Raw genomic sequence first — 41,657 nt, 5'->3', positions numbered from 1 at the left:
TTCCTAAATTTTAGTCTAAAAGGGAGATGCTTTGCTTTGGGTTTATCTCTTATTCTTTATAAGGTCTTTGTTAGATTGAAAACTACAACCAGTTAACAAAGTGCTTTTCTATTTTTTAGATTTATGACCACTTCTTTTATCTATTCTCACAAAAAAAAGAAATATGCTTTATTTGGGGATTTTTTATCGATAGTTTGTGCTTTTTTTATCCACAATAACAACAAGGATTTAACATGAAAATTTATTTAGGCTAATTTCATTATAAACTCGATATGTTATAAAATAACTTAATGTAATTATCGCGATAGATTACTAATTAGTAATAATTAATAATCTTATCTTTTGAATGTTATCACACATCAATATGTATTTAATTTTATAACGATTTTACGTTAGGATATTAGCTTATTCCAAAAGCGAATATACATATAACTATATGAAAAATGATAAGAAAAACAGGTTAATTTATGATTAAAAAATAAACAGGATCATAATGATTAAAAAATAATAACAAATGAAGATTGGATAAATTAGTAATTAAAATAGACTGAAATTAAATATATTAATGTAATGATTTCTTGTTTATGAAATGCAATTTTTAACATTATTTATGATGTAATATAAAGGTTGATAATATGAAAACAAGAGTCATAATTATAATTAAAAAATATATTAAAACTTATCTTTAATAATTTTTTTTAGAAAATTAAAAATATTAATTATTAATTTTGTATTATTTTAAATATATTGTCTTATAAATTGAGTATTTTTTAGCTTGTTTGTATCGCATTGATTTATAATGACTAATAAAATTTAATCTCCCTGCTTATTGAGATAATGAGAATTATTTCTATTTAAATTATCATTATTAAATAGCATTTTAATAATTTTAAAATGACGAAATATATAAAATATAGGCGTTAAACCTTATATTGCTGAAACGTTTTTACTCACATAAAAGAATAATTTATTTTTTAATGAATTATCGCTTGATAATGATCAAGTCATTATTGTGTCGGAGTGTTAAAAAGGCGGTGTTTTAAAATTATTCCAATTAAAAATCATCATATCAGGAGAGATATATGGCCTTGGGGAATAATGTTTTTTCCCATCATGGTATTAACCGACGCGATTTTATGAAATTGTGTGCTGCGTTGTCAGCTACCATGGGATTAAGCGGCAAAGCAGCCGCAGAAATGTCAGAAGCAATGGCGTCATCTGAACGCCCACCCGTTATCTGGATTGGTGCTCAGGAGTGTACAGGGTGTACGGAGTCTTTATTACGTGCAACTCACCCGACTCTGGAAAACCTAGTACTTGATGTTATCGCACTTGAATATCATGAAGTGCTTTCTTCAGCTTTTGGTGATCAAGCTGAAGAAAATAAACACAATGCGATGGAGAAATATAAAGGTAAGTACGTTCTCGTTGTCGATGGTTCAATTCCAGACAAAGATGGCGGTGTTTACTGTATGGTTGCAGGAAAACCTATTCTTGAGCATATCAAAGAAGCCGCTGAAGGGGCCGCTGCGATTATTGCGATTGGTTCATGTTCTGCATGGGGTGGTGTACCAGCAACTGGGGGTAACCCAACAGGCGCTAAATCATTGGAAGCAATTTTACCGGGTAAAACCGTTATTAATATTCCAGGATGTCCACCAAATCCACATAATTTCTTAGCAACTGTTGCACATATTATTACTTTCAACAAATTACCTAAGTTAGATAGCAAAAACAGACCGCTTTTTGCTTATGAGCGTTTAATTCACGAAAACTGTGAACGTCGCCCTCATTTTGATGCGGGTCGTTTTGCTAAAGAATTTGGTGATGAAGGTCATCGCCAAGGTTGGTGTTTATACCATTTAGGCTGTAAAGGCCCTGAAACCTATGGTAACTGCCCAACATTGGAATTCTGTGATGTCGGTGGTGGAATTTGGCCTGTGGGTATCGGTCACCCTTGTTACGGATGTAACGAAGAAGGGATTGGCTTTACTAAAGGTATTTTCCAATTAGCGAATGTTTATCAGCCAACACCAAAAGCGCAAGTGCCTGATGTTAATGCGAAAGAAGGTGGCGGCGTGTCTTATGGTGCTGCGGGCTTGCTCGGTGCTGTCGTAGGTGCTGTCGCCGGTGTCAGTGTGATGGCGGTGCGTCAATTAGGCCGTGACAAGAATGCCACAGGAGCCTCACAGGAGGATAAACGGTGAATAGGCGTCATTTCTTTAAGCTGGCATCAGGTGGGGTTCTCCTTGCGGGAATGGCTCCCACTGCGAGTCATGCTGCGGCGCAGAACCGTCCCCCAATTCCTGGGTCTCTCGGTATGCTCTATGACTCTACATTATGTGTAGGCTGTCAAGCATGTGTCACAAAATGTCAGGAAATCAATCACCCGGAGCCAATGGAGCGTGGTGATACTTACGCCAATGGTGATCCGATTTGGTCAAACAATGACAAATTAAGTCCTTACACAAATAACATTATTCAAATTTGGCGTGATGGTACTGGTGAAAATAAAGACCAACTGGAAAACGGTTATGCCTTTATTAAGAAACAATGTATGCATTGTGTCGATGCAAACTGTGTTTCTGTTTGTCCTGTTTCTGCGTTAACCAAAGATCCAAAAACCGGTATTGTCCATTATCACGCAGATATCTGTACAGGTTGTCGTTACTGTATGGTGGGATGCCCCTATAACATTCCAAAATACGACTATGACGATCCATTTGGTAAGCTCTATAAATGTGAGCTTTGTAACCAAAAAGGTGTTGAGCGTTTAGACAAAGGCTTATTACCAGGTTGTGTTGAAGTGTGCCCAACAGGTGCGGTTATTTTCGGTACACGAGAAGAATTGCTTGAAGAAGCAAAACGTCGTTTAGCGAAAAAAGCGGGTGAGGAATACCATTACCCACGTCAAACCATTAGTGGTGGCGATACTTATCTGCATAAAATTCCTGAATATCAAGATCATATCTATGGTGAGTTTGAAGGTGGCGGTACGCAAGTCATGGTACTTTCAGCGGTGCCTTTCGACAATTTAGGTATGCCAGAAGTAGCACCATTATCTACAGGTGCGCGTTCTGAACATATTCAACACACGCTTTATAAAGGCATGGTATTACCAATAGCAGCCCTTGCAGGGATCACCTATTTGGTTAACCGTAATAGTAAAAAACAAGAGCAAGAACACCACAAGGAGGATAACGATGTCGAGTCATGATCCTCGTCCACTTGGCGGTAAGTTATTTACTCTCGCTGTAAGAGTGTTTTTACCGCTTGCTGTGCTCGGTTTTATTCTTATTGGTAAGCGTTTGATATTAGGTCTGGGTGATGTCTCTGACCTGAATGGGGGATACCCTTGGGGTATTTGGATTGCTTTTGACTTATTGATAGGAACAGGCTTTGCATGTGGCGGTTGGGCACTTGCATGGGCTGTTTATGTCTTTAATAAAGGCGAGTTTCACCCATTAGTGCGTCCTGCATTATTAGCGAGCTTGTTCGGCTATTCATTAGGTGGTTTATCCATTGCTATTGATATTGGTCGTTATTGGAACATGCCTCACTTCTTTATGCCGCAATACTTTAACGTTAACTCAGTGTTGTTTGAAACAGCGACCTGTATGACCATCTATATTATGGTGATGGCATTAGAATTCTTACCTGCGTTATTAGAACGTTTAGGCTGGAAAGTGTCGTTGAAACGTCTTAACAAAGCGATGTTCTTTATTATTGGTCTTGGTGCTTTACTGCCAACCATGCACCAATCCTCAATGGGGTCATTAATGATTTCAGCGGGTTGGAAAGTACATCCACTGTGGCAATCTTATGAGATGTTACCTGTTTTCTCCCTGTTAACTGCTTTTCTTCTTGGTTTCACTATCGTTATTTTTGAAGGTTCTTTGCTAAAAGCAAGCCGCACCATGAATGATGATGAAACACCACTATTTACCAAGTTAACTAAAGTAATCGAAGTGCTACTGATTGCGTTCTTGGTCTGTCGTTGGGGTGAAATTATTTGGAACGGTAAACTGAGTTATATCGGAAATGGAGATATGTTCTCGTGGTTATTTATTGCTGAAAGTGCATTGTTATTACTTCCTCTTATTTTGATGCATTTAAATAATAACCGTCGTAGTCCAAAAATGCTGTTTGTCTGTGCTGTCTTTATTTTAATCGGCGCAGCAATGTGGCGTATGAACTACTCTTTAGTTGCTTACAACCCAGGCAATGGTTACCACTATTTCCCAACAGCAAGTGAATTGCTGATTTCTATTGGTTTCGTTGCATTTGAAGTAACAGCTTACATTCTTATTATCCGTTTACTGCCGGTTTTACCTGCACAAACAGACTCAAATATACAATTAAAAAAGGCTGAGGTTAAATCATGAGCCAACGCATTACTATTGATCCTATTACCCGTATTGAAGGGCATTTACGCGTCGATTGTGAAATTGATAACGGAAAAGTTGTTAAGGCTTGGTCTTCCGGTACCATGTGGCGTGGAATGGAGGAGATCCTAAAAGGAAGCGATCCTCGTGATGCATGGATTATCGTGCAACGTATTTGTGGTGTTTGTACGACAGTTCACGCAATTGCCTCAGTACGCGCTGTAGAAGATGCTTTAGGTATGGATATTCCTGTGAATGCGCAGTATATCCGTAACTTGATTTTAGGTTCACATATCATCCATGACCATATCGTCCACTTCTATCAGCTTTCTGCGATGGACTGGGTTGATATCACATCAGCATTACAAGCCGATCCTGAAAAAGCATCAGCGATGTTAAAAGGGGTTTCTGAATGGCATCTGAACTCTGCCGAAGAATTCAGAAAAGTACAGAAAAAAATCCAAGGTTTAGTGGACAGTGGCCAGTTAGGTATTTTTGCTAATGGCTACTGGGGTCACTCAGCCATGAAATTGCCACCAGAAGTTAACCTAATTGCGGTTGCTCACTACCTGCAAGCACTTGAGTGTCAGCGTGATGCAAACCGTATTGTGGCTATTTTGGGCGGTAAAACACCTCATATCCAAAACTTGGCTGTGGGCGGTGTGGCTAACCCGATTAATCTTGATGCGCCGAGTGTTCTCAACTTAGAACGTTTAATGTACGTGAAAAGCTTTATCGATAAACTAGGTGATTTTGTTAACCAAGTTTATAAAGTAGATACTGCTATTTTTGCGGCTTATTATCCTGAATGGTTAAAAATCGGTAAAGGTGCTAACTACTATCTGTCTGTACCTGAATTACCAATTAATGGTAATAACACAGAGTTCTTATTGTCTGGTGGTTATATGGAAGGGATTGATTTCTCTACTTATCGCCCAATTAAAGACTGGAAAGATCAAAACCTGAAAGATGGTATCGAAGAAAGTGGTAAACACGCATGGTATGAAGATGATGAACCATTAAAACCATGGGAAGGCTTAACTCGTCCTAAATACACTGGTTGGGATGAGAACAACAAGTACTCATGGGTTAAATCACCAACATTCTATGGCAAACCTGTAGAAGTTGGCACGTTAGCATGGTTAGTGTGTGGGTTAGCAGGTAAGCACGAAGGAACTGTTAGAAACTACAACGATATCAATAAGATCTATACTCAATTAACCGGTGAAACACTGGTGACAGAGCAACTAGAATCGACTTGGGGACGCATCATTGGACGTACTGTCCATGCATGTGTGTTACAAGAATCACTGGCCTCTTTATGGCAATCATTGGTTGATAATATCGGCCGTGGTGATACAGCTGCCTTTATTAAACCAGAGTTTGAACCAGGTAAAGAGTATCGTGGTGTCGGTTTCGAAGAAGCCTCTCGTGGTATGTTATCTCACTGGATCGTGTTTAAAGACGGTAAAATCACTAACTATCAGGCAGTTGTTCCATCAACATGGAATGCGGGTCCTCGTAATTTTAATGATGAACCGGGTCCTTATGAACTCTCTCTAGTGGGTACACCTGTTGCTGATCCGAAAAAACCGTTAGAAGTGGTAAGAACGATACACTCCTTTGACCCATGTATGGCATGTGCTGTGCATATGGTTGATTTAACAGGTAAAGAGCTAAGTAAGGTGAAGGTATTATAATGCGAACTCTCGTCTTAGGTATTGGTAATTTATTACTAAGCGATGAAGGCATTGGTGTTCGTATAGTAGAAGCGCTCGAAGAGCGCTTCTCTTTACCAGAGAACGTCGATGTTATTGATGGTGGCACATCAGGTATGGAAATTTTGCAAGATATTGCAGCAAGAGACCTCCTGATTGTTGCCGATGCGGTAAGAAGTAATCATGAACCAGGCAGTATTTTTATCTTACATGATGATGATGTTCCGGCACTTTTTACACAGAAAATTTCTCCTCATCAATTAGGTTTATCTGATGTATTAATGGCTTTACGTATGACGGATGAATTTCCTCGTAAGCTTATTTTAGTGGGTATTGAACCTGCATCATTAGAGCCAAGTATGTCACTGTCTGATATTGGTGAAAAATCAATGGAAATTGCGTTAGAGCACGTAGTCAATATTTTGCGTGAATACGGCATTCCAGTGACACCAAAAGAGGTAATCGCATGAGTGAATTAAGCTGGGATATCATCGGTTATGACAAACCACCAGTAGAGTTACTTGAAGCTCGTTTTAGTGAAATTGCTGAAAAAGAGATGAAAGGATTGCCTTTTTATCGTGAAGGTATTCCTGTTAAAGCAGGGGGCTTTACCTTATTTGAAAATCAGTGGATAGGCTCAGTTCTGACGCCTTGGATGTTAGAACTCGTGGTTTTTCCTGGACCTTCACAAGAGTGGCCACATCGAAAAGTGGGTGATCGTATCGGGTTAGAATTACCTTGTGGACAGATTAAATTTGTTGTGGGCGAGCTTGCGGGGGGTATGCAATATCTTGCTTGTTCATTAATGTCACCACTTGATAGGCACCTAACAGGTGAACATGCTGTTGAGTTGGTTGAAAATAGTGTAAAAATGGCACTTTCTCTTCCTGTTCAGACACAATCCGTAGCAGAAGTTGATTTAAGTCGTCGTTCTCTCTTCCGTGGTCAGTTAAGATCATAGTGTAGAAATTTTACGCGACACAGAGTCACATTCTTCTTATTGAATAGTACAGGAGTCAGAATATGTGTAGCACTTGCGGTTGTGGCGAAGGCAATGTCAGAATTGAAGGCGTAGAGCCTCATTCACATGAGCATCACCATCATCATTCTCACGACCATGATCATCACGACCACGGTCATCATCATGATCACGACCATCATGGGCATGATCACCATCATGAACACAAGGCTACTCCAGCGAATACTGTTCATAAATATATTGATAAGTCTGAACAAAAGCATAAGCATAACTACGAAACCAATGGTCAGCCTATCATTGTTCATCACCACTATTATCATAACAGCGGTGATGTTCATCTCCATTTTCATAACGATACACAGCTAAACGAAACCCCAGTTTTCCATGAGCATCATCATGGGCATGACGATCATCACCAGCATGATCATCATGAGCACGATCACTCACATAGTCACTCTCACGAACATGCTCACGATCATAGTCATGAGCATTCTCACAACCATCAGCACGATCATGAGCATGAAGAGCAATTTAGCCCAGTGATTGAAAATCAGAATATGCATTATGGCCAAGGTGAAGCAGGAACACATGCTCCTGGTATTAGCCAAAAGCGTATGCTGAAAATTGAAATGGATGTGTTGGATAAAAATAACCGCATTGCTGTTCATAACCGTGAACATTTTGAACAACAAAATGTGTTGGCATTGAATTTAGTTTCAAGCCCCGGCTCCGGTAAAACTACACTGTTAACACAAACGTTAAAACAGTTAGCACAACGAGTCCCTTGTGCCGTGATTGAAGGAGATCAGCAAACCACCAATGATGCTGATCGTATCCGTGAAACGGGTGTTCCTGCAATTCAAGTGAATACAGGTAAAGGTTGTCACCTTGATGCACAAATGGTGCATGATGCGACACACCAATTAGGCTTACAAGATAACAGCGTTCTCTTTATTGAAAACGTGGGTAACTTAGTGTGCCCAGCCAGTTTTGATCTGGGTGAAAAGCATAAAGTCGCTATTCTTTCTGTCACTGAAGGCGAAGATAAACCACTGAAATATCCGCATATGTTTGCTGCAGCTGATTTAATGATTATCAACAAGATTGATTTAGTGCCCCATCTTAATATTGATATTCAATCCTGTATCGAATCTGCTCGCCGTGTTAATCCTAATATCGAAATCATTGCATTATCGGCAACCACCGGTGAAGGTATGGAAGCGTGGTTAGCTTGGTTGGAGAGTCGTTTATGTGCTTAGGTGTTCCGGCTAAGATTGTTGAGGTGGGCGAAGACGTCCACCAACTCGCTTATGCTGAAGTGAGTGGCGTTAAACGTGCTGTTAATATTTCAATGGTATGTGAAGGCGAACCCCATGAATTATTAGGTAAATGGGTGCTAATTCATGTGGGATTTGCCATGAGTATTCTTGATGAGCAAGAAGCACAAGATACCCTTGATGCATTACAGCATGTTTATGGTGTAACCCTTGAAGAGGCTGATGATGCAGTACGTTGATGAATTTCGCGATCCCGAACTTGCTAAAGCTTTGTTAGCCCAAATTCGTGAAACTATTTCACAATGGCCTCACCCTATCACACGGCCATTACAAATCATGGAAGTGTGTGGTGGGCATACACATGCCATTTTTAAATTTGGTCTAGACCGCTTATTACCAGAAGAAATTGAGTTTGTTCATGGACCAGGTTGCCCTGTTTGTGTATTACCTATGGGGCGAATTGATGCCTGTTTAGAAATTGCAGCACGTCCTGATGTGATTTTTTGCACATTTGGTGATGCAATGCGTGTGCCGGGTCGTAATGGTTCAATGCTGGATGCGCGTCGTCGTGGTAGCGATATTCGTATTGTTTACTCACCGCTTGATTCACTAAAGATTGCACAAGATAACCCTGATAAACAAGTTGTTTTCTTCGGTTTAGGCTTTGAAACAACCATGCCAAGTACTGCAATGACGCTACAACAAGCAAAATTGCGTGGACTTAAAAACTTTTCTCTATTTTGTCAGCACATAACTATCGTACCTACTTTGCGTTGTTTGTTAGAGCAAGACGATGTTCGCATTGATGGCTTTATTGCACCGGGACATGTAAGTATGGTGATTGGATGTACACCATATCAACCGCTATGTGATGAATTTGAAAAGCCTTTTGTGGTGACAGGATTTGAACCATTAGACTTATTGCAAGCTATACTGATGGTCATTAAACAGCTTAAAGCAAAAGCAGAAAATGCAGATTATGTTTTAAGTATTGAAAACCAATATAGTCGCATTGTACCAAACGAAGGTAATAAGCTGGCGCAAAAAGCGCTTAAAGATGTCTTTATGTTAAAAGAAACCAGTGAATGGCGAGGATTGGGCGAGATCCCGATGTCAGGTATTCAATTAACACCCGCTTATTCTGAGTTTGATGCGGAGTTACGTTTTACACCTGCACCACAAAAAGTAGCAGATAACCCACAATCTCGCTGTGGTGATGTATTAACAGGACGATGCAAACCTTCCGATTGCCCGCTATTTGGCAAAAGCTGTACGCCAGAAACCGCATTAGGTGCTTTAATGGTGTCATCAGAAGGGGCATGTGCGGCTTATTATCAGTATCGCCGTGAAGGTAATATATGAAACAACCTGATGAAATCACCTTAGCCCAAGGTAATGGTGGGCAAGGTATGCAACAACTGATCGAAGGCCTGTTTTTAAAAGCGTTCGATAATCCGTTATTAAATGAAAAAGAAGATCAAGCGCGGATCACGTTAAATGAGTTAACGGCTCTTGGCGATCGTCTTGCTTTTAGTACAGACAGTTATGTAATTGATCCGATCATTTTTCCCGGTGGGAACATTGGTAAATTGTCTGTATGTGGCACTGCTAACGATCTTTCCGTCGGTGGTGCTGTGCCTCGTTACCTGTCATGTGGTTTTATTCTTGAAGAAGGGCTCCCATTTGAAACCCTTGAAGTGCTTGTATTAGCGATGGCAAAAGCAGCTTCACAAGCAGGAATACAAATTGTCACAGGGGATACCAAAGTGGTTCCTCGTGGTGCTGCAGATAAGATCTTTATCAATACTGCGGGCATTGGCGTTATTCCAACCCAAATTAATTGGGCCGCAAGCAATATCAAAGCCGGTGATAAGATCTTAGTGAGTGGTACGATTGGTGATCATGGTGCAACAATCCTTAATCTTCGTGAAAATTTAGGATTAGAAGCGGATCTACAAAGCGACTGTGCTGTTCTTGAGCCAATGATTGCATCTTTACGTCAAATTGAAGGTATTCGTGCATTACGTGATGCAACACGAGGCGGTGTGACCGCTATTTTGCACGAATTTGCCCAAGCCAGCGGTTGTGGCATGAATGTACATGAAAGCAAATTGCCAATGAAACAAGCCGTTCGTGGTGTGTGTGAATTATTAGGCCTTGAAGCACTTAATTTTGCTAACGAAGGTAAAATCGTTTTAGTAGTATCGCCTGACGTTGAAGCACAAGTTATTGACGCTTTACATCAACACCCTTTAGGTAAAGATGCTTGTACTATCGGTGAAGTTACAACTGATAACTATATTCGTTTAACTGGGATTTTCGGTACAAGTCGAATTCTAGACTTACCTTATAACGAACCTCTGCCTCGTATTTGCTAAACACTTCTTCCCCCACTTATAAATGAGAATTATGGCTGAATTTATAAGTGGGATAAGTTATCTGCCTGTTACAAAAACTTTGTTATAACGCAAATTTCCTTCATTTATCTGAATACTGACTCTTTGATAAAAAAATTATTGGAGTAACATGTTCGGCCAATCCTACTGCGTGGAGAGGGTCTCTCGTAGAGGTAAGCTCTAGGAAAAAACATGTCTTGGTCAGAATTTAAATCTCAATACCTGATCCGTTTTTGGAAGCCTCTTCCAGCGGTTATTGCGGCAGGTATCTTATCAACTTACTACTTTGGTTTAACCGGCACTTTCTGGGCTGTCACTGGTGAATTTACTCGCTGGGGTGGTCACGTTATGCAGTGGTTTGGCGCTCATCCTGAAGAATGGGGTTATTTTAAAATCATTGGCCTTGAAGGTACGCCGTTAACGCGTATTGATGGCGTGATGATTATTGGGATGTTTGGTGGTTGTATTATGGCGGCGCTTTGGGCAAATAACGTCAAACTTCGCCATCCTCAACATAAAATTCGTATTCTTCAAGCCGTTCTTGGTGGGATCATTGCTGGTTTTGGTGCTCGTTTAGCAATGGGATGTAACCTTGCGGCTTTCTTTACGGGTATTCCTCAATTCTCTTTACATGCTTGGTTTTTCGCGGTTGCAACGGCAATTGGTTCTTATTTTGGTGCCAAGCTTTCACTGATGCCACTGTTTCGTATTCCCGTAAAACTGCAAAAGGTCAGTCAAGCCTCACCGATTACCCAAGACAAACAACGTGCAAAACGTCGCTTTAGATTGGGAATGGTTATCTTTTTTGCCATGATTGCGTGGTCTTTAATTATTCTTTTTGATTCACCAAAACTGGGCTTTGCTATGTTAGGCGGTATTGGTTTTGGTATTTTAATTGAACGAGCGCAAATCTGTTTTACCTCTGCTTTCCGTGATTTATGGATAACGGGCAGAACCCATATGGCAAAAGCGATTATTATTGGTATGGCAGTAAGTGCGATTGGGATCTTCAGCTATGTCCAATTAGGTGCAGCGCCTAAAATTATGTGGGCAGGGCCGAATGCTGTAATTGGTGGTTTACTCTTCGGTTTCGGTATTGTACTTGCTGGTGGGTGTGAAACTGGCTGGATGTATCGTGCAGTGGAAGGCCAAATTCACTTTTGGTGGGTTGGATTGGGTAACGTTATCGGTTCTACATTATTGGCTTACTACTGGGATGATTTTGCCTCAGTGATTGCAACGGATTACGACAAGATTAATTTGCTTGATACCTTTGGTCCTGTGGGGGGATTAGGTGTGACGTATCTCATGCTTGGTGTGTCATTTGTATTATTACTTTGGTGGGAAAAACACTTTTTCCGTAAAAAAGCCCAACAAGAACAATCTATTTCAACGCAGATTAATAAGGAAATCGCATGAACCCAAAAGACACTATTATTCCTGATTATCGTCTAGATATGGTCGGTGAACCTTGTCCTTATCCTGCGGTGGCAACGCTTGAAGCCATGCCATCACTGAAAAAAGGCGAAATATTAGAAGTAGTGAGTGATTGCCCTCAATCAATCAACAATATTCCGCTTGATGCTAAAAATTACGGATATACTGTATTAGATATTCAACAAGATGGTCCGACTATCCGTTATTTAATTCAAAAATAAATTTTATTTTTATTAGATAAAAAAACAGCCTAACATCGTGAATGATAGGCTGTTTTCTTGAGAAGATATGATTACTCGGCTTCGCCACCTAAGACTTCAGTGACTCGTTCAATTAAAGCGCTTAATTCACCCGTCATTAAAACGAAGTCGGCATCAAAACGTTGGGCAAAATCGGCTTTATCGATATCATCATTTTGTTCACGTAAAGTTTCACTGAATTTAATGCGTTTGATAGAGCCATCATCACAGAGCATAAATTGAAGGCGATCTTCCCAATCTACAGAAAGTTTGGTGACAAATTTGCCTGCTTCAATATGTGTCGCAATTTCATCAGAGACTAATTCTTGTTTCTTACAACGAATAACACCACCTTCTTCTAGTACGGCTTTTAGCTCTGCTTCATCCATTAAGGTAAAACCAGCTGGAAGCTCACCTGAACGTACCCATTCAGTCATTTTTAGTTCAACTGATTCATTAAAGTTGAGTGGAACAACAGGGAGTGAGCCTAAGGTCTTGCGTAACAAGGCTAAGTTATCTTCAGCGCGTTTTGCACTACCTGAATCAACAATGACTAATTGTTTTTCTAAATCTAACCAAATAAAGGTTTGTGAGAATTTGCTAAAAGCACGAGGAAGTAGGGTATGAACTACTTCATCTTTTAGGGTCGCTTTTTCTGTTTTTTTCAGTTTGCGCCCTTGTTCACCTTCAAGTTTTTCAACTTTGTCCTGTAAGGCGTTTTTAATTACTGTAGCAGGTAAGATTTTGTCTTCTTTTCGTGCACATATCATCACGTGCTTACCAGCAACATGAATAAGCGCTTCACCACGATCGCCCATAGGTGAAACCCAACCTGTTCTGGTCATATCTTGGCTACTGCAAGGAGTGAATGCCAATGAAGCAAGCTGTTGTTCTAACTCATCCATTGACAGTGCTATCTCTTTATTTAATCGATAGACCAAAATATTTTTAAACCACAGCATCTGACATTCCCCTTAATCATTATTTACCGCATTATGATACTGAATGTTTAGGGTATCTAAAAGGTAATATCCCTTAAAAGAAAATATCCATAATGTTATTTAATAAAAAAGAAAAAAAGCTGAAACGAATAATTAGTAAATCTACTCTATGATAATGAGTTTTATTCTTATTTGGATTGGGTTAACTAAGAATATTAATACTGAAATAACGAGATTTTTAGCACAAGCTCTTATGTGATAATAATCACATGATTTCACTTTTTAGCCATTTTTTGTTTACAATATGAAATCATTTTCAGATTTATCCCTGCATTAATTTACAAAACAAAAATCTTCTTGACGCTCCTGTGTGATAATTGTCACAAAAATAAGAAAATATAAAGAGTGATTTTTCATAAATAGCAAAGTGATATACATCACAAATTTGAATATTTGTTTTTTAAATATCGTCAAAATAGCACGATTGGGCTTTTTATATTAACCAAGGTTATAGTTTAGATTTTATAATGTTTTATCCTGTTTCTTTGTGACTTGTACGTATTGATTAGATATTGTGATTGAATGGTATTCTTGTGCTTCTCTTTTTAATATTTGTAGTTAATTATTCTTTTTTCGAGCGAGTGTTACTCGTTACCACCAGTTAAATTGTATTTAAATGTGATTTTGCTTTTATTTAAATAAGAAATAAATATAAAGATAAAAAATTATTAATTAGGGATAACAATATTCAAATCTTTAGTGTTATTTATTTAGTGGTTAAAATTAATACTTCCTTTTAAATATATTAAATAGGGGGATAAATTTTTTATTAGCAAAAAAAAGAGTCTTGTAACAAAATGAAATCTAAAAGAAAAATCAAAAAATGTTATTTTTGAAAAGTTGATTTAGTTCAAAAAACACGTATCTTTACCTTTAATTGTGATGCCTATCACTTAGGTATGTAACCATGAAATTGCATGTTGGTGTAATTGTGGGCTACATCACGAAAGAAGGGCTTTTTTTTGAGTAACATGCCAACGAAAACTCAACGACCTATTTCTTTTCCTAACAGAAATAAAAGCAATGCCCTTATTTAAATATAATGAGGATATTATTTTTGTGTCTTATTGGTGATTACGTCTGTGTCAAGGAAATTAAAACCTTTAAGAAAATTTTGTAGAGTCATAATTAGTAGCTATAAAAATTATCAATTGTGAGAGCGATTTTCTTTTTCGAAATTCGTGGCAGAGATCTTTTGTCTGAATATCAGGTCAATTATATACGGCGGTATTATTTTTGAACTTAAAGAAAATCATAAAACTATAGAAAATAGATGGGTATTTTAATCATGAAAAGCTTGAAGCCTCTAGCAGCACTGGTTGGTTTGTTGGTTCTTTCTGGATCGGCAAACGCAGTAAACGTGTATAACGATAAAGGTACACGTTTTGATGTAAACGGTCAGTTTCGTTTAAAAACACAAGTGACTAGCAAAGATCACGAAATGCGTATGCGTGATGATGGTAGCCGTATCGGTTTCTTCGGTTCACATGAACTGACTAACGACATCAAAGTATTTGGTAAATTAGAGTGGGGTTCAGATACCCAAAAAACTAATAGTGATAACAAATATACCAACTTTGATATGTTCAACCGTGTGGGTTATGTAGGTTTCTCTCACCGTGATTATGGTCAAATTCAGTTTGGTCGTACCTATATTCCGATCGACTGGGTGAAAAAATCAAGCTATGGCTATGGTAATACGGGTGTATTCTACTTCAGCGATGTATTAAGTCGTTCTGTTGGTAGTCAAAGTAATGGTGTTGGTAAAAACAACTTTATGACCCGTTTACCACAGACTATCTTTATTGAAACTAACCGTTATGAAGGCTTTAAATTAGCCGCAACTGTAACAGGTAAAGATGGTAAAGATGAGAAAGACGGAAAACCAGGTGATCGTAAACAAGGCGATATTCGTAATGCTTACTCTATTGTTGGTTTCTATAAATCAACCTTCGGTTTAGAGTTTGATGGTGGGTACTCATCAGCAACGGGTGAACAAAACTTCTATGATGGCCCTAACAAAGGTAAGCAACCAGAGAACAGTATTTTAGCTTTTGGTGCTGAATACTTCTTCCCAGGTCGTGAGTTTTCTATCGGTTTAGACTATGGTCAATCCCGTGCTAAAAACTCTAGCAATGTAGTTGCTCAAGGTGCAGCTCCAACTAGCTCATATTCAGTTAAAGGCGACTGGAAAGCAGACCTGTATGGTGTTGGTGTGAAATGGCACTGGGATCGTATCGAAAGTGGTATGTATGCGGGTTACTACCTACGTGATGGCGATGCTAACACATACAACTATAAGAAAGAGACTTATACTGTGGGTGTAGATAAACGTTTTGCGGTATCTAAATACAACAACTTACGTTTATTCGCTGAAATGGCATACGATGATGCGCGTAGTGATAGTGAAGCGTATGAAGATAAAAAACAATATATCTTCGAAACAGGTATGCGTCTGTACTTCTAGTCCTTTCAAAGAGACTGTTTAACAGAAGTAACGAAAGGAGAGCCATTTTGCTCTCCTGTTAACCAATATATAAGGGGTGTGTAATGGTTAAGAATGTGTTGAAAATTTCAACATTAGCAATGTTTGTTGCATTCAACGTGAATGCTGCGACAGTCGATCTTCGTATTATGGAGACGTCTGATGTTCACAGTAACTTAATCGACTTTGACTACTTCAAAGATAAACCAACAGAACAATTTGGTTATGTCCGTACTGCTAATTTAATTAAAGCAGCAAAAGCTGAAGCAACCAATGCGATTTTAGTTGATAACGGCGACTTGATCCAAGGTAGCCCACTGGCTGACTATCAAGCAGCTAAAGGCTTAGAAAAAGGCGAATCTCATCCAGCTCACCAGCTGATGAACACCATGGGCTACACAGTAGGTAACTTTGGTAACCATGAGTTTAACTATGGTTTAGATTACCTGAAAAAAGCCATTGCTGGTGCTAAATTCCCTTACATCAACGCCAACGTGATGGATGCGAAAACAGGCAAAAACTATTTCACACCTTATATCATTGTTGATACACCAGTAAAAGATCGTGATGGTAAAGAACACACTATCAAGATTGGTTATATCGGCTTCGTTCCACCACAGATCTTAATCTGGGATAAAGCCAATCTGGATGGTAAGGTCGTTGTAAATGATATTACAGAAACAGCGAAAAAATTCGTCCCTCAAATGAAAAAAGAGGGTGCTGACCTGATTGTGGCTATTCCTCACTCTGGTTTCGCGTCAGAGCCGTACAAAGCAATGGCTGAAAACTCTGTTTATTATTTAAGTGAAGTTGAAGGCATCAATGCAATCATGTTTGGTCACGCTCATGGCGTATTCCCAAGCAAAGAGTTTGAAGGCATTAAAGGCGTTGATGTTGCTAAAGGTACAGTAAACGGCGTTCCTGCTGTTATGCCTGGTCAATGGGGTGATCACTTAGGTGTCGTTGATATGGTAATCAATAACGACAGCGGTAAATGGGTGATGACTGAAGCAACAGGTGAAGCGCGTCCTATCTTTGATAAAGCAAACAAAAAAGCATTAGTTGAACGTGATGCTGAATTAGCTCAAATCATCGAAAAAGCACACCAAGGTACCCGTGATTTTGTGGGTAAACACATTGGTAAAGCTTCTGCCAATATGTACAGCTTCTTAGCATTAGTACAAAGCGATCCAACTGTACAAATTGTTAATGATGCACAAGTTGATTACACCAAACACTTTATTCAAGGTGATCCGAACTTAGACGGTTTACCAGTATTAGGTGCAGCTGCGCCGTTTAAAGCGGGTGGCCGTAAAAATGCACCAGCAGACTTCGTAGAAGTTGAAAAAGGTGACTTAACATTCCGTAACGCTGCAGACTTATATCTGTATCCAAACACATTAGTGGTTGTTAAAGCGACCGGTGCGGATGTTGTTGAGTGGTTAGAATGTTCAGCGGGTATGTGGAATCAAGTTGACCCTAACTCAACTAAACCACAAGAACTGATCAACTGGGATGGTTTCCGTACTTATAACTTCGATACCATTAGTGGTGTGAACTATAAAGTTGACTTAACTCAACCAGCTAAATATGACGTTGATTGCCAAGTGGTTAACAAAGATGCGAATCGTATCAAAGAAGTGACTTATGAAGGCAAACCAATCGATCCTAAAGCAACATTCCTGATCGCAACAAATAACTACCGTGGGTACGGCGGTAAGTTCGCAGGTACAGGTGAAGCGAATATTGCGTTTGCATCTCCAGATGAAAACCGTGCAATTTTAGCTTCTTATATTGCTAAACAAACTAAAGAAAAAGGTGAAGTTGCGACTAAAGCCGCTAACAACTGGTCATTCTTACCTATTAAGACTGACAAAGCGTTAGATGTCCGTTTTGAAACTTCACCAAGTGAAAAAGCAGCTGCATTTATTAAAGATTTCTCTCAATATCCAATGACTTTCGTGGAAAATGATGAAATTGGTTTTGCAATTTACAAAATCGATTTAACTGAGAAGAAATAAGCCATTAAGCCTGTCCATTCTGGGCAGGCTTTTCTTACCTTTATGAACCAAGAGAGTGAATTTATAACTCTTTAGGGGGATTTTATGCGCTTTATGAAGCTATTACCTGCTGCTTTTGCTTTAGTGTTAGCAGGATGTGCAACGCAAGCACCTGAAATTACAGAACCATTAAAACCTCAGGCTAAATTAGTTGAAGGCGTATCTTGTATTGTACCTGATGCACCAACAGCACCTTACGACTACATTGCTTCTAATGATCGCTATGGTCAAAACAGCACAGCATCAACAGATTACTTTAAGTTAGCAATTAACTACTCACCGGCTTTTTGTGATTATAAAAGTAATAATATTAAACGTTTAAATAACGATAATGAAAAAGATCGTGCAAAACGTGAGTACGATAAATTTGAAATCCAATGCTTCTCAGATAATAAATTTGGTTGGATTGTTCATGGGCTGTGGGCTGAAACCTGTGATGGTAAATCATGGGAAGACTGCCGTGATTGGAAAGACATACGCAAGCATCCTCGTTTATGTAAAGGCGATTTACCACCTTTAGAATACTCTGTTATCAAACCTTATCTGTGTGATTCTCCGGGTATCGATCTGTTACAAGGCGAATGGGAAAAACATGGTGTTTGTGCGTTTGATACACCAGATGCATTCTTTGGTAAACAAAAAGAGTTGTATGAAGCGTTAGTATTACCAGAGGGCCGTCCTTCAAATAGTGCATTGATTAAGTTCTTAAAAGAAAACAATCCATCACTGAAGGATAAAGAAATTCAAATTAATCGAGATGAATTCTATATCTGTTATAGCAAAGATTTCGAAGTAATTGATTGTCCGAAACGTGAATTTTGATCTTAGGGATAAATTTTAAATGAACCATAAATATAAACTCGTTGCACTTGCAGTAAGCTCAGTCTTATTAGCAGGTTGTGCAAAAAACTACGACGAAGCTAATGTTGTTGATGTGCGTGTTATCGCCATGAATGACTTCCACGGTGCGCTAAAAGCGCCAGGTCCAAATAAACCTGGTGGCATTGAGCACATGGCTACGTTAATTAAAGAAATGAAGAAAGATAATCCGAACAACATCGTTGTTGCTGCGGGTGATATGGTTGGCGCAAGCCCACTGTTATCTTCAATGTTCCATGATGAGCCTTCAATCGAAGCATTATCATTAGCGGGCTTAGAAGCGACTTCTGTGGGTAACCATGAATTCGATAAAGGCATGGGCGAGTTACTGCGTAAACAAAATGGTGGTTGCCATCCAGTAACAGGTTGCCAAGGTCCTACTGAGTTTAAAGGTGCTGATTTCCAATACTTAGCGGCTAACGTGATTGTTAACGAAACAGGTAAAACATTACTGCCTGAATACGTTATCAAAGAATTTAACGGTATTCCTGTTGCTTTCATTGGTGTCACCTTGGAAGGAACTGCAGCAATCGTAACGCCTAAAGGTACTGAAGGTTTAAGTTTCCATAACGAAGCAAAAACTATTAACGCATTAGTGCCTCAGTTAAAAGCACAAGGTGTTCAAGCGATTGGTGTGTTAATTCACGAAGGGGCTGCACAGCGTCGTGATGGTGGTCCAGTAAACATCAACGCATGTAATGGTATTACAGGTAAAGTACTGGGTGTTGTTGATCAATTAGATCCAGCGATTGACTTCGTTGTGACAGGTCACACTCACCAAGCTTACAACTGTACTATCAACGGTAAATCAGTGACATCGGCGCAATCAAACGGTGCAATGTTAACGCGTATCGATCTGAAATTAGATAAAACAACTAAAGATGTTGTTGATGTAGAAGCTCGTAATATTTGGGTTGATAACCGCAAATATGAAAAAGATCCAGCAGTCACTAAACTGTTAGAAGCTTACGAAAAAATCGCTACCCCATTAGCTAACCGTATTATCGGTAAGTTAGAAGGTAATTTAACTAAGCAAACCAATGACGCGGGTGAATCTGCACTGGGTCAAGTGATTGCTGATGCACATTTATATACTGCAAAACCAAAAGATATGGGTGGCGCACAAATCGCATTTATGAACAGCGGTGGTATTCGTGCTGATATGACAGGTGGTGATGTTTCTTATAACGCAATCTATACTGTACAGCCATTCTCTAACGTACTGTTAACTCAAACATTAACGGGTGAGCAAATCAAACGCCTGTTAGAACAACAATGGGATCGTTCACGTCCACAAGTGTTAGCGATTTCAGGTAACTTCCAGTACACATGGGATAGCAAAGCCTCTAATGGTAACCGTGTTATCGTTGAATCAATGAAAATTGACGGTAAACCAGTAGATATGAAAGCATCTTACCGTGTTGTTGCTAACGAATACTTAGCAACGGGTGGTAGTAACTTCTCTGTCCTGAAAGAAGGTAAAGATCCAGTTTACAGCGTGCCAGATGTTGATGCAGTCGTGAAATACTTTGCTGAGCAGTCTCCAATTGCTCAACCAAAAGCAAATAACATCACACGTAAATAACGTATTTTCATACGCCTTGTGAAAATCGCACCTTTTACTTCGGTAAAGGGTGCGTAAATAAATAAAGAGAGCAAAGTGTTGAACACAAAGGGTCCATCCCTACCTTTGTATTCATTACGCACTTTGCTCTTTTTTTATGGATATGTAATAAAAAAAAGCCCACAGTGGCTGTGGGCAAGGAATGAAAGTGAAAAAAAGAGGGTATTACTTATTGCTAGGGTCTTTTGTCAGATGTCTGTTCTAACACTTATTTGAAGATTTTAAAGCGTGAATCATCTTCCATATAATTCTTCTCACCAGCCTCTTGTTCAATTGAACCAAAGACCATTTGAGCTCTTAATTTCCATGTTTTTGGCAGATCCCAAGTTGCATGAACTTCATCATCAATAATTGGGTTGTAGTGTTGTAATGAAGCACCTACGTTCTCTGCTGCTAATGCAGTCCAAACAGAAAGTTGCGCCATACCACTTGCTTGCTCTGACCATACAGGGAAGTTGTCAGCATACAGTGGGAACTGCTCTTGCAGACCTTTTACGATGTCAGTATCTTCAAAATACAAAATTGAACCAGCACCTGCGGCGAAGCTATTAATTTTTGCTTCAGTTGCACTAAATGCTTCTGCAGGGACTAATTTTTTCAGGGTATTTTTAACAATATCCCATAGTTTTTGATGTTGTTCACCAAACAGAACAACCACACGAGATGTTTGTGAATTAAATGCAGTTGGGCTTTCTTTAACCGCTTCTTTGATAATCGCCGTGACTCTGTCTTCGCTAATTGGAAGTTGATTACCTAAATGATAAATTGTTCTACGTTTTTTCATTAAATCAGTAAATGCGTTAGACATGATGTCTCCTTGATAAATTTAAGCGCTTAAAGCGTGTCTTAGCTTGGGCTAATCTATGGACATACTATAGGTGCTATTGGTGATTTATTGATATATAAAAAATTTAATCAGTTACGTCAAAATATTCGACCTAGTTTTTAACTGATTGATTTATATTCTATTTGTTTTCATATCTAAATTCAGGAGCAAGCTGGCTAATACCTAACCCACCGGCTTTCTTTACTTTGATCTGTACCGGAATGCGTTCTTTCATGGCTTCTACGTGACTAATCACACCAATAATTTTGCCAGAAGCATTAAGACTATCGAGTGCATCTAGTGCGATATCTAGCGTATCAGGATCGAGTGTGCCAAAGCCTTCATCTAGAAATAGTGATTCAATCTGCGTTTTATTACTGACCAAATCAGAAAGTGCGAGAGCGAGCGATAAACTAACTAAGAAACTTTCTCCTCCAGAGAGAGTACGTGTATCTCGTAGAGCATCGGCTTGCCATGTGTCTGCAATTTGTAGTTCAAGACTTGCGGGTGTTTTACGTTGTAAGAAATAACGTCCATGTAGTTTTTCTAAACGACGATTGGCCAAATAAATTAAATGATCGAGCGTTAATCCTTGAGCAAAACGACTAAATTTATCTCCTGAAGCAGAACCCACCAATTCATTTAAATAACTCCAATCATCAAATTGAGCTTGTTGTTTAGAAATATGGGTAAGCAGGCTTTGTTGCTCTTTACGTTTTGCTTCATCAGTGCGTAATTGCTCTTGGATACGAAATTTTGTCTCTTGTAAGTGAGTAATTTGTGTTTCTAACAGCAATAATTGAGTATTAATTTGTTCGATATTTTGCTGTGTTGCCAATAATGGCTGTTGTGACAAATGTTGTTGATATACCTTTTCTTGTGTATCCAAACGTGTTTTTTCTTGCAATAGCTTATCAAGCCGTTGTTTTTGTTGTTCTTGTAAACGGTTTCTTTCTTCGACTGATAACAAGGATGTTAAAAATGCATTTTCGTCAGCAAAGGGACTGTTTTTTAACCTATTGTGATATTGCTCAATAATGCTTTGTGAAAGTGTATGAAGCCGTTGTAACGATTTTTCATTTTCCTGATATTGACCAATAAGTTGATTCAGACGAACTTCAAGTTGGTTTTTTTCTTCGCTGTATTTCTCAATAACTTTTTGTAATAACTGACTTTTTTGTTCTAATTTATTGCGTGCATCTTCGGTGGATTGTGTCCCGAATAAAGCTTGGCGTTGTGCTTTCAACTGTTCTTGTTGTTGATGTAGTTGTTTAAAGTGGATCAAGATATGCTCAAGTTCTTTTTGAGTTTCAGCTAAATAGCGTTTTCTCTCATCTTGTGTTAATGACAATTCACGAATTATTTGCAGTAATTCCTGATATGCTTTTAATGTCGATTGATATTGTTGACTCTCTATTTTACGCGCATTAAGCCATTGAGTTTTTTCTTCGAATTGGCATAACTGATAGCCTTGTTGTTCAACACGAGATTGGATTTCTTGTGCTAATTGTGTCTGTTGTTGCAAATATTGTGCTGTTTGTTGCTGTTTATTGATGACTTCTTTTTGTTGTTGAGTAAATTCATTTTGTTGATAAAGAATAGCTTGCTGTTGTTGATTAAAAAGCTCCTTAGCATCAGATAACAGTTTGTATTCTTGCTGAATTTTGGTTTCTAATACGTTATAACTGGATTGTTTTTGTTTCAGTAAAGTATCTTCTGCCTCAAGCTTGGCATCTAATTTAGTCAACGCATCTTCTTTGCAGTCAGCATCAGGCAATGCGTATGCTTGTGCTAAGATTTGCCATTGTTGTTTTAATGTCGCTATATCTTGAGTGAGTTGTTCACTATCTTCATTGAGTTTTTTGTTTTGAGCTTGATAGTTAGCGCATTGTGTTTTTTGTTCCACTAACTCTATTGTTAATGTATGAACTTGTTGTGTTAAAAGATCTAATCGTGTTTTTGTTTCGTCTGGTTTAATTTCTTTATATTTTTCAACATAAGGATGTTCTGTTGAACCACAAACAGGGCATGGGTTATCTTTAACTAGATGTTGTCTCTCTTCTTCATATTCCGCTAACTTTCGTATTAAAAGATAATTATTATTTAAATCTTTAAGATGTTGTTCTTTCTCTTTTAAAACAATGTCATTTTTGTGGATACTTTCAGTCAGCATAACTATTTTTTGCTGATTTTCTGACTGAATTTTTTGGTACTGAAGTTCTGTTTTTATCGCTCGCTGTAATTGAGCCTGTAATCCCATCAGTTTAGCTAGGGCATTTCTTTGTTGTGATATTTGCTGTAAACGAGGAGAAATATCTGTAATTGCATCAGCTTTATTTTGTTGCTCAAGTTGTGTTTGCCACTTCTTTAATTGCTGTTGCTGTAAATTAAGACTGTATTGTTGTTGCTCTAGTGCTTTAGTTGCTTTTTCTAAGGCGAGTTTGAGAGTGTGTTCTTTTTCTTGCTCTGTTTTTTCACTCTTTTTGCTAATAAGATATTTTTCTGTGATTTCATCATATTGCTCAAAATAGCGTTGCCATAAAGGTAGATTTTCAGCAAGTTGAGCATAAGCCGTATGTTGGCTTAAATAATCATTTAATTCACTGGCTTGTTTTTGTGATGTTGTTAGTTGGTGTGCTGTTGATTGAATTTTTTCTAGATATTCTGATTGCGTTTTTTCGAGTGCATTTTTTTGCTGTGTCTTTGTTGAAATATCTTGTTGTAGCAAGGCTAATTGATTATCTAATGGCGTCACTTTTTCGCGAATAAGTTGTAATATCTGCTGTTTTTTCTCATCGTGTTGTTTAAATGTGTCACGTGCTTCAATTAAATGCTGATTAATTGGTTGGCTTTGTTGTTCAATAAGCTGTTTTTCTGCTGTTAGTGTTGAGAGTTGTGACTCAATATAAGTTTGTTCTTTTAATAGGCGATTTTTTTCATCATAAATCGGGCGAATTTTTTCTGCCGGCTCGCTATTTTCAAGACGTTGAATATCAGGTTTTGCAGCAACTAATGCTTCTTGCGCTAAGTTAACCTCAGTTTGCGCTAATGCTTTGTTTTTATTGAGTTCAATTTCTTTTTCTTGCCACTGTTTTGCTACTTGATATTCCTGTTGTTCTTTTTGTAATAGGCTCTCTTTGGCAAAAAGATCTGTTTGTTCCGTTAATAAAGCTTGGCGGGCATTTTCATCTAATAATGCCATCATTTCAGCCTGTTGCTTGAGTGTTTTTAACGTTTGTTCTTCTTCACGCCAATGTTTAAAGATTAATTGGGAAATATGACGATAAATATCTGTACCAGTGAGTTCTTCGAGTAACTCTGCGCGAGATTTGTCATCAGCATTAAGGAATGCTGCAAATTGTCCTTGTGAAAGCAACATTGATTTAGTAAATCGGTCAAAATCCAGCCCTGTAATATTAATGATCATCTCTTTTACTTGGCTTATCTTACTCGCTAATATTTTGTCCTCACCCTCTGTGATATTTATTTTGACAAGTTCAGCTTGTGGTGCCTGAAGATTGCCATCTTCTTTATAATTAGCACGGCGTTGTTCCCAAAATGCACGATAAGCGACACCTTTGACTTCAAATTCAACTTCCGCCAAACACTCCGCAGTATGACGTGTCATTAATTCATTTTGCGATTGTGTGACTTTGTCCAATCGTGGTGTTCGATGATAAAGCGCTAAACTAATAGCATCTAAAAGGGTTGTTTTTCCCGCACCTGTAGGGCCAGTAATCGCAAACAATCCGTTGCTAACAAAAGGCTCTTGGTTAAAGTTAATTTTCCATTCACCTTTTAAGGAGTTAATATTTTTAAAGCGCAGACTTAAGATTTTCATTTTGCTTCGTTATCCTCTTGTTCTGCCATCTCAACTGCTTGTTTAAACAATGTGGTTAACCGTGTTTTAGTTTCTTCTGAATCAAAATCATGTTGTTCTAAACGTCTTTCAAAAACATCATAGACCGTTAATTCTGTCAGTGTTTCTTTTTCATTTTGAATGAGCACTTGGCGTTGTTTTCTGGATCTTCTTAATAAAACCACATCAAAAAGTGGGTCGTTAGTTAGCTCCTGAATACGCGCTTGTATATCACTGAGATAATCTTGTGTAGAAACTTCAATATCCAACCAGATAGTTATATCTGGTTCAGCATATTGTTTTTTTAAATTTTCAAGCTGTGTGGCTATTTCTTTTAATGAGCCAGTAATTGTGCGCAATAGCTGAAATTCGGGGATAGGGAGTAGTGTAAGCTCAGTTAATTTATCTTGCTCAAAATCGATAAGGCAGACACTTTTTTGTTGCCCACTCTCATCAAAACTTAAAGGAATTGGAGAACCACTGTAACGAATATGCCCTGATTTATTCACCACTTGAGGGCGATGAATGTGGCCAAGAGCAATATAATCAAATTCAGGAAACAGGGTTGCAGAGAAGGCTTCTAAAGTACCGATATATATTTCACGTACAGAATCGGTCACACTTGCACCAATCGTTGTCAGGTGGCCTGTCGCAATAATAGGGATCTTGGTGTTTAATTGTTCACGTAAATCGAGAGCTGCTTGATATTGAACTTGATAATAATCAGCAATCGCTTCTTTTAGCGCGTTTTGTTTTTCAGCACCGGATTGCCCACTTCGGCTAGTTATCATATCTCTAGGGCGTAGATAGGGGATCGCACACAGTAAGGCTCCTGGCGTGTTATCTTTTTTACGAAGAATTAGCGGTGCTTGTGGCGTTTCGGTATGAACATTGGCAATAACAGTGGTATTTAAACACGCCAATAGTGATTTAGATTCATTGAGTGTTGCGACAGAATCGTGATTTCCACCTAAAATTATCAATTGGCATTGTGTGTCTCTCATTGCAACAACAAAGCGGTTATACAGTTCTCTGGCATAGCTTGGGGGCGAGCCAGTATCAAATATATCACCAGCAACAATTAAGGCATCGACTTGATAAACTTTGATTTGTACTAACAACCAATCAAGAAATTGTTGGTGTTCTTGTGCGCGGGTTTTAGTAAAAAAATATTGCCCTAAATGCCAGTCTGATGTGTGAATAATCCGCATTGCTATCCCTCTTTTTTATTTGCTGAGAGTATAGCGCACCTTGCTTTTTTAGTGAAAACTCAGCAGTAAGCCTTTTTTTGAGTGATTTTTCACCGAAAAATGATTTATTTACCTTAACAACACCATGGTATTTCAGTAATGTTAAGGTTAGTCATAAATCTGTCATAAAAGTGCATCATAATCATTTTGACCCTCTATATACATTACACAGGATAGAGTATGGCAAGGCGTATTCTTGTTGTTGAAGATGAAACCGCAATTCGAGAGATGATCTGTTTTGTTTTAGAACAAAATGGTTTTCAACCCATTGAAGCAGAAGATTATGATTCTGCATTGAGTTTTCTTATCGATCCTTACCCTGATCTGGTTTTATTAGATTGGATGATCCCCGGAGGTTCCGGTTTACAGGTAATAAAACAGATGAAGCGAGAAAGTAATACTCGTGACATTCCTATTATTATGTTAACGGCAAAAGGGGAAGAAGAAGATAAAGTCCAAGGCTTAGAAACGGGTGCTGATGATTATGTTATCAAGCCCTTTTCACCTAAAGAGCTTGTCGCCCGAGTGAAGGCAATTTTACGGCGTTTATCACCGATGTCAGCGGAAGATATCATTGAATTCAATGGATTATCACTTGATCCTGTTTCTCATCGAGTAACTAGTCAAGATAAACCGATTGATATGGGGCCTACTGAATTTAAACTCCTGCACTTTTTTATGACGCATCCTGAACGCGTGTATAGCAGAGAACAACTGCTAAACTATGTTTGGGGAACGAATGTTTATGTCGAAGACCGTACCGTGGATGTGCATATTCGTCGTTTACGTAAAGCCATTGAAGAAGATGGTCATGACCGAATGATACAAACAGTACGAGGAACGGGATATCGCTTCTCTGCCCGTTTCTAAGTCAATATGGGAGTAATCGTCAGGTGTTAGAACGACTATCATGGAAAGCCCTCGTTTGGGGGCTATGTCTATTTTGCTTACCTGCCTTTGTATTATCACTTTTTATTGGCCATCTTCCTTGGCTGCTGGTGGCATCACTTTTTAGTGCTTTGGTTTGGCATGCTTATAATTTGATGAAATTGTCTAAATGGTTATGGCTCGATCGCTCAGTCTTACCACCAGAAGGCAGAGGAGGATGGGAGCCTATTTTTTATGGCATTCGACAAACACAGCAACGTAATCGTAAACGACGTCGAGAATTAGGCGACTTAATTAAGCGCTTTAGAAGCGGAGCTGAAAGCTTACCTGATGCAGTTGTAATGATGACTAATGAAGGTAATATTTTTTGGTGTAACAGCTTAGCTCAACATCTATTAGGTTTTCGGTGGCCAGAAGACAACGGGCAAAATATTTTTAATTTATTACGTTACCCTGATTTCTTGCACTATTTTACCGCAGGCGATTTTAGTCACCCTTTAACGATTTCTCTTAATAATGGTTCTATTGTGGAGTTTCGTGTGATGCCATACAGCGAAGATCAACGTCTAATGGTGGCGCGAGATGTGACAGAAAAAAATAAACTAGAAAATGCACGACGTGATTTCTTTGCCAATGTGAGTCACGAATTAAGAACGCCTTTAACCGTTATTCAAGGCTATCTTGAAATAATGGAAGAAAATAGTGCAGAAAAACCCGCAGAACATAAAGCGATAATGACAATGCAAGAACAAGCTAAACGGATGGATACGTTAGTAAAGCAGCTCTTACAACTTTCCCGTATTGAATCAGCTCCTCATATCGATTTAAATAAAGTTGTTGATATACCCGCCATTTTAACCTTATTACAACAAGAGGCGAACTCACTAAGCCAAGGACAGCATCATATTACCTTTGATATTGATGAACAGTGGGCTGTACGTGGTAATGAAGAGCAGTTGCGCAGTGCTGTGTCTAACTTAGTCTATAACGCGATTAATCACACAGAAGAAGGCACAACAATAAAAGTCAGCTGGAAGAAAATTCCTCAAGGTATGTTATTTAGTGTCTCCGACAATGGGTCAGGGATCAGTGCTGAACACTTAACACGTTTAACAGAGCGTTTTTATCGTGTTGATAAAGCACGCTCTCGCCATTCTGGTGGGACAGGGTTAGGGTTGGCAATTGTGAAAAAATCACTGCTTCATCATCATTCACAATTGAATATTGAAAGTAAAGTTGGGAGTGGAAGTACGTTTTCTTTTATTCTGCCTCAAACCTTACTATCTGCTAAAAAAGTACACTAATCATCTTTTCTATTTAAAGCCTTTATCATCTAATATTTAATTAGTGATAAAGGTTTTTTGTCTTTTTATCACTCTTTTCGATGTCAATAAAAACTAATATCGTAGCGTTAAATTTTAATATTATTAATTAATAAGAACTTTAAATATTGCTAATGAACAATATTGCTGGTGATAAAATGCACAAATCATATCGTGTATATTCGGTGATATATGATAGTTATAACTAGCACTGAAAAATAGTTTAGATGATTATTCTGGTTTTTAGATTGGCTATTGCCTTTTTTCATTATAAAAGTTTTACTTGTGCCCAGTTATCGGCAATTTTTTCTATTTGATACGTAATTGCTCTGCATGAAATGATTATATGTGGATATTATCCTGAATAATAATGATATGAGCACAAATAGATATTGTTGATTTTATGTTACGTCATCTCGGCGTTATTTAACCATTATTGTAACTACATATTAACAAAACTTATGGCACATAGATTAACTTCCAGAGATATTCTGGCATTAGGGTTTATGACCTTTGCCCTTTTTGTCGGTGCTGGCAATATTATTTTTCCTCCTATGGTGGGTTTGCAATCCGGTGAATTTGTTTGGACAGCCGCAATCGGCTTTCTTATTACTGGTGTCGGTTTACCTGTATTAACCATCGTTGCATTAGCTAAAGTTGGTGGCGGCATTGAAGCATTAAGTACACCTATTGGTAAATCAATGGGGTTACTATTAGCAATTGTTGCTTATCTTGCTGTTGGTCCTCTTTTCGCAACACCGCGTACTGCAACCGTCTCTTTTAAAGTGGGTATTGCTCCTTTAGTGGGTGATACTGAAATGTCATTGCTGATTTATAGTATTGTCTATTTTTTAATTGTTATTGGTATTTCGCTTTATCCGGGAAAATTACTAGATAGCGTTGGTCATATTTTGGCACCGATTAAAATTTTGGCATTGGCGGCATTGGGTATTGCTGCGATATTTTGGCCTGCTGGTGGTGCTATTCCTGCTACTGAAGCTTATCGAGATATGGCGTTAACTCAGGGCTTTATTAACGGCTACCTCACCATGGATACATTGGGAGCTATGGTTTTTGGTATCGTGATTGTTAATGCGGCTCGCTCTCGAGGTATTGATAATTCATCCTTGTTGACGCGTTACACTATGTGGGCGGGAATTATTGCAGGTATATTATTAACTGCGATTTATTTGAGTTTATTTAAATTAGGCTCTAGCAGTGGCAGCATTATTCCGGGCGCCCAAGATGGTGCAGATATTTTACATGCCTATGTTCAATATACATTCGGTAACTTTGGTAGCTTCTTTTTAGCTCTATTGATCTTCTTAGCCTGCATGGTGACAGCTGTTGGTTTAACGTGTGCATGTGCAGAGTTCTTTAGTCGTTATTTGCCTATCTCTTATCGTACATTGGTACTGATTTTAGCGATATTTTCAGCTGTTGTTTCAAATTTAGGATTAAGCAAACTGATCGCGTTTTCTATTCCTGTGCTGATTATGATTTATCCACCTTGTATTGTGATTATTTTAATGAGTTTCACATTACGATTGTGGAATAACCCAAGCCGTATTATCGCACCAGCAATGGCGGTTAGTTTATTTTTTGGTATTTTTGATGCCATAAAAGCCTCTGATTATTTGAAGCATTTATTACCAGAATGGGCGACAAAACTGCCGTTAAGTGAGCAAGGTTTAGCATGGTTGATCCCAGTATTAGTGACAATTGTTGTATGTGGCATTTACGATAAAGTGGCGGGCTCACAGAATAAAAAAGTGATCCATACTGAAGCCATCCATAAGCAATAAAGTACGTTGATTTGAAAAATAAAAAGGGAAACGAAAGTTTCCCTTTTTTTATTGGAGTTAAAGCAAGTGTCGATTTTCTTTTAAGCGATCAGCAAGTGTTTTTTCTATATCTGCTCGTATTAATTTGGAGACATCATATTCTTTGGCAAGTGATGAGAATCGAGCAATAACATCAACGGTATGATGAATATACGCTTGTGCTTGTTGCCAACTTTCAAAACCGGCAATTTCAGCAAGTTGCTTTATTGTATTTAATGGTGGCTTTTTACCATATCCAGCAAATGAAGTGATATGTTCATTTCTTGGATTGGGATTATAAGTCACATCATAAAAAGGGGCTGGTTCCCAATGTCCATCATCATATTGTAGAAATGACCAATTTTTACTGTGATCATCTTGATTAGAAGCGAATAGATTAAAAATGGCTCGTTTAAATTGGAGTTTTCCAGCTGAAACTGATTTGCATAGTACACGATTTACTTTGATTAAATCTTCATAATCTAAAGAAGGTAACCTAAAATCAGCATCTAATAATCCGCATGCGCTGTGCATGATTAAACGTCCTGATTTACCAGAACTATTTGTGATACGATCAAAGCGTTTTAATGCTAGCCAAGATTTTCCATTACTGTTTTTAGGAACGTCAATAAGTCGCCATTGTGGAGGATTAAGCTCTAGTTCTTTTGCTAGAGTGAGATAGATGGCTTCACATAATCCTTCATCGTGACCAAGAGGTAAGTTTTTGGACGTAAATTTGATCAACCATGACTCATCACCTTCTTCTTCATATGTTTTACATTTATTAAAGTCGTCTTGATTAAAATAAAGTAAGGCTTTAGGTCTCGCCCCTCCAGAACTACCAACAATAGCAAGCTCAGATAAAACAGTTTCCGTTTGCCCGTCAAATACAGCTTGTGCTTCTAACCCTAAATTAATCAAGTCAACTTCAAAATGTTCATCTGATTGGTAGTCAGAGATAGGTAAATAAGATAATCCGCCCATACCTTTATTACCAACAAAGGCTAGCCTATCCATTGCTGTAATTTTATGTGGTTGTATGCCGTGTTGGCGAAAAATTCTGTCTTGTAATAATCGTCCCCACCCATCAGGTAAGCTATCAGAGAAAATCCCATGCAAATTATCATGAGGTTTTTTAGGTGCAATTTGTAAATCTGTATTATTTTTCAGATTAAAAGGAGAGCTATTGCCATATTGTGTTAAATAGTGTGCATCATATTGAAAAAATACATCATTATTGTTTTGTTGGCTTAAAACTCATCTTGCAATACCTCCTCAATCGTTCTTGGTATACGAGGCTTATTGACTTTTTTAGGGTCAACAACGGCATAAAGATTATTTAAATCATCAAGGCATTGCCAAAGTAACAATAATTGACGTAGTGAAATTTTGCCTTGTAGTTCAAATTTTTTAATCGTTGATGCTGGGACGGTACTGCGCTCAGCAAGTTGTTCGCGTGACCATTTTTCTTTTTCACGCTGTTTTCGTAAATGAGTAGCAAAGGCTCGACTTACATCGAGATCAGTCAGTAATGAGAGTTTCATTATTAGCTCTAAGTATTAAATGGATACTATAATGTCTAATTATAGCATAAATTAGCTATTTTAGACATTATAGTATCCATTTAATGAAAGTGGCTTTAGTGGGGATTTTCTATTAATTATGCGTTTCAGTGAAATTATCCATTGTTACTGGGCGTTGGTTTTCATCTAAATAATAATGGACTCCAGCAACAATATTATCTTCACCTTCATAGAAAATGTTAAAACGAGTACGTTGCCCATCATGATAAGCAATTACGGCACTACCGCCTTTTCCTAAGCAGAACTGATGGAGATCACCGGTTGAGATACAAATACTGTTGTCGCCAGATACCGTGACTTTACAGTTATCACCCGTATTAATTGCTACAGAGTTATTTCCAGTAACATTGATTTGCGCTAAATCACCTGTATTAGTGACTTTTGCGCGATCTTGAGAGGCTGTAATAAAGTTACGCATACCGCTATTGGCGATATGAACACCATTGCCTGAGGCATAAATTTTGACATCATTGCCACTATTACAAATGCGAGAGCGCCCACCTAAGCTACCAATACGACACTGATTGCCTGTATTACACACTTTTCCTGCAAAACCCGTATTCATCAATTGATTGCTATAGCCTGTATTGGCAATACTATTTTCATCACCGGAAAATGCCACAATGTTATTACTACCACATAAAGCGAGATCGGCGCTGAGTTGCTGACTTTTTAAGATTAACTGATGCCATTCGGTAGAGAATTGAATATTTTCAGCACTAGGCAAGGTGTTGTGGTATGGCAAGCGTTGTAATGTGACGCCTTGTTGTTGTTCATCACCGAGTAGGAACAAGATGTTTTCCATCACTTCTTGTTCCTGTTTGGCAAAGGAGGCTTCGTTAAAATGACGTAAATAAATATATTGAATAAAGCTTTCTATCCATTGTGTACGGCGCTGTTTTATTAACTCACAATGAATAGCACTGTAAGTGCCTCCATTAGGAAAATAACGTAGAAACCAACGATAAAGCGAAGTTGAAACATGCAGTTGTCGTAAGTCTTCTTTTGTTAATGTGATATTTTCCTTTAAAGGGACTGACATATAAGCTCCTCAATAAAATTCTTTATTAGTGTCTGTGATAACCATCAACCATACTGCGAAATGTTTGGAATGGTGTTTTTCCTGTTGTACACAGATAAAGGTGACCAATGATAAAAAAGACACTACATACCGCTAATATTTGGTGTGCAATTAATAACCAAGCTTTAAACGTTACAGCATCAGCAGGAATAAACGCTGGATTTTGAAGTAAAACACCGGTTATCAAAAGTAGTGGAACTAATGCATACATCACACCTAAATAAGCCATTTGTTGCAGTGGGTTAAATTTCACATTAGGAGTCGCTGGGAAAGGGTGATCTTCTCCTTTAATAATCCCATAGAGATAAAAACGAGTTTGCATAAAAGCACGTTGAAACCAGTTTTTACCATCAATGCGATAAAATTTACCATTACCGCCGACAAGATTAATTAACACAAAAGATAACCAGCACACTAAGAGGAGATAACCACAGATCTCATGCACACTAACTAATAAGGCTGTATCGTGAGCAGAAAGTAGAGCGAAATGGTTAATGCCACCACTAAGGAGCAATAAAATAAATAAAGAGGCATTACTCCAATGCCATAAACGTACTGCCTTAGAGTAAAGGTAGAGTTTCTCTTCTTTATGTGATTGACCATGTGGTGTAGCAAAGCGATAACGTAAAAAGCCATGAAGTGCGAGCACGAGTAGCATGCCAACAAATAATACACCTGCAACAATGAGCCAAAGCGGTAAATAATCTGGTGTATAAATTAAAACATACTCTTTTAGTGCGGCTTGAAACTGGGCACTGTCTGGCATGGTATTGACGATACTCATACTTTACCCTCCTCTTGAACATGAGGCCCTACACGGCGATAGAGATGGGGTTTTCCTACACCATCAAGTTGATAAATATAATAATCGTGTGTTTTAAGCCATTCTTGAACTTGGGGGCTGTCTTCTCTACCAAATAACAAGGCATTTTGTGGACAAGCACTCACACAAATTGGTGGGAAACCTTTTTGTAATCGAGACTCAAGACAAAAATCACATTTATCAGCAACATGCGTCACAGGGTTAAGATAACGTACTTGGTATGGACATGCTGATATACAGTAGCTACAGCCAATACACTTTTCTTTATCTACACGCACAATGCCATTGGTTTCATCACGCCAAGATGCGCCTGTAGGGCATACAGGAATACAAGGAGCATCTTCACATTGCTGGCAGGAGTGTCTAAAGAAATGGTACTTGTCGTTGTCTTCTTTTAGGCTTAATGGAATATGAGCAATATCCATTCTTGCCATTCCCGTTGGAACTTTATTTAATCGACGACATGCAGTGGCACAAATATTACAACCATTACAAAGCGTCTCATCATGGATCATGGCATAACGGATTGGTTTCTTTTCAGCGGTTGCTGCAAGTGCACTTCCTAGTGGCGCACTGAAAAAAATGACCGAACCCATGCCTGCTACAAATTTACGGCGAGAAACACGCATTATTTTTGCTCCTCAGTCTGATGATGTTGTAATACCCACATGACATTTCGTGGATAAGATAGAACGTTAAGGATTTTCATGTTGTTCTACCTCTATCCATTCAGTTAAGCCTCGTGCTTTTCCATAACTCATTAACGTATTGCTAAAGAGATAAGGTGCGTCGTTAGACGCTAAAACTTGCTGAATATCTTGAAAGTCAGGGTGGTCTTTCATCAGTGTCAGTGCATCTTCGATCTCTGAAGCTGTGTAATGAAAGGGTTCAGACATCAACATGCTTTGTTTCAATGGACGAGGATAGGTTTCGCACTCAAATCGAACAACCCCTGCAATTGCGGTGCAAACATCAGCGTGACGATTTAATAATTGCAGTTGTGCGAAGTTATCTGACATAAATTCATCAGAGTAAAAATAATCCTCACCATTGAGACTTAAATGGGCGATATCAATAAACTCGTCGCTTTTTAACGCGGTTTCTAACTGCACAATATCTTCTTGAGTAAGAGAATAGGGCGCATCATACAGCGTTGAAATAGCTAGCAGTTCACCTTCTTTTGAACATTGGCGTATTGCATTCGCTAGATGTTGTTCAGCAGATAATTCTGCGATTTCTTCAGCTTGTTCTTCCTTAAGCGCCGTTGTGGTGTTTGCACTGCGTCCAACACCTGTTTCTGATAGAGGCAGTAGCCAACGGCGACGAGAGATATCAGGTTGCTCTAACGCAAAATCTGCATCATCAGCAATATCGGGTGGTATAGAAGCTGATGCATTTTGTTCTATCATCATGATCTCCTTCTTTTACCGATTAACTTGGTAATAAACCACGAGACGCTAAATCGTCAGCAATATCTTGCAATCCAAGGCGCACCAACGTTTCTTTTGTTGGGCAACCTAACTGTGGATCCCAGCCCATTTCTTCATAGAACATGGTGAGAGAAAGCTGCATATCTTCTCTGTCCATTTTGTCTGTGCCTTCAGTAAAAACAGGAATATCAGGATCTTTATCGAATACCCATGAGCAAATTTGGTCATGTTCGTTACGCATATCCATGGTATTCATTAATTTAACGGTATAAGCACGGTGTAAAGTGAAGATACGCTCGGAGGCTAAATCCAGATCTTTAGAGGTTGTTGGTTCACCTGTAATAGCGGTAAAGAATTTAGCTTCCATTTCTAAGTCACCACGATAATTACGGCTTTTATGAGGTGAAACCGTCATTGGCCAAACCCAGTTACATAAAGTGACTGCGTCGTGTAAGCAACTACGTAAAATTGTCCATTTGGTGTAAGCAATTTTTGCTTTATTGATTGGTGTGTAGTTTTTGGTTTCATCAAAGGCATCACCAGAACCAAATAGCTCACCAGCAATCTCTTTTTGCAGTTTCAGAGGTAAACCACTGCCGATATAGTTGATATGGGTATGTGTCATCGCATCGCGGTTAAACATACAGTTAACGATAGAACCAACTTGGGCAGAGGCTTCATTGGCGTGGTGAATAGGGAAGCCCATAGGTGACCAGAGTTTATTTTTCTTGTTCGCCCAATACTCCTCACCTAAGTTCCAGCGTTGTGCAATTAGGTAAGAGCCATCAGCTAGGTGACTAAATTCACCTTTACGGTGCGCTAAGCGATAATAGAAATCTTTGATAAATTCGGGATTACCTTCTTCAAGTTTATCCCAAGGAATATCATTATATTCCTCTTCAGAAAGAACGCGTTTAAAGACACCGTGGGTGTAACAATAAGTGAAGTCCCGATGAAGTTGGCCGTAGTTACACCATAAACCCATATCATCAAAAATATTCAGACCCACTAAGTTACCAACAACGTTACCATCGCCTTTTTTCTCTACATCTTTAGGGCCATTAGGGAAAATAGTTGTGTGAACAAAGTTAGCAACACAAGTATTACCACCTGTTTGTGGCACACCAAATTTTTTCGCTTGTGGAACGTTAAGTTGTGCCATACAGCGGATAGGGCAAGAGTGACACCCTCCCATTTTCACAGTGTATTCTTCTGCTTCAGGGCCTAAGTCAAAGGTAGACTTCATGGTTCTGAAACCGACAGTATTGATATCACCAGGAGGAATTTCACCTGTTTCAATTGGGCCGCCTTCAGCTGCTCCCCAATAAAGGCCTTTACGCGCAGTCCAACGAGATCCTGGGTGAGAATATTCCGCCCAAGATTGTGGTGTGCTTGGTACAACGTGGTTGTTATTAGAGCCAATTAATTGTGTCATCATGTAGTCGTTAAGCTCTTTTAATGCTTTACGATCAGCAACGTTAACGCCACGGCTACCTTCCACCACAATGGCTTTTAATTTTTTAGAACCTAATACGGCACCAACACCAGCACCACCACTGTGGTTACGGCTATTAATGATGCCAGATAAAGGTACAAGGTTTTCACCTGCGGGGCCAATGGTTGCAACACAAGCTTCAGGGCTTGTTTGAGCACATAACTCTTCTGTGGTTTGGCGAACGCCTTTACCCCATAAGAAAGAGGCATCTTCAATAGATACTTGGTCATCATCAATATGGATCCAAACAGGCTTATCTGATTTACCTTCAATAATCAGAGAGTCATAGCCTGCAAATTTCATCCATGCTGCAAAAAAACCGCCCATATGAGCATCAACAACGAGATTGCCACGAGTAAAAGTGGAAAGAGAGGTGATATTGACACGAGAGCTACAAGGTGCACCTGATCCAGTTAAAGGGCCTACAGCGAAGACAACTTTGTTTTCTTCATCAAAAGGTTTAACTCCAGGACCCACTTCGTCATACATAATTTTATAACCAAAGCCCATACCACCAATTAAGGATTTAAATTTACTTGAGCTTTCACGAGTGATGGCACCGGTAGTTAAATTGATTCTTAGAATATTTCCAGTCCAGCCGTTAATCATAATATTGCTTCCTAATCTAAATGTGGTTCAGTGATGTGATTGTATGGATTTTATTAAACAGTAATTTCTTTCCATTCAATGATTTGCAACGCGCCTGTTGGGCACGCTGATGCACACTCACCACATAAATTACATTTGCCGGATTTTTTAGTTTGTGGATTGACAGTAGCCATCATCCACGGGCAAGCCGTTGTACAGGCTGCACAACCAATACAGCGACGTGTATCTACGACAATACAGCCAAACTCTTCTTGATAACGGATAGCTTTTACAGGACAAACCTTCATACATTCTGGATCTTTACATTGACGACAAGTATCCGTTGTAAAGTTTAAATCACCATAAAGTCCACCACCGGAGCCAATACCTTTATCACCAAAATAGAAATGGCGATGAATTTTTGTTCGAGAGAAGAAAGAACCAACACTTCCATCGTTCCATGTTGTACATGCTGTTTCACAACGGTGACAGCCAGTACAGCGTGCTCGATTAGTGACTAAAACGCCTTTAGGTGTTGTGGTTAATTGAATGATGCCGCTGTCTATTTCTTCTTGCTTACAACCTAAAAGAGAAAGCAATGCGGGTGCTATAGTGATCCCTGCAAGCCCTTTACCGGATATTCGCAGAAACTCTAGTCTTGATAGTCCAATATTTAATATTGGACGATGATGTGTATCAGACATTAATATTTATCTCCGCTTAACTAATTTAATAAGAAATAAGTTGTGATGATAAATTATTTATCCGCTTGCCTTATCGTTATATAAAAAATATAATAACGCTGTCGTTAAGGGATATATTATAAATTTCAACTATTTTTATGATAAAAATACATTGTGATGAAATGTTAAATATTTGTGTTTACAATGTGTTATCTCCACTTTTTACGTATTTTTATTATCCTCTCTGATAGTGTGGGTATTAATAAATTAATACTGTGACTGCTATCATAGAAATAAAAATAGCGCATGCTATTAATTTAATTTAATTAAATGATTATTATTTTTATCTGTAATTAAGAAGGAGAATAAATACCATTTATATATATTCTATTATTGAAATTGAATTAAAGGTGGATTGCTCTTATATTCTATCTAATATTATTACATTAATAATAAATTGATATTTGGCGTTAATTATTTATTTAACCAAAAATTGATATTGATTATTATTAATAGACTAATATATGAATAAATTGTAAAACCGTGACTAGATCATTTTTATAATAAAAGAAACCTTTTCTAATCAAGAAAAGGTTTCTTATATTAATATTATTCTGTGGTTTAGTGATTAGTAACCCACAGCTTTACCTGCTGGGCGACGAACATCATTTGATCCATAAAGATAACCTTCACGTACTGCCCCAGAAACAGCAGAATCATTACCTGATGATGCAGGGATAACACCTTCTTCTCCAGGAAGTCCAACCATAATGAGTTCAGCTGCTCCCCATGGGGTTTGTTCTACCATTTTATATCCCATGGCAGAGAGCTTTTCTAAAGTATCTTTTGATAATCCTCGTTGCTCATAATAAACCTCATCCGGTAACCATTGATGGTGGATACGAGGGCTATTAACCGCTTCTTGTGGTGGCATTCCAAACTCAATGATATTAAGTGCCGTTTGTAAGGTGATCGAGATAATACGTGAACCTCCCGGTGATCCTAAAATAAGGAAAGGTTTGCCTTCTTTAGTCACAATCGTTGGGCTCATTGATGATAGTGGGCGTTTTAATGGCGCAATGCTATTGCGTTCGCCTTGTACTAAACCATAGAGGTTTTTTTCACCAACTTTGGTTGTAAAATCATCCATCTCATTATTGAGGAAAAAGCCAGTGCCAGGGGCAATAACAACGGCACCAAAACGACCATTAATGGTGTAAGTGGTCGAAACTGCATTGCCGTCTTTATCCATCACCGAATAGTGTGTTGTTTCAGGACTTTCATGAGGAGCGATGCCGGGTTGTACATTTTCTGATGGCGTTGCTTTATTCGGTTTAATTTGTTGTCGAAGTTCGGTGGCATAAGCTTTACTTAATAACTTTTCTGTTGGATTTTTAATAAATTGAGGATCACCAAGAAACGTGTTTCTGTCCATATATGCATGGCGCATTGCTTCTGTCAGAGTATGAACATATTCAGCAGAGTTAAAGCCCATCGATTTAAGATCGTAACCTTCTAAAATATTCAACGTTTGACAAATAGTGACACCTCCTGAACTTGGAGGTGGTGCAGAAATAAACTCATAACCTCGATAAGTACAGGTGATAGGTTTGGTTTCTGTAATCGTGAAGTTAGCAAAATCTTCTTGAGTTAGCAGACCATTATGTTGTTTCGACGCTTCTTCAACTTTTTTAGGGATTTCACCTTGATAAAATGCATCAGCACCTTGGTTTGCAATCAATTCAAGTGTATTGGCTAAGTCAGTTTGAATTAGACGATCACCCGGCTGCCATGGCGTTCCATCTGGTTTTAAGAAAATTTTTGCCGATTCAGGATCTTGTTTAAAGCGCTCTGTTGTTGTTTCTAATACATCCGTATCAGCACGCGTTAAAATATAGCCTTCTCTTGCAAGCTTAATGGCAGGTGCCATAACATCTTGGCGAGATAGCGTACCGTATTTTTCTAACGCAGAATCAAGTCCTTTAACTGTACCTGGTATGCCTGACGCAAGATAACCGTATAAACTGGCGTCTTTAATTAAATTACCTTCTTTATCTAAATACATATTTTTAGAAGCCGCTGTAGGTGCTGTTTCCCTAAAATTGATAAAGGTATTTGTGCCATCAGCAAGGTGTATGGTCATAAAACCACCGCCACCAATGTTACCACAGCAGGCATTTACGACAGCTTGCGCATAACCAACAGCAACGGCTGCATCAATGGCATTCCCTCCTTTTTGTAAAATATCATTCCCTACTTGAGATGCTAAATGTTGAGAAGAGACAACCATACCATGTTGTGCTTCAACAGCAGGTTCATAGGCTGCATAAAGTGAATGTGAAAAAAGAGCAGTGAGTAACAGCAGGTGAGTTCTTTTTATAATAATCATTATTATCTCCATTAATAACAGTGAGTTATCTTGAATAAAGACAAATAAAATAGGAGTGGTATACGCTGTTATTAATATTAATTAACAATTGCGTAACAATAAGTATAGAGAGAGGTTATTGCTAAGGAGAATTTTTTTTGATGTGATGATCACAAAATTCTCTTTAAGCTGGAAAATAATAAGATTATGGATAATTAATAATAGTAATAAGGAGATAATCTAAGAATAGATAAATGTGGCGATACAATAAAAAAGCCTGTTTTCACAGGCTTTTAGAAAGATATTAGCTTACTGAAATATTACAGCTTGCCAGAGTTCGCTTTTAGGTATTTAGCAACGCCGTCTGGAGATGCGCCCATACCTTCTTGACCTTTTTCCCACTGAGCAGGGCAAACTTCGCCGTGTTCTTCGTGGAATTGCAGTGCGTCAACCATACGGATCATTTCATCGATATTACGACCTAATGGCAGATCGTTAACGACTTGATGGCGAACAACACCTTCTTTGTCGATCAGGAATGAACCACGTAATGCAACGCCCGCTTCTGGGTGTTCGATGCCGTAAGCTTTGATGATGTCGTGTTTGATATCAGCAACCATTGGATATTTAACTTCACCAATACCACCGTCATCAATAGGGGTTTTACGCCATGCGTTATGAACGAATTCTGAGTCCATAGAAACACCGATGATTTCGACACCGCGCTTTTTGAACTCTTCAAAACGGTGATCAAATGCAATCAGCTCTGAAGGGCAAACAAAAGTAAAATCCATTGGCCAGAAGAAAATAACGGCAGGTTTGCCTTTGATAAATGAATGCAGGTTGAAATCGTTAACAATTTCGCCATTACCTAAAACGGCTGCCGCTGTGAAATCAGGGGCTTTGCGAGTAACCAGAACCATAATGTACTCCTGTAAATTGAAAGAGTTTATATTCGTCATATTTCAAGTTGTAGCGTTGTTGACTGCGTTCATTCGCACTAGTCACATACTATTGTATGCTCCTAGCGACTCATTTACTTGTCGCCTAGCTACACCTCGAACTATTTAGAGTAAGAATCTCGTCATATTTCAAGTTGTAGCGTTGTTGACTGCGTTCATTCGCACTAGTCACATACTATTGTATGCTCCTAGCGAC

At 38.5% G+C, this 41,657-nt stretch carries 33 protein-coding genes and 1 pseudogene; 19 read left to right on the top strand and 15 right to left on the bottom strand.

What is annotated here, in order from left to right; genetic code table 11:
- Positions 1 to 1,082 precede the first annotated feature (1,082 nt).
- The 12 genes from hybO to yedF all read left to right on the top strand — a co-directional run bounded on the left by hybO (position 1,083) and on the right by yedF (position 12,413).
- Positions 1,083 to 2,207 (top strand): hydrogenase 2 small subunit, encoded by a 1,125-nt coding sequence (gene hybO, locus ABN256_RS05475; RefSeq protein ID WP_072069443.1) that lies wholly within the window; start codon positions 1,083 to 1,085, stop codon positions 2,205 to 2,207.
- Positions 2,204 to 3,217, top strand: a complete 1,014-nt coding sequence (gene hybA / locus ABN256_RS05470; protein ID WP_036911746.1) for a hydrogenase 2 operon protein HybA — start codon at positions 2,204 to 2,206, stop codon at positions 3,215 to 3,217. Before hybO ends, hybA begins: the two co-directional genes overlap by 4 nt.
- Positions 3,204 to 4,385, top strand: a complete 1,182-nt coding sequence (hybB, locus tag ABN256_RS05465) for a Ni/Fe-hydrogenase cytochrome b subunit (protein ID WP_196553520.1) — start codon at positions 3,204 to 3,206, stop codon at positions 4,383 to 4,385. Before hybA ends, hybB begins: the two co-directional genes overlap by 14 nt.
- Positions 4,382 to 6,085, top strand: a complete 1,704-nt coding sequence (gene hybC / locus ABN256_RS05460; RefSeq protein ID WP_072069441.1) for a hydrogenase 2 large subunit — start codon at positions 4,382 to 4,384, stop codon at positions 6,083 to 6,085. Before hybB ends, hybC begins: the two co-directional genes overlap by 4 nt.
- On the top strand, positions 6,085 to 6,573 hold the full coding sequence (locus ABN256_RS05455) for a HyaD/HybD family hydrogenase maturation endopeptidase (RefSeq protein WP_072069440.1): 489 nt from the start codon (positions 6,085 to 6,087) through the stop codon (positions 6,571 to 6,573). Before hybC ends, ABN256_RS05455 begins: the two co-directional genes overlap by 1 nt.
- Entirely contained in the window at positions 6,570 to 7,064 is a 495-nt protein-coding gene (gene hybE, locus ABN256_RS05450; RefSeq protein WP_196553521.1) for a hydrogenase-2 assembly chaperone, read from the top strand. The genes ABN256_RS05455 and hybE overlap by 4 nt, the downstream gene beginning before the upstream one ends.
- Before the next feature lie 62 nt (positions 7,065 to 7,126).
- Positions 7,127 to 8,341, top strand: coding sequence for a hydrogenase nickel incorporation protein HypB (gene hypB, locus ABN256_RS05445; RefSeq protein WP_196553522.1), 1,215 nt, complete (start codon positions 7,127 to 7,129; stop codon positions 8,339 to 8,341).
- The gene (hybG, locus tag ABN256_RS05440) at positions 8,332 to 8,598 is read left to right on the top strand and encodes a hydrogenase maturation factor HybG (protein WP_196553523.1); all 267 of its coding nucleotides are present in this window, start codon (positions 8,332 to 8,334) and stop codon (positions 8,596 to 8,598) included. Before hypB ends, hybG begins: the two co-directional genes overlap by 10 nt.
- On the top strand, positions 8,585 to 9,721 hold the full coding sequence (gene hypD, locus ABN256_RS05435; protein ID WP_072069436.1) for a hydrogenase formation protein HypD: 1,137 nt from the start codon (positions 8,585 to 8,587) through the stop codon (positions 9,719 to 9,721). Before hybG ends, hypD begins: the two co-directional genes overlap by 14 nt.
- Complete coding sequence (hypE, locus tag ABN256_RS05430; RefSeq protein WP_072069435.1) at positions 9,718 to 10,737, top strand: hydrogenase expression/formation protein HypE; 1,020 nt, start codon at positions 9,718 to 9,720, stop codon at positions 10,735 to 10,737. The genes hypD and hypE overlap by 4 nt, the downstream gene beginning before the upstream one ends.
- Before the next feature lie 210 nt (positions 10,738 to 10,947).
- Entirely contained in the window at positions 10,948 to 12,174 is a 1,227-nt protein-coding gene (yedE, locus tag ABN256_RS05425; RefSeq protein WP_196553524.1) for a selenium metabolism membrane protein YedE/FdhT, read from the top strand.
- Positions 12,171 to 12,413 carry a sulfurtransferase-like selenium metabolism protein YedF gene (gene yedF, locus ABN256_RS05420; protein ID WP_196553525.1) on the top strand — a complete coding sequence of 81 codons (243 nt, stop codon included), beginning with the start codon at positions 12,171 to 12,173 and terminating at the stop codon, positions 12,411 to 12,413. The genes yedE and yedF overlap by 4 nt, the downstream gene beginning before the upstream one ends.
- Before the next feature lie 71 nt (positions 12,414 to 12,484).
- On the opposite strand, the gene rdgC is transcribed toward yedF, so the two are convergent.
- A complete protein-coding gene (gene rdgC, locus ABN256_RS05415; RefSeq protein ID WP_072069432.1) occupies positions 12,485 to 13,393 on the bottom strand; it encodes a recombination-associated protein RdgC in 909 nt (302 codons plus the stop codon).
- 1,327 nt (positions 13,394 to 14,720) lie between these two features.
- Here rdgC and ABN256_RS05410 point away from each other — a divergent pair.
- The 4 genes from ABN256_RS05410 (at position 14,721) to ABN256_RS05395 (ending at position 20,441) form a co-directional block, all read left to right on the top strand.
- A complete protein-coding gene (locus ABN256_RS05410) occupies positions 14,721 to 15,899 on the top strand; it encodes a porin (protein WP_231619330.1) in 1,179 nt (392 codons plus the stop codon).
- An 83-nt stretch (positions 15,900 to 15,982) separates the two neighbouring features.
- Entirely contained in the window at positions 15,983 to 17,938 is a 1,956-nt protein-coding gene (locus ABN256_RS05405) for a bifunctional 2',3'-cyclic-nucleotide 2'-phosphodiesterase/3'-nucleotidase (RefSeq protein ID WP_197269551.1), read from the top strand.
- 84 nt (positions 17,939 to 18,022) lie between these two features.
- Positions 18,023 to 18,799, top strand: coding sequence for a ribonuclease T2 family protein (locus ABN256_RS05400; RefSeq protein ID WP_196553527.1), 777 nt, complete (start codon positions 18,023 to 18,025; stop codon positions 18,797 to 18,799).
- Positions 18,800 to 18,818: 19 nt separating this feature from the next.
- Positions 18,819 to 20,441, top strand: a complete 1,623-nt coding sequence (locus ABN256_RS05395; protein ID WP_115350484.1) for a bifunctional metallophosphatase/5'-nucleotidase — start codon at positions 18,819 to 18,821, stop codon at positions 20,439 to 20,441.
- 247 nt (positions 20,442 to 20,688) lie between these two features.
- Here ABN256_RS05395 and ABN256_RS05390 read toward each other — a convergent pair whose 3' ends face one another.
- The 3 genes from ABN256_RS05390 to sbcD all read right to left on the bottom strand — a co-directional run bounded on the left by ABN256_RS05390 (position 20,689) and on the right by sbcD (position 26,376).
- On the bottom strand, positions 20,689 to 21,288 hold the full coding sequence (locus ABN256_RS05390) for a nitroreductase family protein (RefSeq protein WP_072069426.1): 600 nt from the start codon (positions 21,286 to 21,288) through the stop codon (positions 20,689 to 20,691).
- Positions 21,289 to 21,445: 157 nt separating this feature from the next.
- Positions 21,446 to 25,147, bottom strand: a complete 3,702-nt coding sequence (locus ABN256_RS05385; RefSeq protein ID WP_349439246.1) for an SbcC/MukB-like Walker B domain-containing protein — start codon at positions 25,145 to 25,147, stop codon at positions 21,446 to 21,448.
- Positions 25,144 to 26,376 carry an exonuclease subunit SbcD gene (sbcD, locus tag ABN256_RS05380; protein ID WP_197269549.1) on the bottom strand — a complete coding sequence of 411 codons (1,233 nt, stop codon included), beginning with the start codon at positions 26,374 to 26,376 and terminating at the stop codon, positions 25,144 to 25,146. Before sbcD ends, ABN256_RS05385 begins: the two co-directional genes overlap by 4 nt.
- A gap of 219 nt (positions 26,377 to 26,595) precedes the next feature.
- On the opposite strand from sbcD, the gene phoB reads away from it, so the two are divergent.
- The 3 genes from phoB to brnQ all read left to right on the top strand — a co-directional run bounded on the left by phoB (position 26,596) and on the right by brnQ (position 30,430).
- Positions 26,596 to 27,285: a phosphate regulon transcriptional regulator PhoB gene (gene phoB, locus ABN256_RS05375; protein ID WP_072069424.1), complete on the top strand. Its 690-nt coding sequence runs from the start codon at positions 26,596 to 26,598 to the stop codon at positions 27,283 to 27,285.
- A gap of 23 nt (positions 27,286 to 27,308) precedes the next feature.
- A complete protein-coding gene (gene phoR / locus ABN256_RS05370; RefSeq protein ID WP_072069423.1) occupies positions 27,309 to 28,607 on the top strand; it encodes a phosphate regulon sensor histidine kinase PhoR in 1,299 nt (432 codons plus the stop codon).
- Positions 28,608 to 29,086: 479 nt separating this feature from the next.
- Positions 29,087 to 30,430, top strand: coding sequence for a branched-chain amino acid transport system II carrier protein (gene brnQ / locus ABN256_RS05365; protein WP_197269548.1), 1,344 nt, complete (start codon positions 29,087 to 29,089; stop codon positions 30,428 to 30,430).
- Between the two features lie 57 nt (positions 30,431 to 30,487).
- Here the strand turns inward: brnQ and ABN256_RS05360 are convergent, their stop codons facing one another.
- The 11 genes and pseudogenes from ABN256_RS05360 to ABN256_RS05310 all read right to left on the bottom strand — a co-directional run bounded on the left by ABN256_RS05360 (position 30,488) and on the right by ABN256_RS05310 (position 41,422).
- Positions 30,488 to 31,432 carry a type II toxin-antitoxin system HipA family toxin gene (locus ABN256_RS05360; RefSeq protein WP_231619371.1) on the bottom strand — a complete coding sequence of 315 codons (945 nt, stop codon included), beginning with the start codon at positions 31,430 to 31,432 and terminating at the stop codon, positions 30,488 to 30,490.
- A gap of 42 nt (positions 31,433 to 31,474) precedes the next feature.
- Positions 31,475 to 31,642 (bottom strand): annotated as a pseudogene (locus tag ABN256_RS05355) (type II toxin-antitoxin system HipA family toxin); the annotation flags it as partial.
- A 56-nt stretch (positions 31,643 to 31,698) separates the two neighbouring features.
- Entirely contained in the window at positions 31,699 to 31,992 is a 294-nt protein-coding gene (locus ABN256_RS05350) for a helix-turn-helix domain-containing protein (RefSeq protein WP_164525946.1), read from the bottom strand.
- A 112-nt stretch (positions 31,993 to 32,104) separates the two neighbouring features.
- Positions 32,105 to 33,073 carry a protein YdhT gene (gene ydhT, locus ABN256_RS05345; protein WP_196553532.1) on the bottom strand — a complete coding sequence of 323 codons (969 nt, stop codon included), beginning with the start codon at positions 33,071 to 33,073 and terminating at the stop codon, positions 32,105 to 32,107.
- Between the two features lie 25 nt (positions 33,074 to 33,098).
- On the bottom strand, positions 33,099 to 33,896 hold the full coding sequence (gene phsC / locus ABN256_RS05340; protein ID WP_197269547.1) for a thiosulfate reductase cytochrome B subunit: 798 nt from the start codon (positions 33,894 to 33,896) through the stop codon (positions 33,099 to 33,101).
- Complete coding sequence (locus ABN256_RS05335) at positions 33,893 to 34,564, bottom strand: 4Fe-4S dicluster domain-containing protein (RefSeq protein ID WP_072069418.1); 672 nt, start codon at positions 34,562 to 34,564, stop codon at positions 33,893 to 33,895. Before ABN256_RS05335 ends, phsC begins: the two co-directional genes overlap by 4 nt.
- A 66-nt stretch (positions 34,565 to 34,630) precedes the next feature.
- Entirely contained in the window at positions 34,631 to 35,344 is a 714-nt protein-coding gene (locus ABN256_RS05330) for a YdhW family putative oxidoreductase system protein (protein ID WP_231619329.1), read from the bottom strand.
- A gap of 22 nt (positions 35,345 to 35,366) precedes the next feature.
- On the bottom strand, positions 35,367 to 37,469 hold the full coding sequence (locus ABN256_RS05325; protein WP_072069416.1) for an aldehyde ferredoxin oxidoreductase: 2,103 nt from the start codon (positions 37,467 to 37,469) through the stop codon (positions 35,367 to 35,369).
- Positions 37,470 to 37,522: 53 nt separating this feature from the next.
- On the bottom strand, positions 37,523 to 38,152 hold the full coding sequence (locus ABN256_RS05320) for a ferredoxin-like protein (RefSeq protein WP_072069415.1): 630 nt from the start codon (positions 38,150 to 38,152) through the stop codon (positions 37,523 to 37,525).
- Positions 38,153 to 38,759: 607 nt separating this feature from the next.
- Positions 38,760 to 40,520, bottom strand: a complete 1,761-nt coding sequence (gene ggt, locus ABN256_RS05315; RefSeq protein ID WP_072069414.1) for a gamma-glutamyltransferase — start codon at positions 40,518 to 40,520, stop codon at positions 38,760 to 38,762.
- Positions 40,521 to 40,819: 299 nt separating this feature from the next.
- Positions 40,820 to 41,422, bottom strand: coding sequence for a peroxiredoxin C (locus ABN256_RS05310; protein ID WP_072069413.1), 603 nt, complete (start codon positions 41,420 to 41,422; stop codon positions 40,820 to 40,822).
- Between the last annotated feature and the right edge of the window lie 235 nt (positions 41,423 to 41,657).

This window comes from Proteus sp. fly-1008 (assembly GCF_040140305.1).
Classification (GTDB): Bacteria; Pseudomonadota; Gammaproteobacteria; order Enterobacterales; family Enterobacteriaceae; genus Proteus; species Proteus vulgaris_B.
This window is presented reverse-complemented; position numbering and strand designations above follow the sequence as displayed.

Coding starts and splice junctions, on each gene's coding strand:
- ABN256_RS05320 (WP_072069415.1), bottom strand. CDS start 38,152: ATGTCTGATACACATCATCGTCCAATATTAAATATTGGACTATCAAGA.
- hypD (WP_072069436.1), top strand. CDS start 8,585: ATGCAGTACGTTGATGAATTTCGCGATCCCGAACTTGCTAAAGCTTTG.
- rdgC (WP_072069432.1), bottom strand. CDS start 13,393: ATGCTGTGGTTTAAAAATATTTTGGTCTATCGATTAAATAAAGAGATA.
- yedF (WP_196553525.1), top strand. CDS start 12,171: ATGAACCCAAAAGACACTATTATTCCTGATTATCGTCTAGATATGGTC.
- ggt (WP_072069414.1), bottom strand. CDS start 40,520: ATGATTATTATAAAAAGAACTCACCTGCTGTTACTCACTGCTCTTTTT.
- ABN256_RS05395 (WP_115350484.1), top strand. CDS start 18,819: ATGAACCATAAATATAAACTCGTTGCACTTGCAGTAAGCTCAGTCTTA.
- ABN256_RS05350 (WP_164525946.1), bottom strand. CDS start 31,992: ATGAAACTCTCATTACTGACTGATCTCGATGTAAGTCGAGCCTTTGCT.
- ABN256_RS05390 (WP_072069426.1), bottom strand. CDS start 21,288: ATGTCTAACGCATTTACTGATTTAATGAAAAAACGTAGAACAATTTAT.
- ABN256_RS05410 (WP_231619330.1), top strand. CDS start 14,721: ATGAAAAGCTTGAAGCCTCTAGCAGCACTGGTTGGTTTGTTGGTTCTT.
- hybB (WP_196553520.1), top strand. CDS start 3,204: ATGTCGAGTCATGATCCTCGTCCACTTGGCGGTAAGTTATTTACTCTC.
- hybE (WP_196553521.1), top strand. CDS start 6,570: ATGAGTGAATTAAGCTGGGATATCATCGGTTATGACAAACCACCAGTA.
- hybO (WP_072069443.1), top strand. CDS start 1,083: ATGGCCTTGGGGAATAATGTTTTTTCCCATCATGGTATTAACCGACGC.
- hypE (WP_072069435.1), top strand. CDS start 9,718: ATGAAACAACCTGATGAAATCACCTTAGCCCAAGGTAATGGTGGGCAA.
- sbcD (WP_197269549.1), bottom strand. CDS start 26,376: ATGCGGATTATTCACACATCAGACTGGCATTTAGGGCAATATTTTTTT.
- ABN256_RS05335 (WP_072069418.1), bottom strand. CDS start 34,564: ATGCGTGTTTCTCGCCGTAAATTTGTAGCAGGCATGGGTTCGGTCATT.
- ydhT (WP_196553532.1), bottom strand. CDS start 33,073: ATGTCAGTCCCTTTAAAGGAAAATATCACATTAACAAAAGAAGACTTA.
- hybG (WP_196553523.1), top strand. CDS start 8,332: ATGTGCTTAGGTGTTCCGGCTAAGATTGTTGAGGTGGGCGAAGACGTC.
- phoB (WP_072069424.1), top strand. CDS start 26,596: ATGGCAAGGCGTATTCTTGTTGTTGAAGATGAAACCGCAATTCGAGAG.
- hybC (WP_072069441.1), top strand. CDS start 4,382: ATGAGCCAACGCATTACTATTGATCCTATTACCCGTATTGAAGGGCAT.
- ABN256_RS05360 (WP_231619371.1), bottom strand. CDS start 31,432: ATGGGCGGATTATCTTATTTACCTATCTCTGACTACCAATCAGATGAA.
- ABN256_RS05400 (WP_196553527.1), top strand. CDS start 18,023: ATGCGCTTTATGAAGCTATTACCTGCTGCTTTTGCTTTAGTGTTAGCA.
- phsC (WP_197269547.1), bottom strand. CDS start 33,896: ATGAGTATCGTCAATACCATGCCAGACAGTGCCCAGTTTCAAGCCGCA.
- yedE (WP_196553524.1), top strand. CDS start 10,948: ATGTCTTGGTCAGAATTTAAATCTCAATACCTGATCCGTTTTTGGAAG.
- hypB (WP_196553522.1), top strand. CDS start 7,127: ATGTGTAGCACTTGCGGTTGTGGCGAAGGCAATGTCAGAATTGAAGGC.
- brnQ (WP_197269548.1), top strand. CDS start 29,087: ATGGCACATAGATTAACTTCCAGAGATATTCTGGCATTAGGGTTTATG.
- ABN256_RS05405 (WP_197269551.1), top strand. CDS start 15,983: ATGGTTAAGAATGTGTTGAAAATTTCAACATTAGCAATGTTTGTTGCA.
- ABN256_RS05310 (WP_072069413.1), bottom strand. CDS start 41,422: ATGGTTCTGGTTACTCGCAAAGCCCCTGATTTCACAGCGGCAGCCGTT.
- ABN256_RS05455 (WP_072069440.1), top strand. CDS start 6,085: ATGCGAACTCTCGTCTTAGGTATTGGTAATTTATTACTAAGCGATGAA.
- ABN256_RS05325 (WP_072069416.1), bottom strand. CDS start 37,469: ATGATTAACGGCTGGACTGGAAATATTCTAAGAATCAATTTAACTACC.
- ABN256_RS05385 (WP_349439246.1), bottom strand. CDS start 25,147: ATGAAAATCTTAAGTCTGCGCTTTAAAAATATTAACTCCTTAAAAGGT.
- ABN256_RS05330 (WP_231619329.1), bottom strand. CDS start 35,344: ATGATAGAACAAAATGCATCAGCTTCTATACCACCCGATATTGCTGAT.